The sequence below is a fragment of the Rhodococcus sp. P4_B6 genome, from assembly GCF_056402215.1.
In genome coordinates this window covers 1-57,671 of record NZ_JBFUHV010000021.1, presented here as the reverse complement: position 1 = coordinate 57,671, position 57,671 = coordinate 1, and the positions used below count along the sequence as shown (strand labels likewise).

At 69.8% G+C, this 57,671-nt stretch carries 40 protein-coding genes and 2 riboswitches (1 of these 42 running past the window's edge); of the genes, 7 read left to right on the top strand and 33 right to left on the bottom strand.

Annotation, left to right across the window (positions count from 1 at the left end; genetic code table 11):
* Nucleotides 1-366, top strand: the end of a protein-coding gene (locus tag AC1DWT_RS13330; RefSeq protein WP_095862465.1) for a glutamate ABC transporter substrate-binding protein. The gene continues 609 nt to the left of window position 1, outside the view; only the last 366 of its 975 coding nucleotides appear in the window; its start codon lies off the left edge, out of view; it ends in the stop codon at nucleotides 364-366.
* An 8-nt stretch (nucleotides 367-374) separates the two neighbouring features.
* Nucleotides 375-2,732, top strand: a complete 2,358-nt coding sequence (locus tag AC1DWT_RS13325; protein ID WP_206013169.1) for a serine/threonine-protein kinase — start codon at nucleotides 375-377, stop codon at nucleotides 2,730-2,732.
* A 3-nt stretch (nucleotides 2,733-2,735) separates the two neighbouring features.
* Here the strand turns inward: AC1DWT_RS13325 and AC1DWT_RS13320 are convergent, their stop codons facing one another.
* A complete protein-coding gene (locus AC1DWT_RS13320; protein ID WP_095862463.1) occupies nucleotides 2,736-3,938 on the bottom strand; it encodes an acetate kinase in 1,203 nt (400 codons plus the stop codon).
* Complete coding sequence (gene pta, locus AC1DWT_RS13315; RefSeq protein WP_095862462.1) at nucleotides 3,935-6,055, bottom strand: phosphate acetyltransferase; 2,121 nt, start codon at nucleotides 6,053-6,055, stop codon at nucleotides 3,935-3,937. The genes AC1DWT_RS13320 and pta overlap by 4 nt, the downstream gene beginning before the upstream one ends.
* A 62-nt stretch (nucleotides 6,056-6,117) precedes the next feature.
* On the opposite strand from pta, the gene AC1DWT_RS13310 reads away from it, so the two are divergent.
* Nucleotides 6,118-6,627, top strand: coding sequence for a nitroreductase/quinone reductase family protein (locus tag AC1DWT_RS13310; protein WP_072948516.1), 510 nt, complete (start codon nucleotides 6,118-6,120; stop codon nucleotides 6,625-6,627).
* Between the two features lie 32 nt (nucleotides 6,628-6,659).
* Here AC1DWT_RS13310 and AC1DWT_RS13305 read toward each other — a convergent pair whose 3' ends face one another.
* Nucleotides 6,660-7,982, bottom strand: a complete 1,323-nt coding sequence (locus AC1DWT_RS13305) for an HNH endonuclease (RefSeq protein ID WP_206013171.1) — start codon at nucleotides 7,980-7,982, stop codon at nucleotides 6,660-6,662.
* 148 nt (nucleotides 7,983-8,130) lie between these two features.
* On the opposite strand from AC1DWT_RS13305, the gene AC1DWT_RS13300 reads away from it, so the two are divergent.
* Nucleotides 8,131-8,793 (top strand): CatB-related O-acetyltransferase, encoded by a 663-nt coding sequence (locus AC1DWT_RS13300; RefSeq protein WP_206015975.1) that lies wholly within the window; start codon nucleotides 8,131-8,133, stop codon nucleotides 8,791-8,793.
* Nucleotide 8,794: 1 nt separating this feature from the next.
* Here the strand turns inward: AC1DWT_RS13300 and AC1DWT_RS13295 are convergent, their stop codons facing one another.
* A complete protein-coding gene (locus tag AC1DWT_RS13295; protein WP_012689119.1) occupies nucleotides 8,795-9,061 on the bottom strand; it encodes a hypothetical protein in 267 nt (88 codons plus the stop codon).
* Nucleotides 9,062-9,315: 254 nt separating this feature from the next.
* On the opposite strand from AC1DWT_RS13295, the gene AC1DWT_RS13290 reads away from it, so the two are divergent.
* Complete coding sequence (locus AC1DWT_RS13290; RefSeq protein ID WP_072948521.1) at nucleotides 9,316-10,230, top strand: AurF N-oxygenase family protein; 915 nt, start codon at nucleotides 9,316-9,318, stop codon at nucleotides 10,228-10,230.
* Nucleotides 10,231-10,299: 69 nt separating this feature from the next.
* Here the strand turns inward: AC1DWT_RS13290 and fgd are convergent, their stop codons facing one another.
* Nucleotides 10,300-11,307, bottom strand: a complete 1,008-nt coding sequence (gene fgd / locus AC1DWT_RS13285; protein WP_206013173.1) for a glucose-6-phosphate dehydrogenase (coenzyme-F420) — start codon at nucleotides 11,305-11,307, stop codon at nucleotides 10,300-10,302.
* A 55-nt stretch (nucleotides 11,308-11,362) separates the two neighbouring features.
* Nucleotides 11,363-11,704: a YidH family protein gene (locus tag AC1DWT_RS13280; RefSeq protein ID WP_072948522.1), complete on the bottom strand. Its 342-nt coding sequence runs from the start codon at nucleotides 11,702-11,704 to the stop codon at nucleotides 11,363-11,365.
* Between the two features lie 92 nt (nucleotides 11,705-11,796).
* On the opposite strand from AC1DWT_RS13280, the gene AC1DWT_RS13275 reads away from it, so the two are divergent.
* Nucleotides 11,797-12,756, top strand: coding sequence for an alpha/beta hydrolase (locus AC1DWT_RS13275; RefSeq protein WP_477920915.1), 960 nt, complete (start codon nucleotides 11,797-11,799; stop codon nucleotides 12,754-12,756).
* Here the strand turns inward: AC1DWT_RS13275 and AC1DWT_RS13270 are convergent.
* From AC1DWT_RS13270 to AC1DWT_RS13140, 27 genes are all read right to left on the bottom strand, one after another.
* On the bottom strand, nucleotides 12,712-19,608 hold the full coding sequence (locus tag AC1DWT_RS13270) for an amino acid adenylation domain-containing protein (protein WP_477920914.1): 6,897 nt from the start codon (nucleotides 19,606-19,608) through the stop codon (nucleotides 12,712-12,714). The two genes, AC1DWT_RS13275 and AC1DWT_RS13270, sit on opposite strands and share 45 nt — an antisense overlap.
* On the bottom strand, nucleotides 19,595-20,452 hold the full coding sequence (locus AC1DWT_RS13265; RefSeq protein ID WP_206013177.1) for a 3-hydroxyacyl-CoA dehydrogenase family protein: 858 nt from the start codon (nucleotides 20,450-20,452) through the stop codon (nucleotides 19,595-19,597). Before AC1DWT_RS13265 ends, AC1DWT_RS13270 begins: the two co-directional genes overlap by 14 nt.
* The gene (locus AC1DWT_RS13260) at nucleotides 20,449-24,918 is read right to left on the bottom strand and encodes a condensation domain-containing protein (protein ID WP_241031666.1); all 4,470 of its coding nucleotides are present in this window, start codon (nucleotides 24,916-24,918) and stop codon (nucleotides 20,449-20,451) included. The genes AC1DWT_RS13265 and AC1DWT_RS13260 overlap by 4 nt, the downstream gene beginning before the upstream one ends.
* Nucleotides 24,919-24,944: 26 nt before the next feature.
* The gene (locus AC1DWT_RS13255) at nucleotides 24,945-34,073 is read right to left on the bottom strand and encodes an amino acid adenylation domain-containing protein (protein ID WP_420855111.1); all 9,129 of its coding nucleotides are present in this window, start codon (nucleotides 34,071-34,073) and stop codon (nucleotides 24,945-24,947) included.
* Nucleotides 34,066-35,640, bottom strand: a complete 1,575-nt coding sequence (locus AC1DWT_RS13250) for an amino acid adenylation domain-containing protein (protein WP_206013180.1) — start codon at nucleotides 35,638-35,640, stop codon at nucleotides 34,066-34,068. The genes AC1DWT_RS13255 and AC1DWT_RS13250 overlap by 8 nt, the downstream gene beginning before the upstream one ends.
* The gene (locus AC1DWT_RS13245; RefSeq protein WP_206015979.1) at nucleotides 35,637-36,689 is read right to left on the bottom strand and encodes an HAD-IIIC family phosphatase; all 1,053 of its coding nucleotides are present in this window, start codon (nucleotides 36,687-36,689) and stop codon (nucleotides 35,637-35,639) included. Before AC1DWT_RS13245 ends, AC1DWT_RS13250 begins: the two co-directional genes overlap by 4 nt.
* Nucleotides 36,686-37,696 carry a 3-oxoacyl-ACP synthase gene (locus tag AC1DWT_RS13240; protein WP_206013181.1) on the bottom strand — a complete coding sequence of 337 codons (1,011 nt, stop codon included), beginning with the start codon at nucleotides 37,694-37,696 and terminating at the stop codon, nucleotides 36,686-36,688. Before AC1DWT_RS13240 ends, AC1DWT_RS13245 begins: the two co-directional genes overlap by 4 nt.
* Entirely contained in the window at nucleotides 37,693-38,790 is a 1,098-nt protein-coding gene (locus AC1DWT_RS13235; RefSeq protein ID WP_072947117.1) for an acyl-CoA dehydrogenase family protein, read from the bottom strand. Before AC1DWT_RS13235 ends, AC1DWT_RS13240 begins: the two co-directional genes overlap by 4 nt.
* The gene (locus AC1DWT_RS13230) at nucleotides 38,787-39,086 is read right to left on the bottom strand and encodes an acyl carrier protein (RefSeq protein WP_072947118.1); all 300 of its coding nucleotides are present in this window, start codon (nucleotides 39,084-39,086) and stop codon (nucleotides 38,787-38,789) included. Before AC1DWT_RS13230 ends, AC1DWT_RS13235 begins: the two co-directional genes overlap by 4 nt.
* A gap of 44 nt (nucleotides 39,087-39,130) precedes the next feature.
* Entirely contained in the window at nucleotides 39,131-40,273 is a 1,143-nt protein-coding gene (locus tag AC1DWT_RS13225) for an LLM class flavin-dependent oxidoreductase (RefSeq protein WP_072947119.1), read from the bottom strand.
* Nucleotides 40,270-41,184, bottom strand: coding sequence for an LLM class flavin-dependent oxidoreductase (locus tag AC1DWT_RS13220; RefSeq protein WP_477920910.1), 915 nt, complete (start codon nucleotides 41,182-41,184; stop codon nucleotides 40,270-40,272). The genes AC1DWT_RS13225 and AC1DWT_RS13220 overlap by 4 nt, the downstream gene beginning before the upstream one ends.
* A gap of 2 nt (nucleotides 41,185-41,186) precedes the next feature.
* A complete protein-coding gene (locus tag AC1DWT_RS13215; RefSeq protein ID WP_072947121.1) occupies nucleotides 41,187-41,984 on the bottom strand; it encodes a DUF1684 domain-containing protein in 798 nt (265 codons plus the stop codon).
* Entirely contained in the window at nucleotides 41,981-43,345 is a 1,365-nt protein-coding gene (locus tag AC1DWT_RS13210; protein WP_206013184.1) for an NtaA/DmoA family FMN-dependent monooxygenase, read from the bottom strand. The genes AC1DWT_RS13215 and AC1DWT_RS13210 overlap by 4 nt, the downstream gene beginning before the upstream one ends.
* A gap of 4 nt (nucleotides 43,346-43,349) precedes the next feature.
* A complete protein-coding gene (locus tag AC1DWT_RS13205; protein WP_477920907.1) occupies nucleotides 43,350-44,486 on the bottom strand; it encodes an LLM class flavin-dependent oxidoreductase in 1,137 nt (378 codons plus the stop codon).
* A complete protein-coding gene (locus AC1DWT_RS13200; RefSeq protein WP_206013188.1) occupies nucleotides 44,479-46,137 on the bottom strand; it encodes a dipeptide ABC transporter ATP-binding protein in 1,659 nt (552 codons plus the stop codon). The genes AC1DWT_RS13205 and AC1DWT_RS13200 overlap by 8 nt, the downstream gene beginning before the upstream one ends.
* On the bottom strand, nucleotides 46,134-47,054 hold the full coding sequence (locus AC1DWT_RS13195) for an ABC transporter permease (RefSeq protein ID WP_095862453.1): 921 nt from the start codon (nucleotides 47,052-47,054) through the stop codon (nucleotides 46,134-46,136). Before AC1DWT_RS13195 ends, AC1DWT_RS13200 begins: the two co-directional genes overlap by 4 nt.
* Nucleotides 47,047-48,039, bottom strand: a complete 993-nt coding sequence (locus AC1DWT_RS13190; RefSeq protein WP_206013189.1) for an ABC transporter permease — start codon at nucleotides 48,037-48,039, stop codon at nucleotides 47,047-47,049. The genes AC1DWT_RS13195 and AC1DWT_RS13190 overlap by 8 nt, the downstream gene beginning before the upstream one ends.
* A gap of 3 nt (nucleotides 48,040-48,042) precedes the next feature.
* Nucleotides 48,043-49,674 carry an ABC transporter substrate-binding protein gene (locus tag AC1DWT_RS13185; RefSeq protein WP_206015981.1) on the bottom strand — a complete coding sequence of 544 codons (1,632 nt, stop codon included), beginning with the start codon at nucleotides 49,672-49,674 and terminating at the stop codon, nucleotides 48,043-48,045.
* 155 nt (nucleotides 49,675-49,829) lie between these two features.
* Nucleotides 49,830-49,913 carry a putative leader peptide gene (locus AC1DWT_RS13180; protein WP_310794466.1) on the bottom strand — a complete coding sequence of 28 codons (84 nt, stop codon included), beginning with the start codon at nucleotides 49,911-49,913 and terminating at the stop codon, nucleotides 49,830-49,832.
* Nucleotides 49,914-49,917: 4 nt separating this feature from the next.
* Nucleotides 49,918-50,012, bottom strand: a riboswitch (SAM riboswitch).
* 46 nt (nucleotides 50,013-50,058) lie between these two features.
* Nucleotides 50,059-51,453, bottom strand: coding sequence for an NtaA/DmoA family FMN-dependent monooxygenase (locus AC1DWT_RS13175; RefSeq protein ID WP_095862736.1), 1,395 nt, complete (start codon nucleotides 51,451-51,453; stop codon nucleotides 50,059-50,061).
* A gap of 15 nt (nucleotides 51,454-51,468) precedes the next feature.
* On the bottom strand, nucleotides 51,469-52,527 hold the full coding sequence (locus AC1DWT_RS13170) for an LLM class flavin-dependent oxidoreductase (protein WP_072947128.1): 1,059 nt from the start codon (nucleotides 52,525-52,527) through the stop codon (nucleotides 51,469-51,471).
* Nucleotides 52,524-53,585 (bottom strand): LLM class flavin-dependent oxidoreductase, encoded by a 1,062-nt coding sequence (locus tag AC1DWT_RS13165; RefSeq protein ID WP_206013191.1) that lies wholly within the window; start codon nucleotides 53,583-53,585, stop codon nucleotides 52,524-52,526. Before AC1DWT_RS13165 ends, AC1DWT_RS13170 begins: the two co-directional genes overlap by 4 nt.
* The gene (locus AC1DWT_RS13160) at nucleotides 53,582-54,118 is read right to left on the bottom strand and encodes a GNAT family N-acetyltransferase (protein WP_072947130.1); all 537 of its coding nucleotides are present in this window, start codon (nucleotides 54,116-54,118) and stop codon (nucleotides 53,582-53,584) included. Before AC1DWT_RS13160 ends, AC1DWT_RS13165 begins: the two co-directional genes overlap by 4 nt.
* Before the next feature lie 11 nt (nucleotides 54,119-54,129).
* Complete coding sequence (locus AC1DWT_RS13155; RefSeq protein ID WP_072947131.1) at nucleotides 54,130-55,101, bottom strand: ABC transporter substrate-binding protein; 972 nt, start codon at nucleotides 55,099-55,101, stop codon at nucleotides 54,130-54,132.
* Between the two features lie 36 nt (nucleotides 55,102-55,137).
* Nucleotides 55,138-55,920, bottom strand: a complete 783-nt coding sequence (locus tag AC1DWT_RS13150; RefSeq protein WP_206013192.1) for an amino acid ABC transporter ATP-binding protein — start codon at nucleotides 55,918-55,920, stop codon at nucleotides 55,138-55,140.
* Nucleotides 55,917-56,909, bottom strand: coding sequence for an amino acid ABC transporter permease (locus AC1DWT_RS13145; protein WP_072947133.1), 993 nt, complete (start codon nucleotides 56,907-56,909; stop codon nucleotides 55,917-55,919). Before AC1DWT_RS13145 ends, AC1DWT_RS13150 begins: the two co-directional genes overlap by 4 nt.
* Before the next feature lie 146 nt (nucleotides 56,910-57,055).
* The gene (locus tag AC1DWT_RS13140) at nucleotides 57,056-57,130 is read right to left on the bottom strand and encodes a putative leader peptide (protein ID WP_369426197.1); all 75 of its coding nucleotides are present in this window, start codon (nucleotides 57,128-57,130) and stop codon (nucleotides 57,056-57,058) included.
* A gap of 7 nt (nucleotides 57,131-57,137) precedes the next feature.
* Nucleotides 57,138-57,234: riboswitch (SAM riboswitch) on the bottom strand.
* A 212-nt stretch (nucleotides 57,235-57,446) separates the two neighbouring features.
* Between AC1DWT_RS13140 and AC1DWT_RS13135 the strand changes: the two genes are divergently transcribed.
* The coding region (locus AC1DWT_RS13135; RefSeq protein ID WP_477920901.1) for a TSUP family transporter at nucleotides 57,447-57,671 on the top strand (225 nt) is incomplete at its 3' end.

Here is a 57,671-nt window from a genome sequence, read left to right as displayed (position 1 = left end):
GTCCGCGGCACGACGTCGCTGACCCGGTTGCAGAAGGTCGCGCCGACCGCCGAGATCCTCACGGTCCCCATGTGGTCGGATTGCCTGGTGGTCCTGCAGCAGCGGCAGGTCGACGCGGTGAGCACCGACGACACGATCCTCGCCGGCCTGGCGTCCCAGGACCCGTACCTCGAGATCGTGGGGGACAGCATGGGCGCCGAACCGTACGGCATCGGCATCACCAAGGCGAACGAGGACCTCGTGCGGTTCGTCAACCGCACACTCGAACGGATCCGCAGCGACGGAACCTGGACCAGAATGTACGACCAGTGGCTGTCGGTGCTGGGCCCGTCCCCCGCCCCGCCGTCCGCCGTGTACCAGGACTGAGGGGACGCATGCCGCAACATTCGAAGAACCCCGAGTCCACCGACCCGGACCTCGCCACCCAGGCCGCGGTCCGGGAACCCGAGGACGAGGCCACGCAGGCAGCAGTTCGGGAAGAGCTGGACGAGGCCACGCAAGCAGCAGTTCGGGAAGAACTGGACGAGGGGCCGGCCACCCAGGCGGCGCCGACGTCCCGGCCGTCGGGTGCGTCCGGCACCGGTCGCTCGACGCGGTCACCGCGCACCCGGTCCGGGCAGCGCCTGCGTCTCGGCGGCGGACTCGTCGAGGTGCCCGTCGTCAAGACACTCGACCCGGCGTCGGCGGTGATGACCGACCCGAAGGTCCCCGAGGGCAAGCGCTTCTGCTGGAAGTGCAACAAGCCGGTCGGCCGCAGCGGCCCCACGTCCGAGGCCTCCGAGTTCGGTCTGTGCCCCTCGTGCGGAGCGACTTTCGACTTCCGGCCGCTCCTCGATCCGAACGAACTGATCGGCGGCCAGTACGAGGTGCAGGGCTGCATCGCGCACGGCGGCCTCGGCTGGATCTACCTGGCCATCGACCGCAACGTCAGCGACAGGTGGGTGGTTCTCAAGGGGCTGTTGCACTTCGGCGACGCCGAGGCGCAGGCGGTGGCGGTGGCCGAACGCCAGTTCCTCGCCGAGGTGGCGCACCCGAGCATCGTGAAGATCTTCAACTTCGTGGAGCATCCCCGGTCGGACGGAACCCCGATGGGCTACATCGTCATGGAGTACGTGGGCGGTCATTCGCTGCGCGACGTCCTGTCGACGCACATCAGGCCCGAGCGCATGCCGGTCGAGCAGGCCATCGCGTACGTGCTCGAAATCCTTCCCGCACTGACATATCTACACTCCACCGGTCTGGTGTACAACGACCTCAAACCCGACAACGTGATGGTCACCGAGGACGCCCTGAAGCTGATCGACCTCGGCGCCGTCGCCGGCATCGAGGACTACGGGTACCTGTACGGCACGCCCGGGTATCAGGCGCCGGAGATCGTCAAGACCGGCCCGACCGTGGCCTCCGACATCTACACGGTGGGGCGCACACTCGCAGTGCTGACGCTCGACATGCCGTCCGACAAGGGCCGGTACCTCGACGGGATCCCCTCCCCCGAGCAGGCGCCGCTCCTGACAGAATACGAGTTCTTCCACCGACTCCTGTTGCGCGCCACCGACCCCGATCCGAGCAGGCGGTTCGCGTCCGCCGAGGAGATGGCCGGTCAGCTCACCGCCGTACTCCGCGAGGTGCTCGCGCAGCAGACCGGCGAGGAGCATCCCGGACTGTCGACCGTGTTCAGCAAGCAACGAACGACTTTCGGCACGAACGAGGCCGTCGAGCAGACGGACGTGTACGTCGACGGCGTCGAACGGGACAGGAATCTCGACCCGCTGTCGGTGGCGCAGGCCCTGGCGGTGCCGCTGATCGACCCGGCCGACCCCAACGCCCAGCTCCTGGCCGCCGCGGTGCACAGCGAACCGCAGCAGACCCTCGATTCCATTCGGCACGCCCGCGAGAGCGGTATCGAGCGGGTCGTCGGCGACCTGGACGTGTCGTTCTCCCGGGAACTGACCCTCGCCGAGATCAAGGCGCACCTCGACCTCGGGGACGCCGCCACCGCGACCACACTCCTCCGCGACCTGGAGGCGGAGATGGGCGGGAACTGGCGCGTCGACTGGTACGCCGGACTCGCGACGCTGATCGACGGCGAGTACGAGACGGCATTCCCCCGGTTCGAGTCCGTGCTGCAGGCGATGCCCGGTGAAACGGCTCCCAAACTTGCCCTCGCGGCCACCGCCGAACTGATTCTGCAGCACTGCGAAAGCTCCGATTCCCACCGGTGGCGGACCTTCGCCGAGAAGTACTACCGGACGGTGTGGCGCACCGATCACAGCCTGGTGAGCGCAGCATTCGGGCTGGCCCGCCAACTCACCGAACGCGGAGATCTGCCCGGCGCCATCGCCGCGCTCGATCAGGTTCCCGCGACGTCCCGGCACTTCACCATGGCCCAGATGACGAGTGTGCTGATGCTGCTGTCCGGCAGGCCGATCGAGGAGATCGACGAGGCGGCGCTGCGGGAGGCGGCGCTCCGCGTCACCGCGCTCGCACCCGAGGAGAGCCGGGCGCTGCAGATGCGCACACTCGTGCTGGGCACGGCGCTGGACTGGATGCGTGCCGGTCACACGTCGGCAACGGAACTCGAGCAGATCCTGGGGGTGCCGTTCACCGAACGGGGACTACGCAAGGGCGCCGAGGCCGGTCTGCGGGCGCTGGCCCGCAACGCCCCCGAGCGCACCCACCGGTACACGCTGGTGGACCTCGCCAACGCCATCAGGCCCAGGAGCCTGCTGTAACACTCAGACCCCGACCAGCTCCACCGCGGCGCGGGCAATCGCGAACTCCTCGTTGGTCGGCACGACCAGCACCTGGACGTCGGACTCGTCCGCCGAGATGCGGCGGGCGTCCCGGGAATCCGCGCGGTTGCGGTCGTCGTCGACGACGATGCCGAGGCGGCCCAGCCCCGCCAGGCTGTCGCGGCGGACGTCGACGTTGTTCTCGCCGACTCCCCCGGTGAACGTGATGACGTCCACGCCGCCCAGTTCCACCAGGTAGGCGCCGATGTACTTGCGGAGCCGGTGCACGTACACGTCGTAGGCCAGCGCCGCGTCCTCGTCGCCCTCGCCGACGAGTGCCAGCAGCGCCCGGAAGTCGTTGACCCCGGACAGGCCCTTGAGTCCGGAGTGCCGGTTCAGCAGGTCGTCGATCTGATCGACACCCATGCCGCTGCGGTGCAGGTGCAGGATCACCCCGGGGTCGACGTCGCCGGACCGCGTGCCCATGACGAGACCCTCGAGCGGAGTCAGGCCCATGGACGTGTCGACGGCCAGTCCCCCGCGGATCGCGGACGCCGACGCGCCGTTCCCGAGGTGCAGCACTATCTGATTCAGCTCCGACAGGCCCCGGCCGAGGAACTCGGCCGCCCGCCCCGACACGTACTGATGCGAGGTGCCGTGGAAGCCGTACCGCCGGATGGCGTGCTCCTGCGCGACCGTCCGGTCGATCGCATACGTCGACGCCTCCGCAGGCAGCGTGTGGAAGAACGCGGTGTCGAACACGGCGACGTGCGGGATGTCCGGCAACTCCTCGCGCGCCACCTCGATCCCGATCACGTTCGCCGGATTGTGCAGCGGCGCAAGCGCCGACAGGTCCGAGATGGACTGCACCACCGCGTCGTCGATGATCGTCGGCTCGTAGAACACGTCGCCGCCGTGGACGATGCGGTGCCCGACCGCGACGATCCCCGCCTCCCGCAGCGGACGCCCCACCTCGGCGACGATGTCCGACACCATCTTCAGCCCCGCCCGGTGGTCGGCGATGTGGACGTGGCGCTCCGCCAACCCGGTGCGGTGGTGATAGACGATGCGCCCCTCGGGTTCCCCGATCCTCTCGATGAGACCGGACGCCGAGGACTTCCCGGTGTCCGGGTGGACCAGCTGGAACTTGATCGACGACGAACCGGAATTGACCACCAGGACGGAACCTTCGCTGCCTTCGCTCACTGCTCTGCTCCCTGCGCCTGGATCGCCGTGATCGCCACGGTGTTCACGATGTCCTCGACCAACGCCCCTCGCGACAGGTCGTTGACGGGTTTGTTGAGACCCTGCAGCACCGGCCCGACCGCGATCGCTCCGGCACTGCGCTGCACCGCCTTGTACGTGTTGTTGCCGGTGTTGAGGTCGGGGAAGATGAAGACCGTCGCCTTGCCCGCCACCTCCGAACCGGGCATCTTCTTGTCGGCCACGCTCTGCTCGATGGCGGCATCGTACTGAATGGGGCCTTCCACCAACAGGTCCGGCCTACGCTCCCGCACCAGTTTGGTCGCGGAGCGCACCTTGTCGACATCCGCGCCGCTGCCCGAGTCGCCCGTCGAATACGACAGCATCGCGATGCGCGGATCGATGCCGAACTGGGACGACGTCTGCGCCGACGAGATCGCGATGTCGGCCAGCTGCTCGGCCGTGGGGTCGGGCACCACCGCGCAGTCACCGTACGCGAGCACCCGGTCGGACAGGCACATCAGGAACACGCTCGACACGGTGGACACACCCGGTTGCGTCTTGATGATCTCGAACGACGGCCGGATGGTGTGCGCCGTGGTGTGCGCGGCACCGGAGACCATGCCGTCCGCGATTCCCAAGTGCACCATCATGGTTCCGAAATACGAGATGTCGGTCATCACCTCGCGGGCGCGGTCCACACTCATGCCCTTGTGGGCGCGGAGCCGCGCGTACTCCTCCGCGAACGGACCGGCATGTTCGGACGTCCGCGGGTCGAGGACCTGCGCTTCCGCGAGGTCGACACCGAGTTCCGCCGCGCGGCGACGCACCTGCACCTCGTCGCCGAGAATGGTCAACTGCGCCACCTGCCGTTGCAGCAGCCTCCCCGCCGCCCGCAGGATGCGGTCGTCGGCGCCCTCCGGGAGCACGACGTGCTTGCGGTCCCGGCGGGCGCGGTCGATCAGCTGGTACTCGAACATCTGCGGAGTCACCACCGACGGGATGGGCAGCTTCAACCGCTCCAGCAGCGTCGGCGCGTCCACCCGGAGTTCCATGACACTCAGGGCGGTGTCGATCTTGCGTTGCGAGCCGACCGCCACCCGGCCACGGGTCTGAGCGGCCGCACTGGCCGTGTCGAACGTGCCCAGATCGGTGGTGAGGATCGGCAACCGCGGCCTGAGGCCGGCCATCAGCTTCGCGATCGCCGGGTGCGGCACCAGCCCACCGTTCATGATGATGCCCGCCAGCGACGGGAACCCCTCGGCCTCATGCGCATTCACCATCGCCAGCAGCACGTCGGACCGGTCGGCCGGGGCAATCACCACCGTGCCCTCCGTCAGCCGCTCGAGAATGTGCTCGGCCGTCATTCCCCCGACCAGCACCCGCAGCGCCTCCCGGTGCAGCAACTCGGGGTCGCCGCTGAACAGGCTGCCGTCGATCGACTCGAGAAGTTCGGCCATGGTCGGTGCGACCAGCAGCGGGATCTCGGGCAGGCTCCACGCGGGCACACCGGTGGACGCCAACGCGTCGGTCACGGCGTCGAGTTCGTCGGGGTTGCATCGATTGGCGACCACGGCCAGCAGGTGCGCGTGGTGACCGGTCAGTTCACCGATGGCAAGTTGGGCGAGCTGCGCGACCTCCTCGGGGGTGCGCCGGACTCCCTTCACTGCGAGCAACACCGGTGCGCCCAGGTTCACGGCGATCCTGGCGTTGTAGCCGAGCTCGCTCGGGCTGGCCACGTCGGTGTAATCGCTGCCGATCACCACGACAGCATCGCACTGCGCCGCCACCTGGTGGTACCGGGCGACGATCTCGCTGAGCGCGCCCTCCGGGTCTGCGTGGACATGCTCGTACGTGACCCCCAGCGACTCCTCGTACCCGAGGTCGGCCGTCGTGTGCTCGAGGAGCAATTCGAGGATGTAATCGGTCTCCTCCGTCGACCGGGCGATGGGGCGGAAGACACCCACCCTCGCCGCCGACGCACACAGCATCTGCAGGACACCCAGCGCGATGGTGGACTTTCCGGTGTCCCCCTCCGGTGAGGCGATGAAGATACTCGAGGGCTGAGGACGTGCGGGTGGATTCACAGGCGAAGGTGTCGCGGGCGCAGCCATGGCCATAGCGTATCCGGACACCGCCGCTGGGTGATTGACACCGCTCCGTCCCGACGGTCAGATGGCGTATGGCCGAATCACCCTTCCCCGACGTCCGATGGGGCAGCGAGACCAGTTTCCTYCGCGAACCCGCCGCTACGTTTGCCGCCACCCGACCCGGATCGTGGGTGATCCGGAACCTCGCCGGAGTGGATCGCCTGCTCCTGCAGAAGAGCAGGGGACGCTTCACGATCCTCGGCCCGATCGCCGCACCGGTGGTCCTGCTGACCACCACGGGTCGGAAATCGGGCGCGCCGCGGACGAGCCCACTCCTGTACTACCGCGAAGGACAGCAGATCTTCGTCGTGGGCAGCAACTTCGGGCAGGATCACCACCCGGCGTGGTCGGCGAACCTCCTCGCCCAGCCGAACGCGAAGGTCACCATCGGCGGGAAGGACATCCCCGTCACCGCAACCCTGCTCGCGGAACCGGAGCGGACGCGGATCTATCGCGAATTCGACGAGATGGTGCGCGTCTACGGCGTCTACGAGCACCGAACGAACCGCACGATGCGGGTGTTCGCACTCACCGCCGCGTGAGACGTTCCGCGCGGCCGCGCCCCGGTTCGAACTCATGACGCTCGCAGATGCGCGATGAGGATCGCTTCGATCTCCGACCGTCGTGCCGCGGACGGGAGGCGCGGGGCCGCGGACCGGTAATGGTGCCCCGTCGGAGTGCCGAGGTCGAAGAGATGCGTTCGGCCATGCCTACCGACGGGGCGCGCGGTCCAGCCGTCGCCCTCCTTCGCGTAATTGCAGGCCGCACACAACCCGGCCCCATTATCTGCCGTGGTGGCACCCTTCTTGCGGCGCGAGAGAATGTGATCATGATGGCGGATCGGCGCATCACACCACGGCGTCCGGCACGTCCGGTCCCGGAGATCGATCAACTTCCGCAAGCTTTTCGGGAACGTCCGCGCCTGCGATTCCATCGCCGTCAACGACCCCGACACCGGGCACGAGTAAATCAACCGCAACGTGGTTTCGGTCTCCCCCTCAAGGGCGTCCGCCACCAGTTTCCGGGCGATCCCCGCCGGCACCGGCCCGAACCCCACCAGGTCCGCCGCCTCGCTCTCACCCGCCAGCAGTGTTTCGTCGGAGATCACCAGGTTCACCGCCACCGGCACCCCCGAGGTCACCGATGCCCCGGTGCCGCGGTCGAACAACAGATCCGCCATCACCTGATTCCGAGTGCGGCCACCGCTGTTCCCGGTGGCGATGAGACTGTCCGCGTCGCGCCCCAATGTGGCATGTAGGCAGACGGCCTGTTCCATCGGCAGCAGCACACTCAGATACGCCATCGAATCCGGCGCCGGCCGTGTCGTGACCCGCCGCTCCGAGACCGCCTTGCGGTACCGGGCCACGACCGCGGCCGCATCCAGTTCCACCGCCAGGGCCTTCGCCTTCGCGACCAGGCCGCGGTCCCCGACCCCGTCGAGAATGTCCGGGTCCGAACACAACCGGCGATCCACCACCGCACGATCCGCCGCCGACAGACCGGCTGTTTCCCCCACCAGGAGGGTGGCACGCCACTCGTTCAACCGACCGGACCGCAACAACGCCAACGTGTGCGGCATCTCGTGCACCACCGCCCGAGCGAACCCCAGATGCCGGCCGCCGCGGTTCGGGGACTCCCTGCGCGCCAACGCGATCTGTGAGGCGATACCGCGGTCCCACTCCGCCCGCGGCAACCCCCGAACCTTGCGGTCCTCCCGCATGCAGGTGGCGACATCGTCGGTGACCACCGCCTGCACCGCACACCCCACCGACTTCAGCGCCTCCACCGCGTCGAGCCACTCGATGCCCAACCCCGCCTCACCACACGGCCCGACACACCGCAACCGCGCCGTGAACGCCCGCAACTCCTCCAGATCCGGTGCAACCACATCCCCCACGACCAGCCCTCCCCCGAGGTTGTTCGAAACTTTGTTCGACTCTAGCAATCACCCATAACTCATGGCAATAGCCGAATCCGCCGTAAACCGCGTGCAGCGCAGCGCCACACGGCGCTATACAGGAGGTCGCGCACGCCTGCGCCAAGGAATGGAGAAGCAGTTGCCCACGAGTGCCGCACCGGATCCGATGACACTGCACCCCGTTTCGGGTCAGCCCAGGGTAGTCCTGCTCAAACCCCTGATCGACAACCCGCTGATCGAGGTCGGGGAGTACAGCTATTACGACGATCCCGAGTTCGCGGACGAGTTCGAGACGCGAAATGTCCTGCACCACTACGGTCCGGATCGATTGATCATCGGAATGTTCTGCGCGTTCGCGACGGGGACGACGTTCATCATGAACGGCGCGAACCATCGGATGAGCGGCGTCTCGACCTTCCCCTTTCCGATCATGGGAGGCGCGTGGGCCGAGCATGCCGATCTGCTCGCGGATCTACCGTCCCGCGGCGACACGGTCGTCGGCAACGACGTGTGGATCGGGGGCAACGCGACGATCATGCCCGGCGTGCGCATCGGGCACGGCGCGATCGTGTCGACCGGTTCGGTGGTGACGCGATCGGTGCCGGACTATGCCGTCGTGGGCGGGAATCCGGCCGTCCACATCAAGGACCGCTATTCGGAATCCGAGATCGCCGCGCTGGTGCGCATCGCGTGGTGGGACTGGCCGATCTCCGTCATCACCGAACAGGTGCGAACGATCGCCGCAGGTACTGTCGAGCAACTTCAGGAGATCGCCGACGGACTCGGCTGAATCAGCCGCACGCAGCTTTGGGCGACTCGGTGTCGAGGTCGAGTTCGCCGTCGTCGGCGAAGACGAGGCGTCCGTCGTCGAGGGCGACGGCCCAGCGGTGCACGGGCGCCCAATCGCGCCCGAGGAGTCCCTCGGACTGGGACAGGTCCGCGAAATCCTCGATCACGACGCCCGGCGCGGGAGCGTCGGCGTCGCGGCGGACGCGAACGCGAGCACCGACGACGACATCGGCACTGTGGGGCTGTGCGGCACTCTTCTGATCAGACATGGGTTCATTCCACTTTCTGCCGGGTGGTGCCAGGCAAGGGATCATCCGGGCCCGCTGCCGAGAACTCACTACAGACGATCGGCAAATTTTGAGCAAGCCCCGAGTCGGAGTTGTGGGGATCATCACCGAGGCCTTGACTCCCGAAGAACCACGCGACAGTTGTCCATCATTTGTACACAAGAGCCATTGACGTCAAGAGAACCCTCCGCCATGATTAGATGTAACTGCTGGTTACACTGACATGGAGGGATCTCATGGCACGCTCGACGCTCGCTATCCGCAATCCGAAGATCACGGATCGCCAGGACACCGGCGCCCGGCTTCTCCAGTCCTCCGCACGCATGTCGTACGACCCGACGGTCGAGGTGGACTGGGACGCGCCCGTCCCCGACGACCTGTACGGCCTCACTCCCGAGTGGTCCTCGCTGTACGGCACGCCGATGTGGGACGAGATGACGTTCGCGCAGCAGATCACGCTGACGAAGCACGAGGTGTCGTCGATCATGGGCACCGGAATCTGGTTCGAGATGATTCTCCAGCAGATGGTCATCCGGGACATGTACGCCAAGGACGCCTCACAGGCGCATTTCCAGTTCGCGCTGACGGAGGTGGCCGACGAATGCAGGCACTCCGTGATGTTCGCGCGCACCGCCGAGAAGTTCGGATGCCCCTCCTACGTTCCGCGCAAGTCGGTGGTCACGCTGGGGCGCGGATTCAAGGCGCTCGCGTCGGGGGAGGTCGCGTACGCCGGCATTCTCGTCGCCGAGGAGATCCTCGACGTGATGCAGCGCGACTGGATGAAGGACACCCGCGTCCAGCCGATCGTCCGCGTCACCAGCAAGATTCACGTGGTCGAAGAGGCCCGGCACATGCGCTTCGCCCGGGAGGAGACCCTGCGACGGGCCGAGGGCATGAGCAGGGTGCACCGCGCGGCGAGCCGCGCCTGCATCGCGATCGCGTCGAACCTGATCGTCTCCAGCATGATCAACCCGGCCGTCTACGCGGCAGCCGGCCTCGACACCGAACGCGCGGTGCGCGAGGCGAAGAAAAACCGGTTCCGGGCCGAGAAGATCCGGGAGAGTTCGCAGCCGCTCATGCGGTTCCTGGACGAGGCCGATCTGCTGGGCGGTCCTTCCCGGCGGCTCTACAAGCGCGTGAACATGCTCTGAGGCCCTTCGGGCCCGTGAGTGGCTAACGAGTCCCTGCGCTCGTCAACCACGCACGGGCGGCGGAGCCGCCTACCCCCGCAGCCGGGGCGCGAGATCGCGCTCGAAGAGTTCCAGGAACCGCTTCTGATCGTGCCCGGGGGCGTGGAACACGAGGTGGTTCAACCCGGCGTCGAGGTACGGGCGGATCTGCGCCACCGCCTCGTCCGGATCCGACGCCACGATCCACCGCTTCGCCACCTGCTCGATCGGCAACGCATCCGCCGCCTTCTCCATCTCGATCGGATCCTCGATCGAATGCTTCTGCTCCGGCGTCAACGACAACGGCGCCCAGAACCGCGTGTTCTCGAGCGCCAACTCCGGATCCGTGTCGTACGAAATCTTGATCTCGATCATCTTGTCGATCTCCGCGACATCCCGCTCCGCCTTGGCCGCCCCCTCCGCGACCGCAGGCATCAACTTCTCCGTGTACAACTCCATGCCCTTGCCCGACGTGCAGATGAACCCGTCACCACTGCGACCGGCGTACCGGGCCACCACCGGACCACCCGCGGCGATGTACACCGGGATCCCGCCCTCGGGCACGTCGTAGATCGACGCCCCCTTGGTGTTGAAGTAGTCGCCCTCGAAATCGACCCGGTCACCGAGCCAGAGTTCCCGCATCAGCCGGACCGCTTCCCGCAGGCGCGCGAACCGCTCCTTGAATTCCGGCCACTCCCCGGCAAAACCGGTCGCGATCTCGTTGAGCGCCTCGCCGGTACCGACACCGAGCATGATCCGCCCCGGATACAGACAACCCATCGTGGCGAACGCCTGCGCCACCACCGCCGGGTTGTACCGGAACGTCGGCGTCATCACCGACGTCCCCAACTGCAGCCGCTCCGTCCGCTCCCCCACCGCCGTCATCCACGCCAGCGAGAACGGCGCATGACCACCCTCGTGCCGCCACGGCTGAAAATGATCCGACACCGTCGCCGAATCCATCCCGTGCCGCTCCGCCAGCACACCCAGCTCCACCAACTCCCGCGGACCGAACTGTTCCGCGGACGCCTTGTAACCGAGCTTGAGTTCGTGGGCCACCGTGTACTCCTTCGTCTTCACGTCCGGTTCGCGAGATGCAAACCTCTTCTGCAGGTTAGAGCGCGGCCACCAGGCTGGCGAGCGCCGCTCCCAGTGCCACCACCGTCAGGGTCACCGCGAACAACCACAACTCGTGGGGCGGCGGCATCGGTGCGCCGTCGCGCAGCGCCCTCTCGACCTGCGACCACCGCCGCATCCCGACGAGGGCCGCGGCGGCGGCGAGGCCGATCAGGATCAGTCCTAGGGTCGTCCGCACCCATCCGGTGCTGAATTCGGGGACCAGGTGGATCATCGCGATGCCACCGGCCAGGAGTGCGAGTGAACTCCGCATCCAGGCGAGGAACGTCCGCTCGCTTGCGAGCGTGAAACGTTCGTCGGGCCGGTCGTTGTCGGTCACCGAATCATCTTTACACCGGTTCACGGGAACCGCACCAAGCAGGTACCCCGCAGTCCTAGATTGGAAGGGCAGGCCACAGCCAGGGGGCGTCCATGCGACCGTTCGAAGCTCTGCGATCCGCGATCTCTCTGCGTGTTGCGGCGGTGATGCTGCTGGTCTTCTCCGCGTGGGCGGCGCTCGGACCGTCGCCTGCTTCGGCGGAGCCGCGCATCACCAGGGTGGACGTCTATTCGGAGTCGATGGGCCGGTGGGTGGCCAACGACGTGATCTCTCCGGCGTCGGCAGGTCCGGCGCCCACGTTCTACCTCCTCACCGGCATCGGCGGCGGCTCGGATGGGATCTCGTGGTTCAACAACACCGGTGTGCGGGACTTCTTCGCCGACAAGCACGTCAACGTGGTAATGCCGATCGGCGGGCAGTACAGCATGTACACCGACTGGGATGCCGACGACCCGGTCCTCGGCAGGAACAAGTGGCAGACGTACCTGACGAGCGAACTTCCCGCCGCGATCGACGGCCGGTTCGCGACCACCGGGGCGAACGCCATCGGCGGGGTGTCGATGGCTGGCGGCGCGGTGCTCGACCTCGCGGTCCAGGCTCCGGGGTTCTACCGGGCCGTCGGCTCGTACAGCGGTTGCGCCGCGACGAGTGGACTGCTCGGCCAGGCGATGGTGCGGTCGATGGTGGAATTGCGGGGCGGCGGCAACGCGACCAACATGTGGGGCTCTGCTGTGGACCCACAGTGGCGGGTGCACGATCCGATGGTGAACGCCGAACGTCTGCGCGGCACAGAGTTGTTCGTCTCGAGCGGCAACGGACTTCCGGGCGGCATCGACAACCACGACCCGGTGCTGGTGGTGCCGCAGACGATCGGCGGCAGCGCGGTCGAGATGGTGACCAACGTGTGTGCGGTCGCGTTCCAGTCGCGATTGCACTCGCTGGGGATTCCGGCGACGTTCGCGTATCTCTCGCAGGRCACCCATTCGTGGGGGCTGTTCGAGACGGAGCTACGGGAGTCCTGGCCCGTCATCGGCAGAGCGATCGGGGCCTGACCCCAGGGAGTTCTCCAGGATCGGTCCGATCACCGCGAGGGCTTGCGGTGTGGTCATCCGCAGATGGTCGCAGTCCACCTTGTTCTCGACGATGACACCGGTGATCGCGGGCTGCCAGACGCCCGGCGACGGCCGTTCGCCTTCTTCCCCTTCGGCGGATTGCGCGGCGCTGAAGAACAGCAGGTCGCCGTCGAACACGCGCGGGCGGTGTCCGGTGGAGATCTGCTTCGAGTTCTCCAGCCCGGTGCTGATGCGAGCGAGGAGGGTCGACGCGAACGCCGGGTCCCGGCCGAACGAGCGTCCGAGCATCTCGAGCAGTTGCTCGCGGTACGACGTGCCGGCGTCGTCGCTGCCCTCGAATTCGACGCCCAGCCCGTGCAACCACTCCTCGGCGTTCACTTCGAGGTCACCGAAGTTTTCGCCCTCCGCGACGTAGCTGTCCATCATCGCGAGGGTGCCGACCTCGGCGCCCGACTCACGGAGTTCCACGGCAATCGCCTGGGCGATGACACCGCCGAGCGACCAGCCGAGCAGGTGGTACGGCCCCCGGGGCTGGACGGCACGCATCTCGACCACGTATCGGTGAGCGAGTTGTTCCATCGACTCGAACGTCGTTCCGCCGCTGAGGATCGGCAGTTGCAGCCCGTACACCGGACGGTCGGGCGAGAGGTGCCCGATCAGTCCGGCGTAGCCCAGCGCGAGTCCGCCCGCCGGGTGCACACAGAAGAGGGCGGGTTGCGCGCCGGACGCCCGGAGCGGGACGACGACGTTCAGCACGTCGTCGGCCGGCATGCTTCCGAGCACCGACGGGTCGACGATCCGGCGGGCGAGGCCCTCCGGGGTCGGGTTGCGGAAGATCCACTGCAGGACGACGTCGGTGCCGAGCCGGTCCCGGAGCGCGGACGCCACCCGGGTCGCGACGAGCGAGTTGCCGCCGAGTTCGAAGAAGTCGTCGTCGGCCCCGACACGGTCGATGCCGAGCACGTCGGCGAAGACCTCCGCGACGACCTCCTCCACCGGGGTGGCCGGTGCCCGGAACTCCCGGGGCGCGAGCACGGGGGCGGGGAGCGCCCGGCGGTCCAGCTTGCCGGTGCGGCCGACGGGCAGCCGGTCGAGGACCACCAGCTGGGTGGGCACCATGTACGGCGCGAGATGCGACCCGGCGTACCGGAGCACCTCGGCGGTGTCGATGCTCGCGCCGGGCTCCGCCGTCACGTATCCCACCAGCCGGTCGCCGGTGCCGCTGTGCACGGCGACCGCCGCCCGGCCGACGCCGTAGCAGCGGGACAGCACCGATTCGATCTCGCCCAACTCCACCCGCTGTCCGCGGATCTTCACCTGGAAGTCGTTGCGTCCCACATACTCCAGCCGCCCGATCTCCGTCCACCGCACGAGGTCGCCGGTGCGGTACATGCGGGAGCCCGCTTCGCCGAACGGATTCGCGACGAAGGACGCACCCGTGAGCGCCGGACGCCGGTGGTAGCCGCGTGCCAGCCCCGGTCCCGCGACGTACAGTTCTCCGATCACCCCCACCGGGACGGGCTGCAACCAGGTGTTGACCACGATCACGTCGACGCCCCGCCCCGGACCGCCGACGTTCACCGATTCGTCGGGCGACAGCACCTCGCTGATCGTGGTCTGCACCGTCGCCTCGGTGGGTCCGTATCCGTTGAAGACGAACCGTCCCGGGGTCCAGCGGTCGGCGATCTCGGGTGGGAACCGTTCGCCCGCGACGGCGAGAATCCGCAGTGACGGCAGATCCTCGGGGCGGAGGGTGTCGAGGATGGTGGGGGTGAAGAACGCGTGCGAGACGTGCTCGCTCGCGAGGAGTTCGGCCAGTTCCCGTCCCCCGAGCACCGTCGGGGGCACGACCACCAGCGTCGCGCCGACGGCGAACGCCATCAGCAGTTCGAACAGGGACGCGTCGAAGCTCGGCGACGCCAGGTGCGACACCCGCGCCCCGTGCATCGACGCGAACCGTTCCCGTTCCTCGACAGCGAGATTCGCGATGCCGCCGTGTGTGAGCACGACGCCCTTCGGTGTTCCCGTCGACCCCGACGTGTAGAGCAGGAACGCGGCGTGCTCGACTCTCAGCGGACGCAGACGGTCGGCGTCGGTCACCGCGTCGCCGGAATATCCGTTCACGACGTCGGGATCGTCGAGCAGCAGCCACGGCACCACCCCGGGCAGCCGGTCGCGGTGCGCGGTCACCGTCAGCCCGAGCATCGCACCCGAATCTTCGAGCATGCCGCCGGTGCGCGCGGGCGGCAGGGCGGGGTCCACCGGCACGTAGGCCGCCCCCGATTTCGCGACCGCCCACACCGACAGCACCCAGTCGATCGACCGGGGCACCCCGATCGCGACGAAGGCGTCCGGACCGGCGCCGCGGTCGATCAGCGCCCTGGCCAGCCGGTTCGACTGCTCGTCGAGTTCCCGGTACGACAGCGTGACGCCTTCGCACGACACCGCGGTCGCGCCCGGTGCGAGCGCGGCGCCCGCGGTGAGGACGTCGGGAAGCCTGCGTTCCGCGACCGCGGGGAAGCCGCGCATCGGTACGAGTTCGTCCCGTTCGAGGGCGTCCAGGATCTCGAGGTCGCCGACCCGGATCGACGAATCGGATACGGTCGCATCGAGCATCCGGACGAACCGGTCTGCCAGGCCTGCGACGGTGTCGGCGTCGAAAAGGTCGGTGGCGTAGGCGAAACCGGCGGTGATGCCGGCCGGCGTTCCGTCGTCCGTGTACTCCTCGGCCAGTGTCAGCTGCAGGTCGAACCGGGCGATCGTGGCACCGAGGTCGATGCCGCGCACCTCGACGCCCGGCAGCGAGAGGTCGGGGCGCTGGACGTTCTGGAATTCGAGCAGCACCTGGAACAGCGGTGAATGCGCCGTGGAGCGGGGCGGATCGAGTGCTTCCACGACCTTCTCGAACGGCACCTCCGCGTGCGCGTACGCACCGAGGTCGACGTCGCGTACCTGGTCGAGCAGGTCGGAGAACCGGTCCGCGTCGGACACGACGGTCCGCAGGACGACGGTGTTGACGAACATTCCGACGACGTCGTCGAGTGCGGCCTCGCCGCGTCCGGCGACGGGGGTGCCGACGGCGATGTCCCCGGTGCCGGACATTCTCGCGAGGAACGCGGCCAGGGCGGCGTGCGCGACCATGAACACCGTCGACTGGTGCGTGGACGCCGTCGCCAGCAGCCGGCGATGCAGGTCGGCGTCGATCTCGAACCCGACCCGGCTCCCGTCCGGTGTGCGTTGCAGCGACCGCGGGCGGTCGGCGGGCAGGTCCAGCGCGGCGGGGAGCCCGGCCAGTGTGCTGCGCCAGTAGTCCAATTGCTGCGACACCAGTGACTGCGGATCGTCTTCCGAGCCGAGGAGTCGGCGCTGCCAGAGCGTGAAATCGGCGTACTGGACCGTGGTCGGTGGCCAGTCGGGGGCGTGCCCGGCCGACCGGGCGGTGTAGGCCGTCGTCACGTCGCGCGCGAGCGGGACCATCGACACTCCGTCCGCGACGATGTGATGGACCACCACGAGCAGCGTCCGGTCGGTGCCGGAGGTCTCGAACACGTCCGCCCGCAACGGAATCTGTTCCGTGACGTCGAATCCCTGCGCGACCGCCGCCGACAGCAGCTCCCGCAACTCCGCCTCGCTGGACACCGTAGTGACGGGCAGGTCCGGAACCGCATCGGCGGCGGGCACGATCACCTGCACCGGTTCTTCGCCGGCCATCGGGAACCGGGTGCGGAGCGTCTCGTGGCGTCGCACCACGTCGGACACCGCGGCGTGCAGGGCGTCGAGGTCGAGTGCGCCGGTGAGGCGGAACGCCATGGCGATGTTGTAGGCAGGCGAGGAGGTATCGAACTGGTTGAGGAACCACATGCGGGTCTGGGCCAGGGACAGCGGAATTCGCGCGGGTCGCGGCGCCGCCCGCAGTTCCGGCCGGTGTGTCGGCGCACCGGCCTTCGCCGCGCGTTCCGCGAACTCCGCCACGGTCGGCGCCTCGAACAGGGCGTGCACGCCGACGTCGACGCCGAGAGCCGCGTCGACGCGGGCGACCACACGGGTGGCGGACAGCGAATCTCCCCCCAGACGGAAGAAGTGGTCTTCGGCCCCGACGCGGTCGACGCCGAGGACCTCACCGAACACGTCGGCGACGACGGCCTCGAACGGCGTGGCCGGCGCCCGGAACATCCGCACCGGAGCCTCGGGTGCGGGTAGTGCGGCACGGTCCACCTTCCCCGACGCCGTCACCGGCAACTCCCCCAACACCACCACCACCGACGGCACCATAAAACCCGGCAACACCGACCCCGCAAACTCCACCACCGCACCCGAATCCACCCGAACCCCCACCTCCGGCACCACATACCCCACCAACCCACCACCCGAACCCACCACCACCACAGCCGCACCCACCCCCGGACACGACACCAACACCGACTCCACCTCCCCCAACTCCACCCGCTGCCCCCGCACCTTCACCTGAAAATCAGCCCGCCCCACAAACACCAACGACCCCAACCCATCCCACCGCACCAAATCCCCCGTCCGATACAACCGCGCCCCCACCCCAAACGGACTCGCCACAAACGACGCCGCCGTCAACCCCACCAACCCGTGATACCCCCGCGCCAACCCCACACCCCCCACATACAACTCCCCCACCACCCCCACCGGCACCGGCCGCAACCACGAATCCAACACCACCACCTCAACACCCACCCCCGGACCACCCACCGTCACCACACCCCCCGGCACCAACGCACCACTCACCGTCGCCTGCACCGTCACCTCGGTCGGCCCATACGCATCGAACAACTCCCGACCCACACCCCACCGCTCCACCAACTCCGGACCACACACCTCCCCCGCCACCACCAACACCCGCACCGACCCCAACGACCCCTCCACCGAACCCAACACCGACGGCGTCACAAAACAATGCGACACCCCCTCCACCTCCAACCACTCCCCCAACACCGCACCCCCGAACACCCCCGGCGGCGCCACCACCAAACACGCCCCCACCGAAAACGCCATCAACCACTCGTACACCGCCGCATCAAAACCCGGCGACGCCACATGCGACACCCGACACCCCGACCACAACCCAAACCGAACCCGCACCTCCTCCACCAAATTCGCCAACCCCCCATGCGACACCACCACCCCCTTCGGACGCCCCGTCGACCCCGACGTATACATCACATACGCCGCATTCCCCACCCCCAACCCACCCAACCGCTCCCCCTCCGACACCACCCCATCCGACACCCCCTCCACCACCGACACATCATCAACCCGCAACCACTCCACCACCCCCGGCACCACCACCCCCGACACCGACAACCCCACCACCGCACCCGAATCCACCAACACCTCCCGCACCCGCCCCACCGGCAACCCCACATCCACCGGCACAAACACACCCCCCGACTTCACCACCGCCCACACCGCCACCACCAACTCCACCGACCGCGGCACCACCACCCCCACCACCACCTCCGGACCCACCCCACAACCAATCAACACCCGCGCCAACCGATTCGACCACCCATCCAACTCCCCATACGACAACTCCACACCCCCACACGACACCGCCACCCCACCCCCACCCGCCACCACACCCCCCGCCAAAATCTCCGGCAACAACCGCACCCCCACACCCGACACACCACACACCAACCCCACACCCGACCCCCACACACCCACCCCACCCACACCCACACCCGGATCCGCGGCTGCGGCGGTGAGGATTCGGGCGAACTCCTGGGCGTCGGCCGGGCCGTGCACGTCGACGACCCAGGTGCCGTCCCGGTCCTCGAGTTCCACGAACGCTCCGTTGCCGGCGCAGTGCCACCGCTGCACGACGGCGACGGCACTCTCCCCGATGCGCTCGACACCGAGGGGTTCGCGCATTCCGCCCGTCACCGACCACGGTTCTCCCGCACCGTCTTCGGAGGCGAGGAACCGGTGTCTGCGGGATCTGCGGAGTTGCAGGCCCACGTGCCGGGTCAGTGTGTCGAACGTCAGATCCGGTGTGAGGGTGAGTCGCACGGGTGTCGTGGAGCCGTGCTCCCGGTGTCCGATCACCACGTCGTCGATGCCGGTGCGGCTGTGGGCGTAGACCGCCAGCGCGGCGAGCAGGACGGCTGCCGGGCCGCCGCCGCTGCGGCGCGCGAGCCGCACGAGGGTGCCGTCGGCGGGAATGGTGACGCGGCGCTTGCCCTCCGGACCGGGTGGGATCTCCTGTCGCGCCGCTCCGGCCGACAACTGCTCCCAGTAGTGCCTGTCGTCCGCCCAGGCGTCGCTCTCGCGGTACCGGGCATCGGATGTCAGCTGGATGATGGGCGCCGCGAACGACAGGGTCTCCGGCGGCGCGGTCGGCGCCGCCTCACCCGACTCATAGGCCTCGGCGGTGCGGCGGACGATCGCCGCCATGCCCGGCTCGTCGTTGACCAGGCGGTGGTAGCGCTGGAACCAGCCGTATCGGCCGTGCGGTAGCCGGAACAGGACGTGTACGTACAGCGGCCCGGCGGCGGGGTCCATCGGACGGGCCAGTTCCCGGTCGATCCACGTCGTGGCGAGCAGTCCGGGGCCGGTGACGTCGAGGACGTCGGGACCGGTGACCGCGGTTCCGGCGATCTGTCCGGGCTCGGGGCCGTCGAGGACGAATGTGGCATGCAGGCCATGGCATTCGGACAGTRTCCGGTGCAGTGCGCGGCAGAACCGGTCTTCGCCGAGTGGGCCCTCGAGTTCGAGGTACTGGCCGAACGTGTTGTCGGCGAGGTCGGCGCGGAGTACCGCGATCTGGTCGTAGGTGAGGGGCAGCACCTCACCGGTACTCATGGAATCCCCGTCCGGTCTTGCGCCCCAGGTGCCCGGCCTCGACCAGGGCGACGAGCGTCGCGGGCGGGCGGTAGTGGTCGTCGCCGGTCAGCTCGCGTAGCGCGGTCATCGTGTCGTGGACGTTGTCCAGGCCGATCAGGTCGGCGGTCCGCAGCGGTCCCATCGGGTGGCCGAGGCAGCCTTCGAACAACGTGTCGGCGGTCTCCGCGTCGGCGATGCCGTCGCCGACGGCGGCCGCCGCCTCGGCGATGCAGAGCATGAGGACCCGGTTCAGCAGGAATCCGGGGCCGTCACCGACGACGATGCCGGTCTTTCCCAATGAGGTGAGGAGAGCCAGCGCACGGTCCAGCGACTGCGGCGACGTCCGCGGGCCCCGCACCACCTCGACGGTGTCCTTGAGCGGTGCCGGATTCATGAAATGCAGCCCGACCACCTGTTCCGGCCTGGTGGTGCTCGCCGCGAGCCGGTCGACGGGGATGCCCGACGTGCACGACGCGAGGAGGGCGCCGGGTGCGCAGACCCGGTCGAGTTCGGCGAATATCTTCTCCTTGAGGTCGATTCGCTCGGGGACGCACTCGATGACGACGGCGACGTCGCACAGATCGGTGAGCTGCCCCGTCCAGTGCACCCGCGCGGTGACCTCGGCGGGTTTCGGACCGCCGGTCCGGCCGAGGAGTATCGCCAGCCGCAGCGAGTCGCGCATCCGGGACCGGGCCTGTTCGACGGCCTGCTGGTCGGAGTCGACGACGGTGACGTCGTGGCCGGCCCGAGCCAGACTTTCGGCCACCCCGGCGCCCATGGTTCCCGCCCCCACCACACCGATGCTCAGTGCATTTCCGCTCATCGCACTGCCCCCGAGGTGAAGCCGGTGGTGAAGCCGGTGTCGTCCTGATGCACGTATTCCATCGCCACCTCCTGGGTGGGCAGGTCGGGGTGAGCCACCAGTCCGGCGTGCAGCCGGCGGAGGTCGGTGAGCATCGCTCCGACGGTGCTCGCGTCGAACAGGTCGGTGGCGTAGTCGAGTTGGAGGGTGAGCGCCGATGGACCGCGGGTCCACGACAGCCCGAGTTCGACGGGTGACCGGTCCGCCAGGACGTCGCCGCCTGCGCGTTCGCCGTCGCAGCGCACCGGGAAGTGCTGCGCCGCCGGGTCTACCGCGCCGCGGTCCGAAGACAACTCGCGGTGCACGGTCTCCACCAGTTCCGGGTAGGTGGGTTCCGCGGACAGGTCCACGGCCACGATCCGCGGCGTCGCCCCCGGCTGCGCGAGCGCGGCCACCGCCACCTCGTCCTGCGCGGTGTACCAGGCGAGCAGGGTGAGCCAGGCGGCGAGCAGTTCCGGGAGGTCCGGGTATCCGTCGAGCGTCGCCGTCACCCGTGCCACGGAATAGATCGGCGGTACGGCGCCGTCGGCGGGCTGCCGGGGCCGGTCGGCCGGGACCAGTGGTGGCGCAACCGAAAGCGGAACAGGCGATGCAGTCGCAGGTGCCGGTGACGAGTCTGTGAGGAACACCGAAATCGTCTGCGTGCGAGACGATCCCACGATTCCCTCCAGGATGCGGACGTATTCGTCGCACAGCCCGGCGGCGGTCTGTTCGGTGAACAGTTCCGTGCTGAACTCGAGTCCCGCGGCCATGTCGTCCTCGCCGCCCCGTTCCGTGGTGACGAGGGTGAGGTCGAATTTGGCCGTGCCGGACGGCACCCCGCCGAACGCGATGGCGGCGGGGTCGTCCTGGTCGAACAGCGTCTCGGTGAGTCCGTGCTGCGACTGCAGCGCCGGCAGTTCCTGGTGGACGTGGCAGACGTCGAACAGTGGTGTCCGGCTGAGGTCGCGGTCGCCGGTGAGTGCGGTGACGACGCGGTCGAACGGGATCTCCTGGTGTTCGAGGGCACCGAGCACGACGTCCCGCACCCGTACGCACAGTTCCGAGATGCTCGGTTCCCCGGACAGGTCGGCGCGCAGGGCCACCGTGCTGTTGAAGTACCCGATCATGCCGGACAGTTCCGGCCGGTTGCGTCCGGTCGTCGGCGTCCCGACCACGAGGTCGCGCTGGCGGCTGCGGCTCGCCATGAGGAGGTAGAACGCGGACAGCAGCACCACGAACAGCGACACGGACTCCCGCCGCGCCACGTCCCGCAGGCTCCGGGTCAGTTCTTCGGAGACGGTGAACGTGTGGAACGCCCCGGTGAAGTTCTTCCGCTCCGGGCGCGGGAAGTCGGTGGGCAGCCGCAGCAGCGGAACGTCGTCGAGCACTGTTTTCCAGTAGTCGAGTTCGCCGTCGAGCGCGGCGCTCGCGATCAGCTCCCGCTGCCACAGGGCGTAGTCCCAGTACTGGACGGGGAGCGGCGCGAGGTCGGCGGGGCGACCGGCGCGGCGGGCCGCGTACAGGGCGGGCAGTTCCTGCTCGAAGATCCTCGGCGAACCCCCGTCGTTGACGGAGTGGTGGGTGGTGACCTGCAGGACGTGCTCGTCCGGGCCGAGCCTGATGAGCAGTGCCCGCACGAGCGGATCGGTGGCCAGGTCGAACGGCGCCGCCGCGGCCTCGTGCACCAGTGCCCGGGCCGCGGCCACCGGATCCGGTTCCCCCGACACGTCGGCGGTGCGGAAGAAATCGCCGAGGGAGTCGCGAATCCGCAGTTCCGGCTCCCCGTCGACCTCGACGTAATTGGACAGCAGCACCCGGTGCCGTGCGGCGAGGTCGTCCCACATTCCACGGACGGCGGATTCGTCGATCGGACCGTGCAGGTCGCTGACCATCGGGAGGTTGTAGATGGTGGTGGCGGCGTCGAGCTGATGATGGAACCACATGCGTACCTGACCGAACGACATCACGTGCCGCCCGCGCGGTGTGATCGGGGGCAGCCCGCCGGCCGCGGATGTGCCGCCGGCCAGGAGGGCGGCGAAGTCCGACACCTTCGGCCGCTCGTAGAGGTCGATGAGTTTGGGCCGGACCCCGTACCGGTCCGATACCCGGTCGACGAGTTGCATGCCGATGAGCGAGTTTCCGCCGAGGTCGAAGTAGTCGTCCTCGGCGTCGACGTCCCTCTCGGTGTGGAGCAGCTCGCGCAGTGTGGTCTGCAGCCAGTCGAGGCTGTCCTCCGGTGCCGCCGTCACCGGTTCCGGGTTCGGCTCCGCCGAAGGAACGTCGGGTGTGCCCGTCCAGTAGGGCCTGCCCGGAAGGTCGAACCAGCACCGTGAACCGCGCAACGGGTGACCGGGCAGGCGCACGCGCCAGGCGGACTCGTCGCTCGCGTCGACGGCCGTCCAGTCGAGGTCGACTCCACGCTCGTACAGACCGGCGAGGAGGTCCGTGACCGCGTCGGACGTGTCCGGCGCACGAAGTATGTCGGCGTCCCGGAGCGCGTCGGCGAGTAGTGCGCCGAGGCGCCCCGCCGGGCTCGGCTCGACGAAGACGACGGGTCCGTCGGCGAGCATTCCCTGTGCGACGGCGACGAGTCTGTCCGTGTCGAACGCGGGGTTCGCGGCCGCGGCGGCGAGGTCGGCGGCGTCCACCGCCGCCAGTGGGTCCCGCAGGTACCGGGCGGCGTAGCGGGACACTCCGCCGCTGAGGACGGCGTCGACGGTGACACCGGCGGCGCGGAGTTCCCCATGTACGGCGATCTGCCCGGCGAGGAGGTCCGCCTCGTCGCCGGTGACAGGAAGCTCCGGCGGCAGGTCCCGGCCTCGCAGCGCGGCAGGCATCCGGTCGGGTGACAGCAGCAACGCCACGGCCGGGCGCGGACGAGTGGCCGGTGCGGGGTTCTCGCCGCGGCCGCCGACTTCCGCGGCACGTACGGCGAGCGACCGCGAGAGTTCGGCAATGCTGCGTGCCTGCACGGCCACCCGGTGGTCGTGGTGCGGCCGGCCCCGGTTGAGGGTGAAGGCGACGTCGTCGAGGTCGTACGCGCGCACGGCCGTTGCCAGTTCGGCGCACAGCGTCGCCAGCGCGCCCACGCTCTTCGCCGACACCCCCACCAGCCGCGTGGTGCCGGTGTCGGGTCGGACGGTGACGGCACGCTCCGGTGGCTGTTCCACCACGCAGTGCGCGTTGATGCCGCCGAGGCTGAACGAACTCACCCCCGCCCGCCGCGGCCCGGTGTCGTCGCTCCACGTCCGGGCCCCGGTGACCACCTCGATGCCGCTGCCGGCCAGATCGACTCCGCCGGTGGGGTGTTCGAAGTGCAGCGACGGGTACAGCTCGCCGTGCTCGACGGCCATGATCGCCTTCACGAGCCCGGACACCCCGGCCGCGTGGTCGAGGTGCCCGATGTTGGTCTTCACCGAACCGATCGGCAGGACGCCCGGGCGGTCCCGGAAAGCGGCCGCGATCCCTTCGAGTTCGACGGCGTCGCCGAGCGGGGTTCCCGAACCGTGCGCCTCCAGGTACCCGGCGTCGTCCGGGGTGAGGCCCGCGTTCTGCCAGGCCCGGGAAATGACGGCCACCTGCGCCCGGGCGCTCGGGGAGCTGATGGTCGCGGACGAATGGCCGCTGGACATCGTGGCGGTGCCGCGGATCACGGCGTGGACCGGGAGGCGGTCGGCGCGGGCGCGGGCGATCGTGGTGAGCAGAAGCGCCGCCCCGCCCTCCCCGACCGCGGTGCCGTCCGCGTTGGCGTCGAATGCGCGGCAGCGCGCGCCGGGTGACATCAGTTCCGCGGATCCCTCCGCCATGTCGGCGCGGATACCGTTCACGCGCAGGCTCACTCCGCCGGCGATGGCGAAGTCGGCGTCACCCGACCGCAGCTCCCGGCAGCCGTGGTGCACTGCAATGAGCGATCCGTTGCATCCCGAATCGACGGCGTAGCAGGGTCCGGTGAGGCCGAGGTGGTACGCGATCCGGGCAGGGACGGCGAACGGAACGTTGCCCAGGGTGCTCAGCACACCCGGTTCCGCCCACATCGCCGGATACGTCGACGCGGCGGCACTGAACACCACCGCGGTCGCGCTGTCCCGGAAATCGGTCACCGAGTAGCCGGCGTCCTCGACCGCCTGATACGCGAGGACCAGCGCGAGCCGCTGCTGCGGATCGATCAGCGACGCTTCCCGTTTCGACAGGGTGAAGTAGGAGTAATCGAACGTGGAGATGTCCTCGACGAATCCCATCGGGTGGTAGTGGGACGGAGGGCCCAGCCCGGTCGCCTCGGCCCGGGACCGCGACAGGGGACGCACCGAATCCCGGCCCGCCGCGAGGTTGGCGCGGAATTCCGCCAGGTTGGCGGCCTCGGGGTAGCGCGCGGCGATGCCGACCACGGCGATGTCGTCGTCACCCGGTGTGGAATGTCGCATGGTCACCGATGTGGAACGTCGCATGATCACGGTTGCCTCCTCCCTGCTGGTCAGAACTCGTAGGTGGCGGGCGCGGGCGCCTCGCTGTCGGTGGAATGCGAGAGCGCCTCGGCCTGCGCCGCCACGGTGACGAGGTCGAACAACTGGCCCACCCGCAGGGCGCCGGGCCACTGTCCGTCGAGACGCCGCTGCAGTTCCACGACGCGGTGGGAGTTGCCGCCGACGTCGAAGAATCCGTCTTCGGGACCGAAGTCGTCGTGCCCCAGCACGGCCGCCCAGTGTTCGGCCACCGACCGTTGCAGTGTCGTCCAGCGTGGCCGCACCGCCGGCTCCGCCTCGGACACGAGTGCGCGCAGCGCGTTCTCGTCCACCTCGCCGCCCGCCGTTCGCGGGACGGCCCCGAGTGCGACGAAACGGGTGGGCACGGAGCGGGCGTCGAGCCGTCCGGCGCTGAACTCCCGCAGGTCCTCCGCCATCGGCAGCACGGCCGCCGCGGCCGCAGGCACCCAGAAGGCGGTGACACCGGTTGCGGTCGTGAGGACCACGGCCTCACGGACCGCCGGGTGACTCTCGACGACGTCCGCGACCGACCGTGCCGGGGATCCGGCGGCGTCGACCGTCAGCAGTCGTCCGGACCGGTTCCACCGGGCGAGCGCGCCCGTGCGGACCATCCGGGAGCCCGGGGATCCGAACGGGTTCGCCACGAACGTGGTGGCCGCCGCGCGCGCCGACGTGTGGGACTCCCGCGTGTCGGCGACATACACCTCGCCGCTCACCTCCTCGGGGGTGAGCTGCAGCCGGGGATCGAGCACGAACGTCCCGGCCGCGGTACTCCATTCACGGATGCGGGTGTGCTCGTCCGGGGTCAGCAGGTCGACGTCGCCGACGGGGAAACTCGGATCCGCGACGAACGCGGCGAGGATCCGGGTGAACCTTCCGGCGAGGGCCTGCACGGTCGCCTCGTCGAAGAGGTCGGTCGTATAGGTGAATCCGGCCGTCAACCCTTCCGGTGTTCCGCAGTCGTCGTACCGCTCCCGCACCGTCAGGTGCAGGTCGAAGAGGGAGACCTCGACGTCGGGTTCGAGGACCTGGGCTTCGAGGTGCGGGAGCGTGAGATCGGGGTGCTCGGTGTTCCGGAACTCGAGCAACACCTGGAACAGGGGTGAATGAGACTGGGAGCGAGGCGGGTTCAGCGCCTCCACCACCCGCTCGAACGGCACGTCGGCGTGGGCGTAGGCCGCGAGATCGGTCTCGCGGACCCGTGCGAGCAGAGTGTCGAACGTCCCCGACACGTGGGTCCGCAGCACGAGCGTGTTGACGAACATGCCCACCACGTCGTCGAGGACGGCCTCGCCACGGCCGGCGACCGGTGACCCGATTACCACGTCGCCGGAACCACCCGAGCGGGACAGCAACACGGCGAGGGCCGTGTGCACGATCATGAACACGGTGCACCGCCGGGTCCGCGCCAAGGCCACCGCCTCGCGGTGCAGGTCGGCGCCGATCGTGAATGTCACCCGGTCGCCGGCGGCCGATCGGCGGGGCGGGCGGTCACGGTCGGTGGGCAAGTCGGTCACGGCGGGCGCATCGGCGAGCGCCGACCGCCAGTAGTCGAGTTGCCGGGAGAGCAGGGAGTGTGGGTCGTCCTGCGAGCCGAGGAGTTCCCGCTGCCACACGGTGTAGTCGGGGTACTGCACCGGCAGCGGCTCCCATCCCGGCGCGCAGCCCTCGGACCGCGCGGTGTAGGCCGTCAGCACGTCGCGGGCGAGCGGGACCATCGAGAACCCGTCGGCCGCGATGTGGTGCACCACGACGACGAGGACGTGCTCCCGGTCGCCGAGTGTGAACAGCCGTGCCCGCATCGGCACTTCGGCGGCGACGTCGAATCCTGCGGACACGAGTTCCGAGATCTGTCCGGGTACCGGATCTTCGGACGTCGACACGGTGAGTTGCGCGATGTGCCCCGCGCCGACGATCACCTGGGTGGGTCCGGTGTCGCCGTACGGGTACCGGGTGCGGAGCGATTCGTGCCGCTCCACGACGTCGGCGAGGGCGGCGGTCAGCGCGTCGACGTCGAGGTCGCCCGACAGCCGGACGATCATCGCGACGTTGTACGCGGGCGAGGACGGGTCGAACTGATTGAGAAGCCACATCCGGTGCTGCGCCCACGACAGCGGCACCGGGCCGGGGCGCCGGGGCACCGCCACCGCGGGCCGGACCTCGCCGCCCGCGGTCTCCCGGGCGATCCGCGCCGCGAGCGCCCGCACGGTCGGGGCCTCGAACACGTCCCGCACACCGACGTCCGCACCGAGCGCGGAGTTGATGCGCGCAACCACCTGTGTTGCGGTCAGCGAGTTGCCCCCGGACGCGAAGAAGTCGTCGTCGGCTCCGACGACGCCGGTCCCGAGGACCTCGGCGAACACGTCGGCCACCGCGGACTCGAACGGGGTGCCGGGCGCACGGAAGATGCGAGGGGCGAATTCGGGTTCCGGCAGCGCGTGCCGGTCGACCTTGCCGTTGGCGCCGAGCGGAAGCCGGTCGAGGACGGTCACCGAGGCGGGCACCATGAACGGGGCGAGCACCGATCCGGCGAACTGCAGCACCTCCGTGGTGTCGAGATCCGCGCCGTCCTCGGCCGTGACGTACCCGGCGAGGACAGCCTCGGCGGCGGGTGTGCGGCGCACCACGACCACCGCCTGCGCGACACCGGGGCAGCGGGTGAGCGCCGCTTCCACCTCCCCCGGCTCGACCCGCTGGCCGCGCAGCTTGACCTGGAAGTCGTTGCGGCCCAAATATTCCAGCCGCCCGTCCTTCGTCCACCGCATCAGATCCCCGGTGCGGTACATGCGCGAGCCCGGATGGTCGAACGGGTTCGCGACGAACGCGGCGGCGGTCGCTCCGGCCCGCCGGTGGTAGCCGCGTGCCAGACCGTCCCCCAGCACGTACAGCTCACCCACCACACCGACGGGCACCGGCCGCAACCACTCGTCGAGGACGAGTTCGCGGACGCCACGCATCGGGTGGCCGATCCGCACGGGGTCGCCCGGGGTCATCGGGTCGCCGATGTTCGACATCACCGTCGTCTCCGTCGGGCCGTAGCCGACGAGCAGGGTGCGCCCGGCCGCCCAGCGGGCCAGCAACTCCGGCGGGCAGCGCTCCCCGCCGACGACCAGGGCGCGCAGCAAACGCAGACCGCGCGGGTCGATCGTGGCCAGGACCGCCGGGGTCGCGAATGCGTGGGTGATCCGTTCTGCCGCCAGCAGTTCCGTCAGCGCGGCGCCGCCGTACACGTGCGGCGCCGCGATCACCAGTCGCGCGCCCGCGCCGAACGCCATCAGGTATTCGAGCATCGTCGCGTCGAACCCGGGCGACGCGAGATTCAGCACACGCGACGCGTTCGTCGTCGCATACCGCGTGCGCTGATCGATCGTGAAGTTCTGCAACCCCGCATGGGGGATCACGACGCCCTTCGGCGCGCCCGTCGACCCGGACGTGTACATCAGATACGCCGGGTGGTCCGGTCGCAGCGGCACGACCCGGTCCTCGTCGGTGATCGACCGGGACTCCCATCTCCGCGTCGGACCCGGGTAGTCGAGGAGTAGCCATTCCACGCCGTCCGGCATCCGGTCGCGCTGTTCGGCGACGGTGAGTCCCACCACGGCCCCGCAGTCGGCGAGGATGTCGGTGATCCTCGCGGACGGCAGGCTCGGATCCACCGGCACGAACGACGCACCCGATTTCGCCACCGCCCACACCGCCACCACCAGTTCCACGGATCGGACGAGCCCGATCGCCACGTGGTCCTCCGGCCCGATTCCGCGGCGGATCAGCACCCACGCGAGACGGTTCGACCAGTCGTCGAGTTCGCGGTACGACATCACCGCGTTGCCGTACGACAGCGCGACGGCGTGCGGGTCCCGGGCGGCCGCGGCGGCGAGGATCTCCGGCAGCAGCCGGGTGGTGCCGGTGGGCCGCCCGCGCACGGGCACCAGCGCCTCGCGTTCGCCTGCGGACAGCAGATCGAACCGGGCCAGCGGAACGTCCGGGTCCGCGACCACCGTGTCGAGGAGCCGCACGTAGCGTTCGGCGAACTTCCGGACGGTCGCGGCGTCGAAGATGTCGGTGGCATAGGTGAATCCGGCGCTGATCCCGGCGGGCGCCCCGTTCTCCCCGAACCGTTCGGCCAGCGTCAGCTGCAGGTCGAACGTGGAGACGGAGACACCGAGGTCGATCTCGTCCACGTCCAGTTCCGGCAGGCTCGGGGTGGGCCGCTCGACGTCCTGGAATTCGAACAGCACCTGGAACAGCGGGGCGTGGGCGGTGGTGCGTGGGAGCGCGAGCGCCTCGACGACCCGCTCGAACGGCACCTCCGCGTGCGCGAACGCCTCCAGATCGCGGTCCCGCACGGCGGCGAGCACCGCGGCGAATGAGTCGGCGCCGCGGACCGGGGTGCGCAGCGCCAGGGTGTTGACGAACATCCCGACCACGTCGTCGAGGACGGCCTCTCCGCGCCCCGCCACCGCCGATCCGATCATCACGTCGGCGGTGCTCCCCAGGCGGGACACCAGGACCGCGAACGCCGCGTGGGTCACCATGAACACCGTCGCATCGTGTTCCCGCGCCAGGGCGACCACCTTCCGGTGCAGGCGGTCCCCGATGTCGAACGCCTCCCGCGCGCCGGCGAGCGTCCGGTGCTCGGGGCGTGGGCGATCCATCGGCAGGTCCGTCACGATCGGCGCGTCGGCGAGCGCGGCACGCCAGTACCCGAGCTGACGGGACATCAGCGAGTCCGGATCGTCCTCCGCTCCGAGCAGGGTCCGCTGCCAGACGCTGTAGTCGGAGTACTGCACCGGGAGCGGCACCCAGTCCGGCGCGTGCCCCCGCGCCCGCGCGGTGTACGCGGACGTCACGTCCCGGGCGAGCGGTCCCAGCGACAACGCGTCCGCCGCGATGTGGTGGACCACCAGGGCCAGGGCGTGATCACGCGGACCGAGCTCGAACAGGTGCGCCCGCAACGGAACCTGCGCGGTGACCTCGAAGCCCGCGGACAGTGCCGCGGCGAGCCGGTCCCGGAGTTCGCTCTCCCCCGACACCGGGACCGCGCGGAGGCGGCGCACCGCGTCCGCCGCCGGAATCACCGACTGCACGGGCGTGTCGCCGCGCATCGGGAAGATCGTCCGCAGCGCCTCGTGCCGGTCGACGACGTCCGTCAGCGCCGCGTGCAGTGCATCGACGTCGAGGGGGCCGCGCAACCGGAAGGCCGCCGCGATGTTGTAGGCGGGCGACGTCGTGTCGAACTGGTCGAGGAACCACATCCGCGTCTGCGCCAGCGACACCGGCGCCGCCGCGGACCGGTCGGTGGCCACCAGCGGCGGCCTGCTCGCCGAGTCCGCCCGCGCCACACGGGCGGCGAGCGTCCGCACCGTCCGCGCCTCGAAGACGTCGCGCACTCCCACGGCCGCACCGAGCACAGCCTGAATCCGCGCCACGACCTTCGCCGCGACAAGCGAGTTGCCGCCGAGCGCGAAGAAGTCGTCGTCGACGCCGACCGCGGGCACGCCGAGCAGCGCGGCGAACACGACCGCGATCGCCTCCTCGGCGGGGGTGCCCGCTGCCACGAAGTCGGCGCCGGAGTCGTTGGCGGGCGCCGGAAGTGCCGCCCGGTCCAGTTTCCCGTTCACGGTGAGCGGCACGCGCTCGAGGACCGTCACCGACGCCGGGACCATGTACGAGGGCAGCGCGGTTGCCGCGAACTCCAGCACGGCCCCCGGGTCGACGACCGCACCCGCCTCGGGCACCACGTACGCGGCGGGCGCCGGTCCGGTCACCGGATCCTCGTGCAGCGTCACCACGGCCTGCGCGACACCGTCGCACCGGCCCAGCACCCACTCCACTTCGCCGAGTTCCACCCGGAAGCCGCGGATCTCGACCTGCAGGTCGTCGCGTCCGAGGTAGTCGAGGCTTCCGTCCCGCCGCCACCGCACCACGTCCCCGGTCCGGTACATCCGGTCCCCCGACGCGTCCGCGACGAAGCGGGACGCGGTGAGCCCGGCGCGGCCGAGGTAGCCGCGTGCCACCTGTGGTCCCGCCACGTACAGTTCGCCGGCCACACCGACCGGCACCGGATGCAGCCGCGCGTCCAGCACCGACACCCGGAGCCCGGGAATCGCCCGTCCGATCCCGCTCGTCCACGCGGCGGCGGCGAGCGCGCGGCCGAGCGGGAGGTGGGTGACGTGCACCGTCGTCTCGGTGATGCCGTACATGTTCACGAGCACGGGCGCGTCCTCGCCGCGGCGGGAGTACCAGCGTTCCAGCTGCCCGAAGTCGAGCGCCTCGCCGCCGAGCACGACGTAGCGCAGCGACGTCGGGCCTGCGGCGGCGTCGGCCTCGGTGGCCTCGATCAGCTGGGAGAACGCGGTCGGGGTCTGGCTCAGCACCGTCACCCGCTCGCGGCGCAGCAGCGCGAGGAACGCGGGGGGTGTCCGGGCGGTGTCGAGGTCGACGACGACGAGGGTGCCGCCGTGCAGCAGCGCGCCCCACAACTCCCACACCGAGAAGTCGAATGCCGGGGAGTGGAACATCGTCCACACGTCGGCGTCGTCGAACCGGAACAGGTCCCGGGTGCCGGTGAAGAGGGAGACCACGTTGCGGTGCGACACCGCAACGCCTTTCGGCCGCCCCGTCGATCCCGACGTGTAGACGACGTAGGCCAGCGAGTCCGGATCGGCCGGTGCCCGTTCCGTATCGGTCAGCGGGTCCGCGGAGCGGCCGTCGATTTCGGGGTCCGCCGAATCGAGAAGCAGGACCGGAACATCCGAGACGGGCAGCGAGGCCGCGGTGTCCCGGGTCGCGAGCACGCACACCGGACGGGCGTCGGCGACGACGAGCGCCGAACGCTCACCGGGGTGATCCGCGTCGACGGGCACGTACGCGGCCCCGGCCTTGACGACCGCCACGAGTGCGACGACGAGCGCTGCCGTCCGCGGCAGTGCGACGGCGACCATCGACTCCGGGCCCACCCCCAGCGAGAGGAGGTGCCGGGCAAGGCGGTTCGACCGGGCGTCGAGGTCGCCGTACGTGATGCGCTCACCACCCGACACGACGGCGGTGGCGCCGGGGTTCCGTGCGGCCCGGTCGGCGAACAGCGCGCCGAGCGTGGTTTCGCCGGCGGCGTCCGCCTGCCGGATCGACCATTCCCGTACGAGGGCCTGTTCGGCCGGATCGGCGAGGTCGATGTCGCCGACCGCGACGGACGGATCCGCGACACCCGTCGCGGCGGTGCACACGAACCGCCGGGCGAGCCCGTCCACGGTGGCGGCGTCGAACAGGTCCGTCGCGTAGGCGAAGCGGGCCGTCGTGTCCGACACCGTCACCCGCAGATCGAGGTCGCCGAGTTCCCCACCGGAGTCCGAGAATTCGAGCAGCACCTGGAAGAGCGGTGCGTGGGACGCGGACCGCGGGGGGTCGAGTGCCAGGGCGACGGCCTCCACTGGCACGCCACGGTGGGCGAACGCCTGCGCGGCGGCGTCCCGGACCGTGTCGACGACGTCGCCGAACCGGTCGGCGCCGCGCACCCGGGTCCGCGACACCACGACGTCGGCATCCGTCCGCGTGCCGAGGACGACGTCGCCGGTACGGGCCGATCGTGCCAGCACCAGTGCCAGCGCCGCGTGCGCGACGGTGGCGGCGTCCGTGCGGTGCGCCTCGGCGAGCGCTGTCAGCCCGCGCCGCAGTTCCGGGTCCAATTCGACGTCGACGGCGGCGCTGCGCCGGGACGGCCGTGCGGGGCGCGGACGATCGGTGGGCAGATCCAGCAGCGGGGGCGCGCCCGCCAGGGTGCGCGTCCAGAAGTCGAGCCGGGCCGTCTCCTCGTGGACGGTGCCGACGGGGGCGTCCGGGTCTGCCGCGAGGCAGTCGCCGAGCAGGTCCACGAACCGCCGGTGATGGGCACCGACCTCGCCGGCGTCGTAGCGGTGGGGGTTGGCCAGGAAGTGGACGACGGTCCGGACCGGGGAGCCGCTCTGGTACACGTTGACGAGCAGGTCCTCGACCGGTCCGGACGTGACGATGTGGTATTCGCCGACGAGCGGCCCGAGGGCGAGTTCCTGATGGAAGAGCATCACGTTGACCATCGGTCCCGACAGCGACTCCGCGGCAGCAGCTCCCGCGTCGCGCCGGATGTCGCCGAGCCCGAAACGCTGGTGCCGCAGCGCACCCATCAGGTCCAGTTGCACCCGCTCGACCAGTTGTCCCACGGTGTCCTCGGGGCGGATCCGCACGGGAAGCGGCACGACACCCGCGACCATCCCGCCGGACCGTCGCAGGATTGCGGTGGTGCGCGCCGACACCGGGATCTTCACGAGCACGTCCCGGCGGCCCGTCATCCTCGACAGGTAGCAGGCGAACGCGGCGATGATCGCGGCGGTTCCGTGGGTGCCTGCGCCGCCCAGCGCTCGCTCCGCGGCGTCCGGGAGAGGCCCCGCGGCGTCGGTGCTCGTGGCGACCGCGGGCCCGGTCCGCCGCGCCAGGGTCGATCCGGGTCCGAGACCGCTGATCCGATCGGCCCAGTACTGCCGGTCCGCCGCGAAGCGGTTCGACGACCGGTACTGCTGGTCGGCGTCGTACAGATGCCGGGGGTCCGCGGCCTCGCCCGGTGCCGGTTCCCGGCCGAGCACCTGCGCGGAGTACCGGGCCGCGATGCGGTTGAGCATCGTCATCGCACCGTAGCCGTCCAGGGCGACGTGGTGAATCTTGCTGTACCACAAGTAGTGTTCGTCACCGACCCGGAGGATCGACGATTCGACGAGCCGGTCGCGGGTCGGATCGAGCGGGGTCTCGCAGTCGGCGCGCATCCACCGGCGGGCGGCGTCCACCGATTCGGGGTCGTCGCGGAAGTCGACGAACCCGATCGAGCGGTCCGCGGCGGGGTCGACCATCTGGAACGGCTGACCGTCCCTGTCCATCAACCGGAGAAACGGTGATCCGAATTCGTCCGCGGTCGCGACGGTGGCCGCGCGCAGGACGTCGACGTCCAGGTCGCCGTGCACCTCGACGTACTGGGCGATGCACAGCGGCACGTCGGGGGCCAGTTGCTGCGCCAGCCACGCCTCGTATTGCGCGGAGGACAGCGGGAACGGTGTCTCGGCGTTGCCGGCGGTCCCGGGACGGTGCTCAGGCAACGCCACCACCTCCGCCGGGGAGCAGCCGGCGCAACGCCGCCTCGTCCACCTTGCTGCTCGGGGCGAGCGGAAGCGCGCCGAGCGCGAGGAAACGGTCGGGCACGGCCTGCGCGACGAGGCGTTCGGCGCAGTGCGCGATCAGGTCGCGGGGTGTGGGCAGCACGGTCGCCGTGGCCGCGGGCACCCAGAACGCGGTCAGTGTGGTCTCCCCGTGTTCGTCGGCGGTCGCGAGGACCACGGCCTGGTGGATCGCGGGATGACTTTCCAGCGCGGCCTCCACCGCGTGCCTCTCGACGCGGGCGCCCCGCACCTTCACCTGCCCGTCGAACCGGCCGCAGAATTCGATGTCGCCGTGCGGGTCGACGCGCGCGAGGTCGCCCGTGTGATACATCCGGGCGCCCGGCCGCTCCGCGAAGGGGTCGGCGACGAACCTGGCCGCGGTGGCGCCCGGGCGGGACGCGTAGCCCTCGGAAATCTGGGGACCGCCGATGTACAGGTCCCCGACCGCCCCGTACGGCACCTCGACCAGTTTCGCGTCGAGGACGTACGCCGTGCTCGCGCCCAGCGGTCTGCCGATCGGCGCGATCGAGGCGGGGACGTCGCGCACCGGATGGGCGAGACAGCTGACGGTGGTCTCGGTCGGACCGTACTCGTTGCTCAGCGGAACACCCGGCAGCACTGCCCGGTGCTGGGCGACGAACACCCCCGGAAGGGCTTCTCCCGCAAGCGTCACCAACCGCAGGCGCTCGCGCAGCGGGGCGAGGTGCGGCAGCAGCAGCCGGTAGAACGACGGAGTCGCCACCAGGTGGGTGGCCCGCCACGTCCGGGCGAGCGCGGCGACCGCCTCGGCGTCCATCAGTTCGTGCGCGGCAGGGAGCACGCTGGTGCCGCCGGCGCACAGCGCCCAGAGGGTCTTCAGCAGGGAGCCGTCCCACGTGAGGCGGAACGCGGAGAACGTGACCAGGTCGTCCTCGTCGTAGTCGTAGTTGCGGCCGTCGACCATGCTCGCGAGGTTGGCGCGGCTCGCGACGACGGCCTTGGGGATGCCGGTGGAACCGGACGTCGTGATCACGTACGCCGGGGTGGCCGCGGGCACGTCCGCGGGAAGTTCGGCCGCCGGTTCGTCTCCGGGCGCGGGGCTCGCATCCCGGTCGTGCAGTCCCGGAACACGTCCGCCCGCACTACGGGCCAGTGCCCGAATCGTCTCCGGCGACGTCTTGGGATCCGCGGACCCGAAGACGATGGCACCGCAGTCGATGTCGCCGAGGAGTGCGCGGAGTTGCCCCACCGGATGTCCGGGCTCGATCACGCACCACGCCGCGCCCAGCCGCAGAGCCGCGATCATCCCGACGACCGTCTCGACGCTCTGCCGCTGATGGATCAGCACAACCTGGCCCGGTCGCACGCCGAGGGCCGCGAGCCTGCGCGCCAATGCCTCGCTCGCCGAGTCGAGTTCGCGGTACGTCAGCGCACGGTCGCCCACCACGACCGCGATCCGGCCGGGAACCCGCCTGCACTGGCGGAGGATCCCGGACGTCACTCCGCCGCTCGAGACCACGTCCGTCATGGCGTCACGTCTCCCGAGACGACCGTGACGTGATCGGCGTTCGGTGCCGCCGCACTCCGGATGTCGTTGCACAGCAGCAGCATCCGGCCGGGATTCGGGTCGACGACGTCGAAGCCCGCGAATCGCAGCGTCACCAGCATGACCCGGTTGACGTCGGTCGGCACGAACTCGGCGAGCGCCCGCCTGCCGTGGGCGCGGGCCCGCTCCACGACGTGCCGGATCAGCGCCGTCCCGACGCCACGCGACATCACCCGGCACGACATCAGCAGCAGTTGCAGGACGGAATCGTCGCCGCGGATCTCCGAGACCGCGAGACCGATCGTGCCGTACCCGCCGAACCGGTCGGCGAGCGACGCGACGAGCACCTCGTGATCGTCGGAGGCGCAGAGCCCGCGCAGTTCGTCGATCCCGAAAGTGCGTCCCGTCGTGTTGAGTTGATGAGACCGCACGGTCAGTTCGTGCGCGCGTTCGAGGTCGTCCTCGTTCGCCCTGCGGACCGTCATGACCAGGTCCAGCGAGCCCAGGAACTCGGTGTTCGACCCGTGGAACTCCTGTTCGCTCACCTGCCGGATCCGTTCGGCGCGGTACAGCGCCCTCCGCTGCCTCGCCTCCGCGGTGACGGCGGGCGGGGTCAACTCGGGAAGGTCGGGGAACGACGCGATCTGCTCGGCGGGATAACACCGCACCGGGGGCAGCGCCTCGGACACCTCGGCGCGCTCGACGGGATCGTTGTCGACGAAGGCAATGGTGTCGAGACCCAGGTTCAGGGTCTCCGCGATGCGGCGCACGGCCTCCGACTTCGGGCCCCACCCGACGTCGATGGCGCAGAACAGTTCCTCGATGCCGTGCATCCGCAGGTGCGCGGCGGCGGGTTCGAATTCGCCGCGGCTCGCCACGGCGTGCAGGATTCCGCGCCGATCGAGCACGTCCAGGGCGCGGAGGGCGTCCGCGGTCGGCACCGGGGCGTCCTGTTCGAGGACGACGCCGTCCCAGATGGTGTCGTCGAGATCCCAGACCATGCACTTGACCGTCGGCGCCATCGCGATCACGCCCCGCGCCCGGGCCGGTCCGGCAGGCGCCGGAGCAGCGCACTGCTCCACGCCGCGACCGGACTGCTGTTCATTATCACGCAGTAGTCGCCGGGCGCCTGCGCGGACGCCACGCGCTCGAGATTCGCCACCACGTCGACGGAGCCGAGATGGCCGTACCGGGCCAGGTTGTCGCGGCAGACGGGATCGATCGCGACGTCGAGTGCCTCCTGCCAGAACGCGAACGCACCGAGCGACAGGTTCTGCATGAGGAACACGCCGATCCCGTCCTGCTGCACCCCGTTCCGGGCCAGCAGCTCCGCGTTGATCTCCGTGAACCGCTTCCTGCTCTCGACCGCCAGGCGAAACGAGTACGTCGGTTCGTCGGCGCATTCCTCGATCCAGTCGGCTTCGCGGACGTCGCGGTAGTCGATGTGGAACAGGTCGGCGTATTTTCCGTCGCTGCGGATCATCTGGTCGACGAGTTCGTACCGTCCGGTCCCCGACTTCGTCAGCAGGACCGCGGCGGCGCCGTCGCCGAGGAGCGTCATCGGCGGCCGGTACCGCGACCGGGTGGGTGTCTTCGCCGCCGCGACGACGAGCACGTTCTGGCAGCGGGGGTCGCCGCGGAGCATCGCCGACGCGAGCGTGAACGCCGCCGAGACGGACACGCACCCGAGGTCCCCCACCCCGGTCGTGAACGCCTGGGTCGCGCCGAGTCGGTGCTGCAGCCGCGTCGCCTCGGACGCGAGCAGATACTGYGGAACCCGGCCCTGCACGAGCAGCAGCGCGTCGAGCTGGGTGGCGTCGAGGCCGGACGTGCGGAGCGCCTCCTCCGCCGCGGCCTGCGCCAGATCCACCTCGGCGAGACCGATTCCGATCCGCACCGTGTCGATGCCCAGTGCCAGCGCGTGCTCGCGCTGCGCGATCGGGAGTTCGTCGAGTTCCGGCAGTCCCGCCACGGTCACCTCGTCGTCGGGGAACCACAGCGCGACGGACTCGATCGTGACCGGCGGGTCTGCCGTCATCGCACACCTCCCCCGAGCACGTAGTCACCGATCTGGAGTTCGGCGACCTCGGTCGAGCCCTCGATGATCTGCATGACCTTCGCGTCACGGAAGAAGCGGCCCACCCTGCTGCCGGGGGCACACCCGGCGGCACCGAGCACCTGGACCGCCTGCTGGCTCACCGATGCGGCGACGCGGGCGGCGGCGTACTTCGCGGCGATCGTCGTGAACAGCGCGCTCGGCTCACGCGCATCGCGTTGTTCGGCGGCCCGTTCGCACAGCGCGCGGGCGCCGGCCGCGTCGACCCAGCTGCGCCCGAGGATCGCACGGACCGAGTCGTGCTCGGACAACACGGCACTGCCCTGCACCCGGGTGGAGGCGTGTGCGACGGCGTCGGCGAGGCACCCGCGCGCCATGCCGGCGCACCCCCACGCCACGGTGTACCGGCCGTGGTCGAGGGCCGTTCCGACCACGTGGGACAGCCCGAATCCCGGCGGTGCGATCAGGTGGTCGGCGGGGACGACGACGCCGTCCAGCGCGATGTGCGCGATCCGGGCGCCGCGCATGCCCAGCTGACCGTGGAGCGGTTCGACGGTCACCCCCGGCGCGTCCGTCTCGACCAGTGCGGTGGTCAGCCCGGCCTGCGACCGGCCGAGGACGAGCAGGACGTCCGCCACCTCGCCGAACGTGACCCACAGTTTCCGCCCCGTGATGCGGTGGTCCGTGCCGTGCTCCTCGAAACTGGTAGCCACAGAGGAGAGGTCGCTGCCCGCCCCGGTTTCGGTGGCGGCGAATCCGGCGAGGAGCTCACCCGTCGTCAGGGCGGGCAACCACCTCGCCCGCTGTTCGGCGGTGCCCCACCGATCGACCGCGGCGTTCACCATCCCCTGCACGGTCAGCAGCGACCGCAACGACGTGCAGACCGCCCCCAGTCTTTCTGCGACCGAGCCGAGTTCGGCGGCGTTCAGGCCCAGCCCCCGGCACTCCGTCGTCCGGTCCAGCCCGAGGACACCCGCCTTCGCGGCGGCCTCGATGACCTCGACCGGCAGCCCGGTCTCGTCCCAGTTGCCGGCGTCGATCTCGGCGGAGGCGACAAGTGTGTCGATTCCGATCACGGCGACGCCCCGTCCGTCGCACGAAGCTGCTCGCCCCGCTTCCTCCGTATGAACCCCGCAACCCGGGCCGCAGTGCGGAAGTTGTCGAGGTCGAGATCCTCCACCTCGACCACGACGTCGTGGGAGCCTTCGATGTACGTGACGATCTCCAGTGCCCGCAACGAACTCACCAGTCCCAGGGTGAAGTAGTCGTCGTCGGGACCGAGTTCCGTCGACGTGATCGAGCTCAGGTACTGCCGTAGCTGCTCGACCAGCTCGTCATGGGACTCGGGCACAGGTGCATTTGCTGTGTCCATGGGCCTGGGATTCCCAATTGGACCAGCGTTCAATCATCGCGCTCTCAGGCGGCGAGCAACCTCGGCAGTCCCCACTCGGCCGCGAGCAGTTCGTAGGAGCGCAACCGGTCGGTGTGATCGTGGGTGACGCTGGTGATCACCAGTTCGTCGGCGTCGGTGAGCCTTCGCAGACTGTCGAGTTTGTCCGCGACGGTGGCCGGTGCCCCCACGAACTGGGTGATCAGCCGGTCCTCGACGAGCGCGCGTTCCGTGTCGCCCAGCGGTGCGGTGTGCGCGGGGTCGGGGTACGGGATCGCGCCGTGCCCACTACGGATGCTGTGCGTCCAGTGCCCGAACGTCGACGCCAGTTCCTGCGCGGTCGCGTCGTCCTCCGCCACGACCGTGTCGGCGGAGACGACGACGTACGGCTTCGGCAGACTCGGCGACGGGCGGAACGCGGCGCGGTAGGCCTCGACCGCTTCGAGGGTCGTCGACGGGCTCACGTGATAGTTCGCGCCGAACGGCAGCCCCAGCCGGCCTGCCAGTTCGGCGCTCGGCCCCGCGCTGCTCCCGAACACCCACACCTCGACGTCCGCGCCCTCACCGGGACTCGCGTGCAGCTCGATCCCGTCCGGGGTGCGGTACGTGCCGCCGAGCAGTGCCAGGATGTCGTCGACCTGCTGGTCGAATGCGGGCGACAGCGCGCCGGGCTGCTGCAGCACCGACTGCGCCGCCGCGAGCCGCGGGGACAGCAGGAGCCCGGACGGGTCGAACGGCGCCGGGATCACCACGCCGTCGCGGATCTCGGTCTCCCTGCGGGGCGGGGCCGGCTGGTTGTTGCGTTCGGCAACCGCTTTCAACGCCTCGGCCCGCCGCTGGCCCGACCGTCCGAGCCCGAGGTCCAGGCGACCCGGGTACAGCGCGTCGACTGTGCCGAACGCCTCGACGACGGCGGCCGCGGTGGTGTGCCCCAGCTGCACGGCGGCGGCACCGATCCGGAGCGTGCTGGTCGCCGCGGCCAGGATCCCGACGAGCACGGCCGGCGAGGAACTGGCGACACCGACGAAGTGGTGCTCGGCCACCCAGTACCGCTTGTATCCCCACGCCTCGGCGTGCTGGGCGAGGTCGACGGTGTTCCGCAGCGCCGTGCGGGCGGTGGCGCCCTCGCTGACGGGCGACAGATCGAGAACGGACAACGGAGTGGTCATGAGGGCACTTTCTGGAGAGAGCGGGGATTGACGGCACGATGGCTGGGCGGGGCACCGAGTCCGAGGTGCTGCCGCAGCGTGGCGGTGGTGTAGTCGGTGCGCAGAACACCACGGTCCTGCAGCAACGGCACCACCGTGTCGACGAACGGGTCGAGTCCGTCCGGGGTGGGAAGGGAGGGCAGGACGAACCCGTCCGCGGCGTCCTCGCGGACCCACCGGWCGATCCGGTCCGCGACGGATACGGCGGTGCCCGCGAACGTCGCACTGAACAGGACCTTCACCGCACCGGCGGGCCTGCCTGCGTCGACCGTCCGGCGCGCGACGTCGGTGTAGGCGGCGTGAGCGGACTCGAACGTGCCCAGCGGAGCGATGATCACGTCGCCGTGGCGGGCGGCGAGATCCCGGGCTTCCGGGCCGTCGCCGGACACGATCACCACCGGTTGCGCCTGCGGGCTGCGGGGGACGGTGAAGCGTCCGCCGATGTCGAAGTGCCTGCCCCGGTGATAGAACGCGCCTGCGGTGGGATCCGACACGAACCGCCCCGCGCCGCGGTCGAGGGTCACGACGCCCTCGGCCCAGGAATCCCACWGGGTGCGGGCGGTGCCGACGAACTCGGCGGCCCGCCCGCCGGCAGGGGCCACGGTGTTCCACGCCGCCCGGCCGCCGGACAGGTGATCGAGCGAGGCGAACCGGCGGGCCACGTCGAAGGGTTCGGCGGAGGTCGTGTCCAGCGTCGCCGCGAGCCCCACCGCGTCCGTGAATCCGGCCAGCGCGTTCGCCGCGATGACGCCGTCGGCGAGGAAGAAGTCGAACCGTCCCCGTTCCGCGGTGCGGGCGGCGTCCGCGAGGACGGCGAAATCCGTCCGGCCCGCGGGCGCCGCCGCCCCGAGCACGACCTGCTTGTCGGTCATGCCTACCGCGGGTTCTTCTCGCCGGCCTCGACCGCGAGCGTCAGCCGGTTCTCGGCGGGCGCGACCGGGCAGGTGGCGTAGTCGGTGAACGCGCACGGCAGGTTGGACGCCCGGTTGAAGTCGAGGATCACCCGGCCGTCCGCGGCGGGGGCGTCGACGGCCAGTGACCGCGCCGCGGGGTACGTGCTGACCCCGCTGGTGGCATCGGTGAACAGCACCTGCAGCCCACCGTCCTTGCCCGCGAACGCAACGAGTTCGTGTGCGGCGCCGTCGTGCTCGAAGGCGAGCGACCCCAGCGCCGTGTGGTGGTGCTCGAGCCCTTCGACGACGGCACCCGTCGTCACGACGCGGGACTGCGGGAACGGGGTGAACGTTGCCGGCACCGCCCACTGCCGTGCCGGCAGGAACGCCGGGATGCCGGTGAACGCGGCGAGGGTGGCGGCCTCGGGGTCGTGGATCCGCAGGGCGACGTCGCCGGTCCGGCGGATCACCTCGACGGTGCGATTGCCGTGGCGTACGAGCAGACCGGGGGCGCCCTCCTGCGGTGCGAGCGTCGCCGTGCCGTCGACCGTCTCGCCGTCGATCTCGAGACCGGCGTCGGCCGGGGCCGTGACGATCAGGCCGTCCGCGTCGGCCCGCCACTTGCCGGGCAGGTCGGGGAACGTGGTGTCGGTCTCGACGAGCCAGTGCAGCGCCGTGAGGCTCAGCCAGCCCAGCGGTTCGCGGAAGTAGTCCTCGCGCGCCGAATGCCAGTCCTGCCAGCCCTGCTCGAATGTCGCGTCTTCGGTGACTGCGGTCATGATGCCCGAACTCCTTCTGTCTGATGATGCGGATGGCGCAGTCCGAGATGGCTGCGCAGGGTCGTCCCCGAGTACTCGGAGCGGAAACTGCCGCGGTTCTGCAACTCCGGGACCACCTTCTCGACGAACTCGTCCAGCCCGGCCGGGGTGAGGTGCGGTACCAGGATGAAGCCGTCGCACGCGTCGGCCTGCACGTAGCGGTCGATCTCCTCGGCCACCTCGGTGGGAGTTCCGACGAACTGCTGGCGGGTGGTGACGGCGATGATCAGTTCCCGGATGCTGAGTTTCTCGGCTTCCGCCTTCGCCCGCCACTGGCCCGCGATCTCGCGCGGGTCCTTCGCGTGGCGGACCCGGCCGCGGGTGATGGTCGAGTCTTCCGCCGGTTCGACGTCCGGCAGCGGTCCGTCCGGGTCGTACCCGGAAAGATCACGCCCCCAGACCTGTTCGAGGAACGCGATCGCGGTCTGCGGTCCCACCTGCTGATGCCGGATGTGGTCGGCGCGTTCGGCCGCGTCCGCCGCGGAGTCGCCCAGTACGAACGTCGCTGCGGGCAGCACCTTGAGGTCGTCGTGGCCGCGCCCGTACTTCGCGAGCCTGCCCTTGACGTCCAAGTAGAACTTCCGGCCGTCCTCGAGTGATCCGTGGATGGTGAAGATCGCGTCGGCCTGGGCGGCGCCGAATTCACGGCCCTCGTCGGAATCGCCGGCCTGCAGCAACACCGGGTGCCCCTGTGGGCTCCGGGGAACGGTGAAGCGTCCCCGGATGTCGAACTGTGCGCCGGAGTGCGTGACCTCGCGGATCGACTGGTCCGGGGCGAACACTCCCCGGGCACGGTCGATCTGCAGTGCGTCCCGATCCCAGCTGTCCCAGAACTTTCGGGCGCCCTGGATCACTTCGCCGGCGCGGACGTAGCGGTCGGCCTTGTCGAGATATCCTCCGCGCCGGAAGTTCTCCCCCGTGAACGCGTCCGAGGACGTCACCATGTTCCAGGCGGCCCGGCCACCGGACAGGTGGTCGAGTGAAGCGAATTGCCGTGCCAGCTCGTACGGTTCGTTGAACGTCGTGTTGATCGTCCCGGCCAGGCCCAGATGGGTCGTCGCGCCGGCGAGTGCGCCGAGCACCGTCAACGTGTCGGGGCGGCCCACCACGTCGAGGTCGTGGATCCGGCCCCGGTGCTCGCGCAGGCGCAGGCCCTCGGCGAGGAAGAAGAAGTCGAACAGGCCGCGTTCGGCGGTCTCCGCGAGGTGCACGAACGAGTCGAAGTCGATCTGGCTCTTCGATTCGGGGTCGCTCCACACGGTGGTGTTGTTGACGCCGGGAAAGTGTGCGGCGAGGTGAATCTGCTTGCGCTGGTTGCTCATGCTGTCAGTCCTGTCCGGCGAAGCGGTTGGCGGGACGGGTGAAGCCGAGTCGTTCCCGGAGCAGTCCGCCGCCCGGGGCCGGGTCGTTCGAGCGCAGCAGGGGCAGGACGCTGCCGGTGATGGCATCCAGGCCGGACGGCAGCGCCAGCGGCCGCAGGGTGACGCCGTCGACGTCCCCGGTGGCCGCCACGTCCGTGATCAGCCGGGCCAGTCCCGGCGCGTCGCCGCGGTAGAGAACCGACGCCGGCTCGTACCGGGCGCCGGACCAGTTCTCGAGTTGCGCGAGGTCACGCTCGGCGGCATCGGCGGTCTCGGCGATCACCACCTCGACGTCGAGCAGGATCCGCAGCGTCGCGGGGTCGCGACCGGCCTCGGCCGCAGCACGTCGCACCCGGACCGCGACGTCGCGCGCGGCGTCGACGGTGGGCGCGGCGATGCGGATCACGTCGGCGCGGGCGGCGGCGACCCGGGTGGAGTGCTCGTCCCGCGCACCGATCACGATCAGCGACTGCCCCTGCGGCGACCGCGGCGTGATCGAGGGACCCTTGACGGAGAAGTGGTCTCCCTCGAAATCGATGTAGTGCAGCTTGTCCCGGTCGATGAAACGGCCGGTGGCCACGTCGCGGATCTCGGCGTCGTCCTCCCAGCTGTCCCACAGCAGGCCGACCACCTCGATCGCGTCGGCCGCCTCCGCCCACAGATTCTCGGCGTCCTGCGCGTCCTTGCGCCCGAACAGATCCGCCTGGACCTGACCGGAGGACACGTCGACCTGCCACCCGGCCCGGCCGCCCGACGCGTGGTCGAGGCTGGCGATCGCCTTGGACACGTGGAACGGTTCGGTGTGCGTGACGGTCACCGTGGGGACGAGGCCGATGCGCTCGGTGGACGCGACGGCCCGGGCGGTGATCGCCACGGCGTCCAGTTGCCCACGCTGATCGGCATGTCCGGTCGTGGCGATCGCGAAGGAATCGCCGACGAACKCGAGGTCCACGCCGGCCGAGTCGGCCTGCCCGATCAGGCCGGTCCAGTAGGCGGCGGTGAAGAGGTCCTCGGCGCGCGAGTCCTGGCGACGCCAGGACTGCGGATGAATCCCCGTGCCGTACAGATCGACGGCGACGAGGGGACGGTGTGGCTCAGGCATGAATCGATTCCTCCAGCTGTGCGGAACGTGGGCGCCCGACGGACCGTCCCGGGATGGCGTCGAGCAGCTGCCGGGTGTAGTCGTGGCGCGGGTTGTCGAATATGTCGGCCGCGGTGCCCGATTCGACGATGCGGCCGGACCGCATCACCGCGACCGTGTCGCTGATCTGCCGGACCACGGCGAGGTCGTGCGAGATGAAGAGGTAGCTGAGCCCGAGGTCGCGTTGCAGGCTCTCGAGCAGTCCGAGGATCTGCGCCTGCACCGAGACGTCCAGGGCCGACACCGGTTCGTCCAGCACCACGAGTTCGGGGCGCAGAGCGAGCGCGCGGGCGATGGCGACCCGTTGACGTTGCCCGCCGGACAGCTCGGCCGGCCGGCGTTCGAGGTAGGTGCGCGGCAACGCGACCTGTTCGAGCAGTTCGGCCACCCGCGCGGCCCGCTCCGCCCTGGTTCCGACATCGAACGCACCGAGCGGTTCCGCGACGATGTCCGCGATCGCCAGTTTCGGATCGAGGGAGGCGTACGGGTTCTGGTACACGATCTGCACCCGCCGGCGCAGTGCCCGCAGCGCGCCGCCGCGCAGACCGGTGATGTCCCGGCCGTCGAACTCGACGCGGCCCGCGGTGGGCGACTCCAGCCGGATCGCGATCCGGGCCACCGTGGACTTGCCCGACCCGGACTCCCCCACCAGCGACAGGGTGCGCCCGCGGGGGACCTCGAACGATACGTCCCGGACGGCGTCGATGGACGTGCGCCGGTCGATCCTGAACGTCCTGGACACCCCGGAGACGCGCAGCAGGACGTCGGGGCCGGCTCCGCCCGCCTCCTCGCCGCGGGTGCGGTCCTGTCCCACCGACAGGCTCGGCGCCGCGGCCAGCAGGGTGCGGGTGTACTCGTGCTGTGGGTTCGCGAGGATCTGACGGGTCGGGCCGGCTTCCACCACCTCGCCCTGGCTCATCACCACGATCCGGTCCGCCCGGTCGGCCGCGACACCCAGATCGTGCGTGATCAGCAGGACCGCGGTGCCGGATTCGGCGATCCGCGCGTCGAGATGATCGAGGATCCGGCGCTGCACGGTGACGTCGAGGGCGCTGGTCGGTTCGTCCGCGATCACGAGTTCGGGGCTGCACGCCAGTGCGATCCCGATCAGGACACGCTGCCGTTGCCCGCCGGACAGGTCCTGCGGGTACTGCCGCGCCCGCACCTCGGGCTCGTCGATCCCGGCCTCGGCCAGAATGCGCACCGCCTCGATGCCTGCCGTCCGCCGGTCGGCGAGACCGTGGATCCGGAGCACCTCCGCCACCTGGGCGCCGACCCGCAGGACCGGGTTGAGCGACGTCGTCGGGTCCTGCGGAACGAGGCCGATCCGGGCGCCGCGGACGCGTTCGAGTGCGCGTTCCGACTTGGTGTCGAGACGCTCACCGTCGAACGTGACGGTGCCGGCGACGGCCCGCCCGGATCCGCTGAGCAGTCCGAGAATGGCGTGCGCCGTGGTGGATTTTCCGGAGCCGGACTCGCCGACCACGGCCACCACCTCACCGCGCGCGACCGTGAGGTCGACGCCCTGCACGGCCACGATGGGTTCGCCGGCGCTCCCGTACGCCACCCGCAGTCCGGAGACCTGCAGCAGCGGAGTGTCGTTCGCGCTCATCGCACTTCTCTCTGTTCGAGTGCATGCCCGAGCCGGTGCGCCGACAGCACGACGGCCACGATCACCAGTCCGGGCAGGGTTGTCATCCACCACGCGGTGGCGAGGTAGTTCCGGCCCTCGGAGATCAGCGAGCCCCATTCCGGGGTGGGCGGCACCGCGCCGAACCCGAGGAAGCTCAGCGACGACACCGCGAGGACCGCCATGCCGAACTCGACGGCGGCGAGGGCGACGACCGGCGCGTACGAGTTCCGCAGCACGTGGCGGCGCAGCACCGTGTGCCAGCGGACACCCGACGCGAACGCGGCCTCGACGTACAGCGACCGCCGCACCCGCAGCACCTCCGACCGCATCACGCGGGCGAAGTTCGCGATCAGCGACACGCCCACCGCGATCGCGACGTTGACCGTGCCGAATCCCAGTGCGGTCACCAGTGCCAGCGAGAGCAGCAGCGCGGGAATCGACAGGAGGACGTCGACGACCCGCATCAGGACGGCGTCCAGAGCACCTCCGAGGGCGCCGGACAGCAGTCCGATCAGCGAACCGACGACCAGTGCGATGCCCACCGCCAGCAGTGTCGCGGTCAGCGACAATCCGGCGCCGTGCACCACCCGGGTGTACACGTCGCGTCCGATGTTGTCGGTGCCGAACCAGTGCGCGGCACTCGGCGCCTGCAGCTTCTGCGCGGGCACCCCGACCAGCGGGTCGCCGCTCGCGAACACCGACGGCGCCACCGCGAATCCGACCGCGACGAGGAGCACCGCCGCCGAGGCGACGAGCACGAGGTTGCGACGCCACCACGCCACCACGCGGCGTCCGCGGCCGTGCGGACGGGGCGCGACTGTGGGAGGCGCGTCGACCGGCGGAGGGCCGAAACCCTCGGCCTCCTCGATCAGTTCTCTGGTGAGGATGTCAGACATGAACCTTCTCCTCCACATTCGCGACGGTGTCGCTGCGCTCGGAACTCCGCCTGCCCTCGACGATCCTGGGGTCGATCAGCGGGTAGAGCAGATCCACGGCGAGATTGACGAGGACGTAGACGAGCGAGCTCAACACCACGATGCCCTGGACCACCGGAATGTCCTGCGCCATCACGGAAGTCTGGGTGAGCCGCCCCACCCCGGCGCGGGAGAACACCGTCTCGACGACGACCGATCCCGCCAGCAGATTGCCGACGAGCACACCGGCGATGGTGAACGCGGGAATGCTCGACAGGCGCAGCGCGTGCCGGGTCTGGATCTGCCAGCGCGACGCCCCCTTCGCCCGCGCGGCCTCGATGAACGGCTGCCGCCACGTGGTCTGCAGACTCGCCGCGAGCACCTGGGCGATGACGGCCCCGGTCGGGAGCGCGAGCGTCACCGCCGGCAGCACCAGCGTCGCGACCCCCTGATCGCCGAACGCGGGGAAGACCTTCAGCCGGAACGAGAACAGTTGCAGCAGAATCAGGCCCACCCAGAACGTCGGCACCGCGACACCGAGCGGGGGCAGGGAGAACAGCAGGTTCCGCACCCAGTGGACGCGCGTGTAGGTGGCGAGGAACGCGACCCCCGCCCCGAACACGACGGCGAGGACCAGCGCCGCGGACGCCAGCGCGAGAGTGCTGGGCACCGCGTTGCCGATGGCCTCGGTCACCGACTGCCCGGTGGCGATCGAGTACCCGAAGTCACCGCGGACGGCGTGGCTCAGCGAGTTCCAGTACTGCACCCACACCGGCTGGTCGAGTCCGTACCGCGCCTGCAGTTCCGCGACGGCCGCCGCGTCGACCGTCGTCCCGGTGGACGCCGAGTCGACGGCGATGCTCACCGGGTCGGACGGCAGGAGGAACAGCACGGCGAACGACACGGTGAACGTCGCCCACAGGACGGCGATCGCCTGCAGCACGCGGAGTCCGAGGTAGCGAATCATGGCTCAGCGTCCGCTGATCCAGGTGTCGAAGAACTGGAGCCGGGCCGAGGCCTCGAACTTCAGGTCCTGCACGTTCGGGCCCGCGCCGATCGCCTGCGACAACTCCACCGTGGGGATCCACAGGCCGTTGTCGAGGATCTGCTGCTGGGCGTCGGCGACGAGCGCGCTCCGCGCGGCGGGATCGGTGGTGGCGAGCTGCTTCGCCAGCACGTCGTCGAGCGCGGGAATCGGGCCGCGGCTGTTCAGGTTGCGGCCTTCGAGCCCGAACTGGGTGCGCAGGATGTCGCCGTCGGCACGGGTGCTGTTGTAGTAGGTGGCGTCGAAGTCCTTGGAATTCTGGCGGGCGGTGGCCTCCGGGGTCGACACGAGGTCGAGCTGCAGGTCCACTCCCACCGCTCTGAGCTGCTGCTGCACCAGTTCGAGGATGGCCTGGTTGCCGGCGAACACGGAGCTGAACAGAACGGGGAAGGCGAGCTTCTGACCACCCTTCTCGCGGATGCCGTCGGCGCCGGGCACCCAGCCCGCCTGATCCAGGATCGACTTCGCCTTCTCCGGGTCGTACGTCACGCCGGGCAGTGCCACGTAGCCCGGGGTGCGGCTGGCCAGGGTGCTGGTGGCCGGCTTGAAGTTGGGGCCGAGCACGGTGTCGACCAGTTCCTGCCGGTTGATCGCCGGCACCAGCGCGCTGCGCACGACGGGGTCGACGAGCGGTCCGCGGGTCACGTTGGGCTGGAAGCCGAACGGGGTTCCGGGATTCGAGGTGGTGAGCACCTGCCCGCCCGCACCTTCGATCTGCGGGGCGTCCTGCGGCAGCGCGTCGCTGATCGCGTCCAGCTGTCCCGAGGACAGGCTGCCCGTGCGGACACCGGATTCGGGGACGACGGTGAACTCGATGGTGTCGAGGTAGGCCTCGCCGTCGTGGGCGAACACGTCGGAACCCCAGTTGTATCCGGCGCGCTTGGCGAGGGTGACCGACTTGTCCTGCTGGTAGTCGGCGTACGTGAACGGCCCGGTGCCCGAGATGTTGCCGGTGCACCGCTCTTCGGCGGACTTCGCGACGGACGCGTCGGACAGGATGCCGAGCTGCGGGGTGGACGACGCCTGGAGGAACTGCGCGTTGGGTGCGGCGAAGTCGACCTGCGCGGTCTGCGGGTCGATCACGGTGGTGCCCGTGTACCCGGTGAGGTAGCTGGCACCCAGTGCGGCCTTGGCCCCGGTGAGGGTGTTCACGATGGCGTCGAGGTTCTTCTTCACCGACTCCGCGGTGAAAGGCGTTCCGTCACTGAACGTCACCCCCTCCTTCAGATGGAACGTGAAGGAGGACGCGTCGGCGTCGGTGTCCCAGCTCTCGGCCAGCCACGGCTTCAGTTCGCCCGTCTCCGGGTCCTGGTCGGTGAGCGAGTCCACCACCTGCCGGGCCACGTAGATCGTCTGGTTGGTGCCCGACTGCGCGGGGTCGGCGCACGTGGGTGCCTGGGACAGGCCGTAGCGGAGGGTGCCGCCGGGCTGGGGCGGGCCCGCGTCCGCGGAGGAACTGCTGGAGCCGCCACCGCAGGCGGTGAGCGCCGTGGCCAGCACGGCGGCGGCGCCGATACCTGCCGCGATGCGGCCGCGGTGGGACGAGGACAAAGGCACTGATGGCACCGAGAACTCCGTGATCTCGAAGAAGTGCCGTGCGCGCTACCCGTCGAGTGGGCAGCGCTCACGCGCACAGAAAGGTGAGGGACACCGGATCCGACGCGGATGCGGTGTGTAGAGCAAGAACCCCGGATGTCTGCCGGGGTGTCAGATCAGCTGTGACAGATGGAGGTGGACAACCGGCAGAGATCGACGTGCAGACGCCCCCAGGCGCTCACGAAGCCTTCGGTCAACATGGTTCCTCCATCGATCCCGGCGGTAGCACCCGCACCCGCGGGGCGGGGGGGTTGCTGCGACGTCAACGAGCCAGGTCTCTCGGTCGCTCTGGATGGTCGTTACCGAGTGTAAGAGATCGCCGGTCGCCGCGCCACACGGCCCCCGCTACCCGACTGCCTGCCGGGGCGGGAGTTCCCGTCGCGACAGCGGCGGGCGGAGACCGAGATGCTCACGCAGGGTCGCGCCTTCGTATTCCGTTCGGTACGAGCCGCGCTCCTGCAGTTCGGGCACGAGCAGGTCGACGATCTCGTCGAGTCCGGTGGGCACCAGGTACGGCGAGATGTTGAATCCGTCGGTCGCCCCGCTGCGAACCCACCGGGTGAGTTCGTCGGCGACCTGCCCGGGGGTGCCCGCGAAACCGGACCGCTGAGTGGTCGCGATCGCGACCTGCCGCAGCGACAGGTTCTGCGCCTCCGCCAGGGCGCGCCACTCGCGGGCGATGGCGAGCGGGTCCTTGCCGTCGCGGGCGGCCCCGCGGGTGACGGAGATCGGTGCGGGCACCGGATCGAATTCGGGCAGTGGACCGTCCGGGTCGCGATCGGACAGATCGCGGCCCCACACCTGACCGACCAGCGACAGCGCCGTCTGCCCGGTGTACTGGCCTTCGCGGACCCAGCGGACCTTGTCCTCCACCTCGGACGCGTTCTCCGCGAGCACGATCTGGGTGCCCGGCAAAATCTTGACGTCGTCCTCGGGGCGCCCCGCGCGGCGCAGTCTCGCCCGGATGTCCTCGGCGAAGCCGAGCGCCTCGTCGAAATGGGTTCCGTGGCGGGAGAAGATCACGTCGGCGTGCGTGGCCGCGAAGTCCCTGCCTGCCGGTGAGTCGCCGGCCTGGAAGATGACGGGATGGCCCTGGGCGCTGCGCGGCAGGGTGGGGGTGATCGTGACGTCGAACTGCGACGTGCGCCGCGACACGTCCTGCACACTGCCCGCGGTGGCCCAGGACGGCGCTTCGGTGCTCGTCGCGACGGCGCCGTCGGCCCAYGCGTCCCAGATCGCCCGCGCGGTGCCCAGGAACTGCCCGGCCCGCTCGTACCGGTCGGCGTGATCGAGGAAGCCGCCGCGCCGGAAGTTCTCACCGGTCCACGCGTTGTCCGTGGTGACGGCGTTCCAGCCGGCGCGTCCGCCGGACAGCAGGTCCAGCCCGGACAGTCGCCGGGCGAGGTCGGCCGGTTCGTTGTAGGTGGTGTTCTGGGTGGCCACCAGCCCGATGTGCCGGGTGATGCCGGCCAGCGCCGAGAGCTGGGTGATCGCATCCGGCCTGCCCACGATGTCGAGATCGAGGATCTTGCCTTCCTGTTCCCGCAGGCGTAGACCCTCACCCAGGAAGAAGGCGTCGAACAGGCCCCGCTCGGCGGTCTGTGCCACCCGACGGAACGTTTCGAAGTCGATCTGCGATCCGCTCGTCGGATCCGACCAGATCGTCGTGTGGTTGACGCCCTGGAAGAAGACCCCGAAATGCACCTGGGCTTCGGGCCGGGCGTATGAGTCGTCGGTCATGATCTCCACAACCTTTCAGCGAGAGGATTCTGCGAGGCGCTCGGCCCGGAATCGGTTGGCGGGGCGGTCGAGTCCGAGCGTGCTGCGCAGAGTCGAACCGGGAACGGGACGGTGGGCGGCACCGGCGCGCAGGAGTGCCGGGATCACGTACCGCGCCAGCACCGGGAGGTCCTCGTCGACCACGGCGGGATGCAGGCGCACACCGTCGACCTGCGAATCCAGTGCGCGCAGCAGTTCCACCAGTCCGGTGGCCTCGCCGGCGAACGACAGCCGCTCACTCGACGGGGCGGGAGTGGCTGCGCCCAGCGCCACGTCGAGTTCGGCGAACACCAGCGCCGCCCCGCGGTCCTTCGCCCGCGCGGCGGCGTCGGCGATGTCACCGGGCGTCGTCCCGGACACCAGCACCACGTCGACCTGGGTCGGATCGGTCTGCCCGTCGAGTCCGAACACCACCAGTTGCCCCTGCGGCGGCCGCGGCACGATCGCCGGACCCTTCACCGAGTACGTCTCGCCCCGGAAGTCGATGTAGTGCAGCCGGTCGCGGTCGACGAAACGGCCGGTGGCGTAGTCGCGGATCACCGCGTCGTCCTCCCAGGAATCCCACAGGTTCCGGACCACGGCGATCGCGTCCCGCTCCTCCCGCGCGAGGTCGGCGGGTGCGGTGATCTCGGTCCGGCCCAGTGCGCCCGCGACCCGCGGGTCGGTGTCGCGTGCGGCGATCCAGCCGCCGCGGCCCCGCGACGCGTAGTCGAGTGTCGCGAGCTGGGAGGACGTGTGAAACGGTTCGGCGTAGGTGGTGCCGACCACCGGTACGAGACCGATCGTGCTGGTGGTCGCGGCCACGAACGCGGCGCGGTTCACGGCGTCGATCCGGCCGACGGGTCCCCCGACGGCGCCGGGCGGCAGCAGCGAATCGTCGAAGGAGGCGAATGTGAAACCGGCGTTCTCCGCCGCAGCGACCCGGTCCGCCACCGTTCGCCCGGTCAGCAACCGGTCGGGTGTGTGCGCGGCGCGCCGCCAGGCCTCGGGATGCGTTCCCTCGCCGTCGAGTTCGATGCCCAGATGCAGGCTCATGGCCGTTCCTCCTCTGTGTCGGCCGCGAGGGGGCGGCTCGGAATGGTCTCGCGCAACACGGGCGCCACCTCGGCCTGGAACAGCTCGAGGCTCTCGCGGTGCTGTTTGTCGCTGCCGACGCGGTCGGCGCTCAGGTGGATCACCTCGTGGCCGAACTGCTCGTGGTAGCGCTGCACCTTGTCGATCACCTGCTGCGGGCTGCCGATCAGCGCGGAGCTGCGTTCGACGAAGTCCTCGAGGGTCTCGAATACCACGGGAAGTCCTGCCCTGCGGGCGAAGTCGAGCCGGGCGGCGTGAATCGGCCGCCACACGTCGAGCGCGTCCTGCGAGTTCGGTGTGACGTAGAACCCGGCGGTCCCGGCGCCGACGAGGGCGTCGGCGGGATCGTGACCGTAATGGGTCCACCGTTCGCGGTAGTGCCGGACGAGTTCGGCGTAGGAGTCGATGGGATACGTCACGTTCGCGGAGAAGATCGGATCTCCGTAGCGGGCGGCGAGATCCACCGATTCCTTGCTCGTCGCGCTGCCGTGCCAGATCCGGATCCGCCGCTGCAACGGGCGGGGCAGCGCGACGGCGTGCTCGAGCGACGGCCGGAACGTGCCCTCCCAGGTGACGTCCTCGCTCTCCCACAACTTCCGGAACAGCTCGTACCCTTCTCGGTTGCGGTCCCACTGGTCGTCCGGCGTGACGTGGAACAGCTGTGCCTGCGCGGTGCCGTTTCCCTTGCCGATGATGAGCTGCAGCCGGCCACCCGACAGGTTGTCGAGCGTCGAGTAGTCCTCGAACGCACGGACCGGGTCGAGCAGGCTCAGCGTGGTCACCGCGGTCCACAACTGCAGGGTGGTGGTCCGCGCCGCGATGGCGCTGAGCACCACGGGCGGCGACGAGGACAGGAAGGGGTGTTCGTGGCGCTCGCCCACCGCGAAACCGTCGTACCCCAGTTGCTCGGCGAGGACGGCCGATTCCACGACCTCCCGCAGCCTGGCCGCGGTGCCGATCTTCTCCCCGGTCACCGGATCCGGGTGGTGAGTGATCAGGCTCATCAGCAGAAACTTCATACGGACTCGTACTCCTTTGCGGCGCAGTCGGAAGGCAGGGCGGTGTGCAGGAGCTTCTCGAATCCGTGGACCCCGATTTCCTGCGGTGGGAGGGAGCGGTCGAACAGCGCCGTGTACCCCGCGGCCAGGTACAGGGCCACCGCCTCGGGTTGCCGCGGCCCGGTGGTGAGGAAGATGCGCGAGTAGCCGGCCCGGACGATCTCGGCCTCGAGTTCCCGCAGCACGATGCGCCCGAGTCCGCGCCTGCGGTGCGAGGACGAGGTCCAGATCCGCTTGAGTTCCGCGGTCGTGTCGTCGTAGCGGCGGAAGGCCCCGCCCGCCACCGACATCCCGTCCTCGACCACGACGAGCAGCGCGCCCCCCGGCGCGGCGAACTCTTCCGCCGGATACGTGCTGAGATCCTCGTACATCTGGTCGCGGGACCGCCCGTACCGAGTGCTGTATTCGGTCGCCAGTTCTTCGAGCAGCGGCGCGGCCAGTGGATCGGTCTGATCGACGAACACGGTCTGCACGGGGTCGGTCCTCTCGCTCACTGTTCCTCCTGTCAGCTGGTCTTCGGGAGCCCGGGCGGGTTGACGACCGACGTGTTCACGGCCTCGTTCGCGATGTTCCAGCGGTCGAGAACCTGTGCGTACGTGCCGTTCTCGATGACATGGTTGATGGCCTCGTTGACGGCGGTAATCAGCCCGTTGTCCTTCTTGGTGAGCACGGCGATCTCACCCTGGAGTGCGTCGCCGGCGCCCGAGAACGTTCCGGCGATCTCGGTCTCCCCGGCCTGCGCCACGTGGAACGACGAGGAGGGGTTGGGGCCGAAGTAGGCGTCGATCCGCCCCGACGCGAGCGGCAGGTAGTAGTCGGTGGCGTTCTGGTAGTAGGTGATGTCGGTGGGTTCGAGACCGGCCGCCACGTTCTGCTCGCTCCACTTCACCAGCAGCGCTTCCTGATTGGTGCCGGAGGAGACCGCGATCTTCAGGCCCGCGACGTCCTTGGGTTCCTTGATCTGGATGCCGCTGTCCTTCTTCGTCTCGAACGCGACCGTGTCGAGGCGGTATGTCGAGAAGTCGTACTTCTCCTTCCGCTCCTCGGTGACGGTGACGTTGGAGATGAAGGCGTCGGCCTCCCCCGAGTCGATCCGGACGAAGTTCTGCGCCCAGTCCGCGGCCTGGAGATCGACCTTCAGGCCGAGGACGTCGCCGATCAGGTATGCGAAGTCGGTTTCCGAGCCGATCAGCGTCTTGTCGTCGTCGGCGTAGAAGCGCAGCGGCGGGGCGGAACCGGCACTGCCCGTGACGACGAGCGTGCCGCGGTCGCGGATCTGCTGGGGAACCTTCGCGGCGATCGACTCGACCTCGTCGGTGGTGATGCGATTCTGATCGGCGGTGAGGTTGTAGCCGGCGGCCGAGGTGGGCCCCGATCCCTCGTCCTCGACGTCGCCGCCCCCGCACGCGGCGGCGAGGAGCGCGACGGTGGTGAGAGCCGAGGCCAGAATCTTCTTACGGAACCGTGCGGTGGACATGTGTGCCTTTCGGGGATCCACACCGGGGTGTGGAGGTCAGAGAACTCGGGAGAGAAAAGCTTTGGTGCGGTCGTGCTGTGGGTCGTCGATGACCTGCGCGGGCGGGCCCTGCTCCACGACGACTCCGGCGTCCATGAAGACGGCCGTGTCGGCGACCTCCCGCGCGAAACCCACCTCGTGGGTGACGATGACGAGGGTGGCGCCGTCGCGTGCCAGTTGCTTGATGACGGCGAGAACCTCGCCGACCAGTTCCGGGTCGAGCGCCGACGTGGGCTCGTCGAACAGGATCACCGCAGGGCGCAGTGCGAGGGCCCGGGCGATCGCGACCCGCTGCTGCTGGCCGCCGGACAGTTGCCGCGGGTACTCGTGGGCCTTGTCACCCACGCCGACCCGTTCGAGGAGGGCGATCGCCTCGGCCTCGACCTCGGCCCGGTCACGGCCCTGCGCCGACACCGGTGCCTCGACCACGTTCTCCAGCACCGTGAGGTGGGGGAACAGGTTGAAGTTCTGGAACACGAATCCGATCCGGGACCGCTGCTTCAGGATGTCGCGTTCCCGCAGTTCGTGGAGTTTGTTGCCCTTGCGCCGGTAGCCGATGAGGTCGCCGTCGATCCGGATGGTGCCCCGGTCGACCTTCTCCAGGTGGTTGAGCGTGCGGAGCAGCGTGGACTTGCCGGAACCCGACGGGCCCAGGATCACCGTCACCTCGCCCTTGCGGACCAGCAGGTCCACACCCTGGAGGACTTCGAGTGCGCCGAAGGACTTGTGGACTCCGCGAACCTCCACCGCGAACTCTGCCTGCTGGGTGTCGGTCGTCATTTCGTGGCCCCTCTCGGTACGGAGACGCCGGCGTCGCGGATCTCGGCGAATTTCCGGGTGACCTTCTGCCACGGAGTCGGGGGCAGTGCCCGAGCCGATCCGCGGGCGTAGTGCCGCTCGACGTAGTACTGGCCGACCGACAACAGCGTGGTCAGGATGATGTACCAGATCGTCGCGACCATCAGCAGGGGCACGACGCGACCGTTGCGGCCGAAGATCACCTGAACCTGGTAGAACAGTTCCGCGATCGCCATCGTCGACACGATCGACGTGCCCTTGAACAGGCTGATCACCTCGTTCGCGGCGTTCGGCAGGATGCCGCGCATCGCCTGCGGCAGAACGATCTTGAAGAACTGGCGACGACGCGGAATACCCAGCGACTGCGCCGCCTCGATTTGCCCGTGGTCCACCGAGATGATGCCGGAACGGATGATCTCGGCGGAGTACGCGGCCTGGTGCAGGGCCAGACCGATGACGGCGGCGGTGAAGCCGCTGATGACGCCGTTGACCTCGAACGTGAAGAAGCCCGGTCCGAACGGAATTCCCAGCGACAGAGTCTGATACAGGTACGTGATGTTGAACCAGAACAGGAGTTGCACGATCAGCGGGATCGACCGGAACGCCCAGATGTAGACCCAGGCGATCACCTGCAGCACCGGGTTGTGCGACAGGCGGCTGACCGCCAGCACCACACCGAGCGCGAATCCGAGGACCGTCCCCCAGAGGGTCAGCTTCACCGTCATCCACAGGGCCTGCAGCACGGAGCCGGCGGTGAAGTACTTGCCGAACGTCGCCCAGTCCCACCCCGGGTTGGTGGCGAGGCCGTGGACGAACTGGGCGAGCAGCACCAGCACGGCGGCGCTGACCACCCACCGCCACGGGTGCCACCGCCGTGCGACCTCCAGCGCGGCGTCCGCGGGCCGGTCACCATTGCCGGACGGTTCGGAATCAAGGGGCGCGGCCGAACGCGCCCGGACGGGGGCGCTCACGCTCGCTCACCACTGGGAACAGACATCACTGAGGCGGCCTTTCACCTGGAGACGGGACGGGGAAGAGGGCGCGTCTTCCGCGGGATGCGGGCGCGCGTCAGGCGCTCACCTGGCGTTTTACCCGGTGAGCGTGCGGTGAGACCTCGTCAACAGTGGCAGGAGGTGGTACGGCACAGGTCGATGTGCCGTCTGCGCCACGCAGGGCGCGCGGGGTAGTTCATGTGCTGCCTTCCATCGATCCCGGCGGTAGCACCCGCACCCGAAAAATTCGGAAGGGTTGCTGCGACGTCAACGAGCCAGGTCTCTCGGTCGCTCTGGATGGTTGAAGCGAACACTAGCTGCATTCCCGGACGTCGTCAACACGGGGTATTTCCCTGCAACACAGGGGAAATGGCGTCGAGCGGACGCAAGAATCACCGTGCGCAGAAGTGCTGACAAGTGGTCGGAGATGCGGTTGGATGAGACGAGCAGTCGCGTATCGCCACCGCCGCGTGACCCGGCTGCCGGGCCGTCCGAGGCCCTTGTAACGTCGCCTCGGTGACACCACTCGAAGTCATCGCGATCCTGGTAGCCGGCGTCGGCGCGGGCGCGATCAACGCCATCGTCGGCAGCGGCACGCTCATCACCTTCCCCACCCTGGTGGCTTTCGGGTTCCCTCCGGTGACCGCGACGATGTCGAACGCGATCGGCCTGGTCGCCGGTGGCGTGTCCGGCACGTGGGGGTACCGGCGGGAGCTGGCCGGGCAGGGGCCGCGGTTGCGG

Coding starts and splice junctions, on each gene's coding strand:
- AC1DWT_RS13155 (WP_072947131.1), bottom strand. CDS start 55,101: ATGTCCACCGCACGGTTCCGTAAGAAGATTCTGGCCTCGGCTCTCACC.
- AC1DWT_RS13290 (WP_072948521.1), top strand. CDS start 9,316: ATGGCACGCTCGACGCTCGCTATCCGCAATCCGAAGATCACGGATCGC.
- AC1DWT_RS13180 (WP_310794466.1), bottom strand. CDS start 49,913: ATGTTGACCGAAGGCTTCGTGAGCGCCTGGGGGCGTCTGCACGTCGAT.
- AC1DWT_RS13190 (WP_206013189.1), bottom strand. CDS start 48,039: ATGATTCGCTACCTCGGACTCCGCGTGCTGCAGGCGATCGCCGTCCTG.
- AC1DWT_RS13210 (WP_206013184.1), bottom strand. CDS start 43,345: ATGAGCAACCAGCGCAAGCAGATTCACCTCGCCGCACACTTTCCCGGC.
- AC1DWT_RS13230 (WP_072947118.1), bottom strand. CDS start 39,086: ATGGACACAGCAAATGCACCTGTGCCCGAGTCCCATGACGAGCTGGTC.
- AC1DWT_RS13265 (WP_206013177.1), bottom strand. CDS start 20,452: ATGAGCGGAAATGCACTGAGCATCGGTGTGGTGGGGGCGGGAACCATG.
- AC1DWT_RS13150 (WP_206013192.1), bottom strand. CDS start 55,920: ATGACGACCGACACCCAGCAGGCAGAGTTCGCGGTGGAGGTTCGCGGA.
- AC1DWT_RS13325 (WP_206013169.1), top strand. CDS start 375: ATGCCGCAACATTCGAAGAACCCCGAGTCCACCGACCCGGACCTCGCC.
- AC1DWT_RS13295 (WP_012689119.1), bottom strand. CDS start 9,061: ATGTCTGATCAGAAGAGTGCCGCACAGCCCCACAGTGCCGATGTCGTC.
- AC1DWT_RS13195 (WP_095862453.1), bottom strand. CDS start 47,054: ATGTCTGACATCCTCACCAGAGAACTGATCGAGGAGGCCGAGGGTTTC.
- AC1DWT_RS13170 (WP_072947128.1), bottom strand. CDS start 52,527: ATGAGCCTGCATCTGGGCATCGAACTCGACGGCGAGGGAACGCATCCC.
- AC1DWT_RS13260 (WP_241031666.1), bottom strand. CDS start 24,918: ATGCGACGTTCCACATCGGTGACCATGCGACATTCCACACCGGGTGAC.
- AC1DWT_RS13225 (WP_072947119.1), bottom strand. CDS start 40,273: ATGACCACTCCGTTGTCCGTTCTCGATCTGTCGCCCGTCAGCGAGGGC.
- AC1DWT_RS13215 (WP_072947121.1), bottom strand. CDS start 41,984: ATGACCGCAGTCACCGAAGACGCGACATTCGAGCAGGGCTGGCAGGAC.
- AC1DWT_RS13300 (WP_206015975.1), top strand. CDS start 8,131: ATGGAGAAGCAGTTGCCCACGAGTGCCGCACCGGATCCGATGACACTG.
- AC1DWT_RS13200 (WP_206013188.1), bottom strand. CDS start 46,137: ATGAGCGCGAACGACACTCCGCTGCTGCAGGTCTCCGGACTGCGGGTG.
- AC1DWT_RS13250 (WP_206013180.1), bottom strand. CDS start 35,640: ATGACGGACGTGGTCTCGAGCGGCGGAGTGACGTCCGGGATCCTCCGC.
- pta (WP_095862462.1), bottom strand. CDS start 6,055: ATGGCCATGGCTGCGCCCGCGACACCTTCGCCTGTGAATCCACCCGCA.
- AC1DWT_RS13165 (WP_206013191.1), bottom strand. CDS start 53,585: ATGAAGTTTCTGCTGATGAGCCTGATCACTCACCACCCGGATCCGGTG.